Origin of the sequence: Venatorbacter sp. C2-1 (assembly GCF_022832715.1) — a bacterium.
In the GTDB taxonomy this organism is placed as follows: Bacteria; Pseudomonadota; Gammaproteobacteria; order Pseudomonadales; family Oceanobacteraceae; genus Venatoribacter; species Venatoribacter alkanivorans.
Map to the genome: position 1 here is coordinate 57,672 of NZ_CP094879.1, position 57,671 is coordinate 115,342.

Genomic DNA, 57,671 nt, shown 5'->3' on the forward strand with positions numbered 1-57,671 from the left:
GAGCCAGTACAGTACCGAAATGGGGCAGAACAAAGCGCTGTGCGACGCCTATAAAAAGCTGCGCGCCTCGGCGCAGTTCGACAGCCTGAGCACCGCACAGAAAACAGCGGTGGAACATGCACTGCGCGATTTCCATCTGGCCGGTGTCGATCTGCCGGACGATAAGAAAGCCCGCTATGGCGAAATCCGTCAGCGTTTATCTGAGCTGACCTCTAAATTCGGCGAGAACGTGCTGGATGCCACCAATCACTGGAGCAAACTGATCAGCGATAAGTCCGAGCTGGCTGGTCTGCCCGACAGCGCTCTCGACCTGCTGGCGCAACAGGCTAAAGCGCATGAGCAGGAAGGTTATCGTTTAACGCTGGATTTCCCGTCCTATATGCCGGTGCTGACCTACGGTGAAAACCGCAGCCTGCGCGAAGAAATGTACACCGCCTATGTTACCCGCGCCTCCGATCAGGGCCCGGATGCCGGCAAGTTTGATAACAGCCAGCTGATGAATGAAATTCTGACCCTGCGTTATGAGCTGGCCAAACTGCTGGGTTTTGAGTCGTACGCCCATTATTCGGTCGAAACCAAAATGGCCGGCTCACCGGATGAAGTGCTGGAGTTTTTAAGCGATCTGGCGGCCAAAGCCAAACCCCAGGCGGAGCGCGAATTTGCCGAGCTGAAAGCCTTTGCCGCCGAACAGGGCTGCGCTGATTTACAGCCGTGGGATGTGAGCTTTTACAGCGAAAAATTACGTCAGGCACGTTACGCCATTTCGCAGGAAGATATCCGCCCGTACCTGCCGGTCGACACCGTGATTAACGGCATGTTCGAAGTAGTTTCGCGTCTGTATGGCCTGAGCTTTGAAGAGCAGAAAACCTTCGACAGCTATCATCCGGATGCACGCTTTTTCCACGTATTAAAAGACGGCGAACAGATTGCGGCCTTCTATCTGGATTTATACGCACGGGCGAAAAAACGCGGCGGCGCGTGGATGGACGATTGCCGTATCCGTCGCCGTAACGCCGATGGCAGCATCCAGCTGCCGGTGGCTTATCTGGTGTGTAACTTTACTCCACCGGTGGGTGATAAACCGGCACTGCTGACCCACGACGAGCTGACCACGCTGTTCCATGAATTTGGTCACGGTCTGCACCATATGCTGACGCAGATTGATGTGGCGGCGGTGAGTGGCATTAATGGCGTGGCCTGGGATGCCGTCGAACTGCCGAGTCAGTTCCTGGAAAACTGGTGTTACGAGCCGGAGGCGCTGGCTTTTATTTCTGGTCACTACCAAACGGGCGAGCCGCTGCCACAGGAACTGCTGGATAAACTGCTCGCCGCCAAACATTTCCAGAGCGCGATGATGACCATGCGTCAGCAGGAATTTGCCCTGTTCGATTTCCGCCTGCACCACGAATTCCGTGAGCAGCCGGTGGATGTGCAGCAGCTGCTGAACGAAGTACGTGCTCAGGTAGCGGTGGTGCCGATTGCCGGCTTTAACCGTTTCCAGCACAGCTTCAGCCATATTTTTGCCGGTGGTTATGCGGCCGGTTATTACTCCTACAAATGGGCCGAAGTACTGAGTGCCGATGCTTATTCGCGCTTTGAAGAAGAAGGCATTTTCAACCGTGCAACCGGCGAAAGTTTCCTGCAGGAAATTCTCAGTCAGGGCGGCTCGCGTGAAGCAGCGGTTCTGTTTGAAAACTTCCGTGGCCGTAAGCCGTCGGTTGAGCCTTTGCTGCGCCACAGCGGCATTGTGGTGGAGGAAGTTGCCTGATGTCTGAGTACAAGCCCAAACGTCCGCGCCGCTTTATCGCCGGCGCTGTTTGCCCCAAGTGCAGCGAAATGGACAAGACCGTTATGTACAGCAACGATGACGGCGAAGAAGTGCGCGAGTGCATCAGCTGCGGTTTCAGCCAGACCACCACCGAGCAGGCGCAGGAAGATCAGCAGGCGCAGGAACTGGTGACACGGGTAACGCCCGATGGCAAACCGATTCTGGACGACGGTGAGCAACCGCTGAAAATTCTCGGCCTCTCGCCCTCCGCTGTTAACACAAAGGCTGATCCTGACGCTGACAAAAAGTGACCTTTTTATTGGTTGAGTCATCAGTAAAGAGCCAGTAGACTGACATTATTAACAGCACCCGCTGCCGGCTGTCTGACGCAAGGATGTGTCAGACGGCCGGATTCGTTTTATCTTCCCGCTTTTCTTATTATTCTCTGGTTTTCATCATTCGTTCAGATTCACGCTTTATGCTTGCCGGCCCTGCTTTTATGGCGGCAATGTTTCCGCACCGTCCGGATGCCGGGGCTGTTTTTGAGCATGGTGTCGTTTTCGGGCTTGGGCTTTCAGGACAGGCGTTTTAGACTGTCGCTCCTCAAGCTAATTAACGAGCAACTTATTAAGCAAGGAGCTGCTGTGAAACCGGGTAAAACCCTTCGTTCAATTTCTGCGTTGCTGCCAGTGATTTTGCTGGCTGGTTGTGCAACCTATGGTGCCGGAGTGACCGGTGCTATTCAGGATGTACAAAAAGGCGATTACGCCTCCTCCGAAGCCAAATTTCAGAAAGCCCTGAACCCAAGCGGTAATGACCGCCTGCTTTATCATATGGAGCTGGCGGTGGTTAAACATCTGGAAGGCGATTTTACTGCCAGTAATGTGCTGCTCGATAAAGCGGAGCGCATCGCCGAAGACCTGGAAACAACCAGCATTACCGGTTCCGTGGTGACGCTGATGTCAAACCCGCGTCAGGGCCCTTACGGTGGTGCCGATTTCGAGAAAGTCTTTATTAACTATTACAAGGCACTGAACTATTTTGGTCTGGCGCAGCTGGCGACCGACCGCAATGGTTATTACGACGCACTGGAAGGTGCGCGTATTGAGTCCCGCCGCCTGATTATCCGCCTTAACGATCTGAACTCGCGTAAAGGCACCTACGCCGAGCAGAACGATAAAGATCAGCAAACCTTCACCAAACTGCTGAAAATTTTTGAGAAGCTGCAGGGCAATCTGGTGGATATGGATAAACTGCAATACCGCGATGACGCCATGGCGCATTACCTCACCGGTATCAGTTTTGAAATGAACGGCGAGTACGATGACGCCCGCATCAGTTACCAGAAAGCCGCGAAAAGCTATGAAGATGGCTTCAGCAAGCAGTTCCGTCTGGACTCAGAAATGACTGCGCAGGCCTGGTTCGACACCATCCGCATGATGCAGAAGGCCGGAGGTTACAACACTGAATGGCGCGCACTGGCAAAGAAAAAACTGAGCAAAGCGCGTCAGGCCGAGCTGAAAAACTGGAGTGCCGACAAGGCCCAGATCATCGTGCTGGAGCACAAAGGTCTGGCGCCACAGCGTAAAGAAATGAGTCTGGAGCTGTCGGTGAATCCGGCCCTGCAGGCGCTGGAAATCCGTCCGTATTTCTTTGGTAACGACAAAGCCCAGCTGGCCTGGTTCTATGTGCTGTACGCCGATAAAGATATTTTCGATGCCGTGGCGAACTACCTCGATGCCGCCGAAGTCGGATACTGGTTTAACAGCTTTACCAAGACCGTGCCTATTGGTCCGCTGTGGAATACCGCGCAGGATATGGGTCTGCTGAGTGCCATCGGCGATTCTATGCGCATTACCGTGCCCTACTATTCACCGGTTAAAGCGCTGGGTGAGAGTACCCTGAGCGTTGATGGCGAGCGCAGCCTGATGCTGAAATCCTCCAACCCGGCATTGATGGCGGTGCAGGAACAGATGGTTAACTCATCTACCGATATTCAGCTGGCGCTGGCGCGTTCATCATTGAAAGCCTTAACCGCACAATCGGTTGCTTCAGCTGGTGGCAGTGGCTCGCTGGGCAGTATTCTGTCGATGGCCGGTAAACTGACGGCACAACTGACCGATGCCGCAGAAACCCGTAACTGGCTTTTGTTGCCAAGCGATATCCGCATTCGCCGGGTTGTTGTTGAGCCGGGTGAACATACACTGGCGCTGGACTCCACGCTGAACGCGGGCCAGCGTCAGAGCGCACAGGAACAGGTGAATCTGAAAGCCGGAGACATCCATCTGTGGCGCGTACGTACATTGCCTCCTCTGGCCGGTGCGGCCAAAGAAAGCGAAGTAAAACAACTGATTAAAGTATCTGAATAACTCATATTCATTGTCTGATAAGGAAGGACACCATGCTGACAAATATCACCAAACTGACTGCCTGCACTCTGCTGGGTGCCTCTGTGCTGCTGTCTGCCGGTTGCTCAACCAAAGTAACCCGTCTGGCGGCTAACGAAGAAGTGGCGCTGTCTGATCGCTGGAATGCCAAAGACTCCGAACTGGTGGCCAACGAAATGATCACCGACATGCTGTCTTTCCCATGGGCGCGTGACTTCGAGATGGACAATAACCGTCGTCCGACCGTGATCATCTCGCGCATCAGCAACAAGTCGCACGAGCACATTGCCGTCGATACCTTCATCAACGACATCAAGCGCTCCATCATCCGTTCCGGCCGTGCCGGTTTCGTTGCCGGTGGCGATGAGCGTGATGCGGTACGTGATGAGCGTCGCGATCAGGAACTGAATGCCAAGAACGCCAAGGCTCAGGGCCAGGAAAAAGCCGCTGATTTCGCCCTGTCCGGCACCATCAACTCGCTGGTGGACCAGGTTGGCAAAGAACGTGTGACCTTCTATCAGGTAGACCTGAAACTAATCGACATGGAATCCAATATGGAAGTGTGGAACGGTCAGAAGAAGATCCAGAAACTGCAGCAGAAATCCTCTTTCGGATTCTAAGGACAGCCCGTGGCTAAGCGCTTACTGGTTGCGGCACTGGCACTGGGCACAGGCATCAGCCTGCTGTCCGGTTGTGTCGGCAACAGCACCAAACCGGCCAAAGACGCAGCCCGCAGCAGCAAAGCTCCGGCCTGGGTAACGCAGCCGCCGCAGATGCGCGGCATGGCCTACGGCATCGGTTCGATGGAAATCTACGGCAGTGCCACCGATGCGGTAAAACGCGCGGCGGAACTGGCGCGGATTGATCTGGTATCGCAGCTTAAAGTCACCGTCAGCGGTGACTTCAGCAGCGAAACCGTCGAGCTGAGCGGCAGCAACCGCGACAGCGAAGTGCTGCGTACCGTGCGTAACTATGTGCGCAGTCAGGTGCCACCGGCCGAGCTGGACGAAGTTCAGATCAGCGAAACCCATACCGACGCCAAATATGCCTACGCCCTGGCCGAGCTGGATCGTAATGCCGCGGCCGCACGTCTGCGCCGCGATATGAACGATATCGAACAGGAACTGAGCGCCATCGGCGAACTGCAGCCAGGCGGTAACCGCCTGCAACAGCTGCAGCCGTTATTACCGGCACTGACCCTGTTCGCTAAGCGTGAGCGTTTGGGTGAGCGCCTGACGCTGATCAGCATGGAACGTAAGGCCCCGGCCTTAAGTCCTGAACTGAAAGCACTGCAGGACCGCATCTACGCCCAGATCGACCAGCTGCAGGTCAGCCTCGAACTGCTCGATGACGGCGCCCAGACCATTGGCGGCGGCGTGCTCGAAGCGCTGACCTCACAAGGGCTGCGCATTCAGGACGGCAGCGACGCCGACCTGCGCTTCGATATCAGCGCCCAGCTGAGCGGCAAAGCCAAAGATGGCAGCCACTACGTGTTTGCCGACAGCCGCGTTACCATCCGCGATGGCGCCGGTCGTGTGCTGAGCTCGTTCAGCAAACAGGCAAAAGGCGTGTCCGGGCTGGAAGACGTGGCCCGGCAGAAAGCCGCCCGTGAAGTTGCCAAGCTGATTGGTGATGAGCTGGCGGTAGCGCTGGTGGATAAAATCCGCTGATGGATACGATTTGCTGATGGCTACAATCTGCTGATAGTGGCGATTGTTGCGCAATAAAAAAGAGCCTCATTTGAGGCTCTTTTTTTGTCTGGCGTTTGTTACCGCTTTGCGGCTTCGGCTCAGTTAAGCCAGCGGGTCAGCTGATAATCCTTGGAGAATTCCAGCATAAATTCCAGCTTTGGAATCAGCCCCAGCTGACGGACTTTTTCCAGAGCAATTTTATGATTGCTGGTCGCAGTTTTTGGAATCAGCTGCTCCAATTCATCAAAAATCTGAGCAAAGCGTTTCATATTGTCGGCGCTGGCAATAAACCAGAAATCCGAAAGTCCTTCGTTGGTTGTCGGAAAACCACGTTCATAGCGGAAAAATTTATCCGGATGGCTGAACGTTTTTTCTTCGGGAATCACCTTGCCTGAGGTATCGCGGAAACCAACCCAGCGGCCTGCGTAGAACTTCTCCGGGTCCAGCCGGGAAAAATCGATATCGGCAAACAGTGACATATCAAAGCGACTGACCATGATAAAGTCGTAGCTGACACCGTTTTCTTCTTCGTACTGGCCAACCAGATCGACAGCCCTTTTAAAGGTTGCCCAGCGGCTGTAGATATTATTTACGCGGTAGAGCTCGCGGGTCTTTCCGCGTAACTTCTTCTTAAAGTCTTTAAAGCGCTCGCCAAGCGTTGGCGTAAAAAAGACTTCACTGTTCTGGAAGAGCGCTTTGCGCGGCTGATAGATTTCTTTCAGCTGATCGGCAACATCCACACTCCAGCTATGCATAAAGACGTCACAATTATTGATGCCGAGTATGTGTTGCTTGTACAGATCACTCTCGGCTTCAAAGGTGACTTCCAGTCCACCGTGTTTAAAGTTCTTACCTGCGGCCAGTCCATGCAGGCAGAAAGCAACTTTAGGTTTATCAGACATTCTTGTCTTCCTGTTGATATAAGTAAGCACGCAGAGCGCTTATTTTACCTGATTGCCATTGAATAACATCGGTGCCGATATAGCGCTGATCGTCGATCTGCAGTTCAAACTCAATCACGGATTTTTCGCCATCGACCAGAATGTTTTTCTCAATGAAATTGATCTTCTTCACTGAAGCAAAAAGCCCGGTCAGAAAATCGCGGATGGCCGCTTTTCCACTGAGATTGACGCCTGGGTCAATGAGAGTGGCATCGTCATCGAAGAAGTTCATAACGGAGTCAAGATCCATCGCATGGAATGCATGGACATAAGCGCGGGATTTCTCTTCGACAACATGACGCGACAATGTGATGTCGTGTTCGAATACTTTAATCGAATGGGAATCGTAAAAATTATAGTAAACGCCGCCTGCCAGGGGTTTTGCCAGAACAGTCTGGCCAGCCAGAATCATTTCGTTGATGGTCGAGGATACAAAATACTGACCATTAATCTGATTCTGTTTGCGGATAACGCTTTTGGCCGCTTCGATAAAATCCCGCGCATGGCGGAAGTAGAAAAAGCCGGCCATGGCATGGCGGCTGATCGGCAATTTCTCTGAGGTCTGCCGTACTTCCGCGCGTTCGTTGAGAAGCGCGTAAGACCATTTAGGGTGAACGGATTCAAAAGTCAGCACGCCAGCGTCAGCTTTGCTTTCGCGGTAGAAAGCCAGAGCGGCACTGATATCTTCGCTCAGGTGATGGTCGGCCGAGGAAATGATCAGCTCGTCATCGGCATTCATCGTATCCAGAGCAAGCAGGCAGGTACAGAGTGCACCACCGGTATCGCCGTTGATGTCGATGATGTCGTATTCGCCGGGTACAACAATTTTGATGATGGCATCAAGCGACAGTGCTTTCCGTTCGATTTTCGGCACCATAAAAATAAAACGGGCATCACTGCCAAGGCCGGCAAAAGGAGTCAGAGCATGTTCGAGCAGCGTCTTGCCTGCCACTTCGGTCAGAATTTTCGGGTAAATCCCGCCGGCAGAGGCTTCGTAAAGACCTGCGCCGCTCATTGGAATAATAATATTCATGCTGCGCCCTCGATTTCAGAGATCCGGTTTCTGATGTTGTCGTAGGTGACATCAAAAACAGAATCCACCTTCATTACGTGAGCCTGGCTTGCATAGGCGGCTTTCAGACCGTTTTCGTTATCTTCCACAATCAGACACTGCTGCGGATTTAATCCCAGCCGGGAGATAGCCAGGTTGTACATTTCCGGGTCCGGCTTGCCTTTGGAGACGTCTTCGTTGGAAATGAAAAACTCAAGGTAAGGTTTCAGATGCGCCTGATCCATCATAACGGCAACGGAGTTGCGGATGGAGTTAGAGGCAACGGCTAACTTGTAACCTTGTTTGCTCAGGGATGACAGCGCATATTCATGGTGAAACATCGGCCGGCACAGGTTGTTGACCATTTCCATGGTGTACTGCTGTTTCAGCTCATTAATAAAATCATGTAATGACCGTGGCAGACCTTTCTCCCGGGACAAAATATTCAGCTTGTCGCGCGTGGGTAGGCCATCGTAGGTGATCTCATGTTCGGGACGGGTAATTTCATAACCGAACAGACGCAGTGCTTTATTCAGTGCTTCGTAATGCCAGTCTTTGGCATCAATCAGTACGCCGTCCATATCGAAGATGACGGCCTTAATAACCTTAGTCAAAACGGAAGTACCTCTCTGCCTGTTCCGGAATATCCGTACACAGAATTAAATGATCGCTCTCCAGCAGCTCGCCGGGGAGGTTGCGCAGTTCTGACCATTCGTCGTTAACATCGCGGCGGTGTAATTCCGGAGAAACGATGCAGACCTTTTTACCGGCAGACAGCCACTGCTGTAACTGACCGGCATCAATGTTCAGTCGCTGAAAACCATCGAGCCATACTCCCTGGGCCTGATCCAGCAGAACTCCCGGGGTTTCGTATTCACTGGCACGCAGAAATGTGGTCAGGCCGTTGCGCAGATATCCCAGCGTGTCAGGTAATGACATGTCGAACATAAAATAGTTTTCGATACCATGCTGCTGCAGACTCTGGGCCACGGCAGTCTGCAGACCATCGGCCTTAACGTTTAAGGCCAGGCACGGGCGCTGATCGTAACGCAGATATATTTCCAGCATCTCGTCGAACGTCAGTTCTGTACCGTTCGGCATATCGTGGCTGATCATCAGTTTCCCGGCGCAGTCACGGATATCTGTTTCTGTACCGTATCCCATGGAAAAAGAACGGTGGAACGCTGCGACGGTATTTTTTTCTGTGGCGTCGAGCCAGTAGCCCCGGTGAGAAATAATCTGCATGCGATTCTCTTATGATCAGAAGTTAATTGCCTGCTGGTAGACCGGCAGTGATTTGAACAGATCCAGATCACTCGGAATACCTAAGCCGTACATGCCATCAGCTTCGCGGCCAATGTTGTACACACCAATATTGGCGTTTTCTTCGCGGTACATATAGGTGTAAACCGGAGCGACATAAAACTCGCCATTAGAGCGCTCATTATTGGCAATCATTTTGTCGGCCTTGGCGACGAAGTCTTTGCCATGGCGGTAGTTATAAATGCCAACGGTTGCTTCATCGGAGACGACAATTTTTTCGACCACTTCAGAAACCCGGCCGTTGTCTTCTACGCGGGCGTAAGACCATTTCGGGTCGTCGGCTTTCATCGTCATTATCAGGCCATCAAGCGCCTGATCATCCATGTAATTCAGATAATCGTTAATATCCACATCAACCCACTGGTCAGAATTGGCAATCATCAGCGGGTCGTCGTTGTTGATGTAATCCCGTGCTTCAAGAACCGTACAGGCGGCACCTTCGGTGATGCCATCAATACCAATAACAACAGCCCCCGGAGCCCAGCTGCACAGTTTGTTCTGCAGATCGTAGTCGGCCAGATGCTGGTTCTGACAGATAAAAATAAAACGGTGGTCGCAGGAGGGTTTGAGGTTGTTGATCACAACTTCAATCATGCGTTTACCCGACAGCGGAATCAGGGGTTTAGGATCGGTATAACCTTCTTTGGCGAAACGACTGCCACGCCCTGCCATTGGGATAACAATATTCAGCATCAGGCATTCTCTTCCAGATATTTATCGTTCAGTGCCCCCGGCAGTTTGACTACCGTGGTGATGGTGTCTTCCAGAGCTTCAAAGTCGGTGTACTCACCGGGCGCAATACGGATGATTGAGCCCGCTCCGTATTCCTGACCTTTCATCCGTGCCCGTCCGGAGACGATAACCGTGATTTCGGTGGCGATTTTGTGGCAATGGCTGGCTTCTTTATCTCCAGCCTTAAAATGCTGTACGGCGACTTCAACATCCGTGGTTTTGTAGAGTGTTGGTTCGAAGCCGCCGACAAACCAGCCGCGTACCATATCTTCCAGTTTAAAGCTGTCCATAAAACTCCCCGTTGTTGCGGATTAGCGCTGCGCCAGCGCTGTTTTCGCCCGTGCCGCGGCGGCACGTACCTGATCCGGTGCGGTGCCACCAATATGGTTACGCGCCGCGACCGAGCCTTCCAGTGTCAGTACATCAAAGACGTCAGCGGTGATTTCAGTGGAAAACTGCTGCAGTTCTTCCAGTGTCATTTCGCTCAGGTCTTTGCCGGTTTTCACGCCGTAGCCAACCGCTTTACCGACGATTTCGTGGGCGTCACGGAACGGGATACCTTTGCGCACAACATAATCGGCGAGGTCGGTGGCGGTGGAGAAACCACGCATTGCGGCTTCGCGCATATCGTCTTTGCGGGCAATCAGGTTGGGCGCCATATCGGCGAAGGCACGCAGGCTGTCGCGCAGGGTGTCGACGGTGTCGAACAGCGGCTCTTTGTCTTCCTGATTGTCTTTGTTGTAGGCCAGCGGCTGCGATTTCATCAGCGTCAGCAGGCCAACCAGATGGCCGTATACGCGACCGGTTTTACCGCGTACCAGTTCCGGCACGTCGGGGTTTTTCTTCTGAGGCATGATGCTGGAGCCGGTGCAGAAACGGTCCGGCAGGTCGATAAAGCGGAACTGGGCAGAGGCCCACAGCACCAGCTCTTCGGAGAAGCGCGACATGTGCATCATGATCAGCGACGCGGCTGAGCAGAATTCGATAGCGAAGTCGCGGTCGGATACGGAATCCAGGCTGTTTTCGGTCGGCGCGTCAAAGCCCAGCAGTTCAGCGGTGTAATGGCGGTCGATCGGGTAGGTGGTGCCGGCCAGTGCTGCAGCACCCAGCGGCAGCTGGTTCATACGCGCACGGCAGTCCTGCAGACGGGCGTAATCGCGCTCGAGCATGGCGTTCCAGGCCAGCAGGTGATGACCAAAAGTCACCGGCTGCGCAGTCTGCAGATGGGTGAAGCCCGGCATAATGGTGTCGGCTTCTTTTTCTGCCAGCTCCACCAGACCCTGCTGCAGGCGGGTCAGCTCGGCGCTGATGACGTCGATTTCGTCACGCAGGTAAAGGCGGATATCGGTGGCTACCTGATCGTTACGGGAACGGCCGGTGTGCAGCTTCTTACCGGTGATGCCGATCTTTTTGGTCAGCGCCGCTTCGATGTTCATGTGCACATCTTCCAGTGCCACCGACCATTCGAAGTCACCGCGCTCGATTTCGATACGCACTTCTTCCAGACCGCGGATGATGTCATCGCGTTCCTGTGCGGTCAGTACGCCGACTTTGCACAGCATTTTGGCGTGGGCGACGGAGCCCTGAATGTCCTGACGGTACATGCGGCGGTCAAAGTCCACCGATGCGGTGTAGCGCGCAACAAAAGCGTCGGTCGGTTCGGAGAAGCGTCCGCCCCAGGAAGCATTGGTGGATGATTGATCAGACATGAGTACCTCAAACTGGTGCATGAATCGGAAATGGCGCGGATTATAACCATTGCGGCAGCGCTCTGTCCCTGTTTTGCCGCCATTCAGCGTTTGCAGGCTTGCCCTGTTGCAGTACTGGCGACAGACTTAGGCTCCGCGCCAGTTCAGGAATCATCACTTTGTCAGCCAGCCATTCAACATCCTCTTCTGCCCGTGGACAGCAGGCGCTGCTGGAAGCCTTTTTCCTGCCTGACCTGTGCAACACCCGTGCGGTGATTATTCTGCTGGCGCTGAGCGAAGCGCTGGTGCTGGCGCTGACGCTGGTCGAGAGCGGTTTGCCGCAATTTTCCTGGCAGCGTTTTACCGTGGTGTCGTTCTTTGTGCAGTGGGTTTGTCTGCTGTCGGTGGCGATACTGTGTCAGCTGCGGGTGCTGCTGGCGCGGTTAACGGCGATGTCGGCCTCGCTGGTGGCACTGCTGGTGATCGAGCTGGTAACGCTGGGGGTTAGTCTGATCGGCGAGTGGTTATGGCCCCTCGACCGTACTTACACCGACTGGCCCTGGGTACTGCGTAACCTGCTGATTGCCGGCGTCTTCGGCGCCATGGCGATGCGTTATTTCTATGTGCAGAGCCAATGGCGGCTGAAAACCCAGGCCGAGCTGAAATCGCGGCTGGCGGCACTGCAGGCCAATATCCGCCCGCACTTCTTTTTTAACACCCTGAATACCGTGACTTCACTGATCAGCGTTGATCCGGATAAGGCCGAACACCTGTTGCTCGATCTGGCGCAGCTGTTCCGCGCAGTGCTGAATAACGATGACGCACAGATTCCGCTGGCACAGGAAATCGAACTGGGTCGCCGTTATCTGGGTATTGAGCAGGTGCGGCTGGGCAATGAGCGTCTGCAGGTGAACTGGAAATTACCACAGCCGTTACCGGCGGCGCTGAAAGTACCGCAGTTACTGCTGCAGCCATTGCTGGAAAACGCGGTTTACCATGGCATTCAGCCGAGTATCAGCGGCGGCTGGATTGAGGTTGAGCTGGCACAGGAAGGCCAGGCGGAAGATAACGGCGCCTGGTGGCTGACCATCCGCAACAGCAAACCTGAGGGCAGTGGTGAAGCGGGTAACCGTCTGGCGCATAATAATATCCGCGCGCGGCTGGCCGCACTGGATGAACAGGCGCGGCTGGAAGTTGACGATCTGGGCGGGGAATATATTGCCCGTCTGCGTTTGCCGCAGGCTGCGGCGGATGGTGTAACAACCGTTAAGGGAAGTGTATGACCTATCGTGTTCTGCTGGTGGATGATGAGCCTCTGGCGCGGGAGCGCATGAAGCGCTTGTTGCTGGAACACCACGATTTTGTCTGTGCCGGAGAAGCCGGGAACGGCGATGAAACGCTGGCATGGCTGCGTATGCATCGGGCCGATCTGGTGCTGCTCGATATTCAGATGCCCGGCCGCAACGGCCTGGATACCGCCGCCGCGATACAGGAATTGCCGCAACCACCGCTGGTGGTGTTCTGCACCGCTTATGACGAACACGCGCTGCAGGCCTTCGCCGTGAAAGCCATCGACTATCTGCTGAAGCCGGTGCGCAAAGAAGACTTATGCCGCGCGCTGCAGCGCGCCAGTGAATGGCTGGCGCAGAGTGGCGCGCAGGCGGATAACGAAGCCACCGCGACCGCCGCCCGTCCCGCCGGCAGCCGCACCCATCTGAGCGCGCGTACGCACAATGGCCTGCAGCTGATTCCGCTGGAAGAGGTGTTTTATTTCTACGCCGATCAGAAATATGTCAACGTCCATCACGAAGGCGGCGAAACCCTGATCGACGATTCCCTGCGTCAGCTCGAAGACGAATTCCCCGGCCTGTTTGTGCGCGTACACCGCAGCGCACTGGTTGCGCTTAACCGCATCGAACGCCTTGAAGCTCTGAACAGTGGTGGTCACAAGGTGTATTTACGCGGCCTGGCTGACGGCGTTCCGGTCAGTCGCCGGCATCTGCCGGATGTGCGGCGGGTGATGAAGGAGCTGTAACCAAGGCTCTGGTGTCGCTCCCGACCCAGATCATTACCCCCATTCATTCCCCGCTGGTATGATGCGGCATTACTTTCTGAATTCATTGTCAGGCCCGGCCTGACCCGCGTTAAGGAATGTCATGTCTGCCGTAACCACGCTCCGCATTGCTACCCGTAAAAGCCCGCTTGCCATGTGGCAGGCCGAACATATCAAGGCCCGTCTGGAAGCGCTGCATCCGGGGCTGGTGGTCGAGCTGGTGACCTTTACCACTCAGGGCGACAAAATCCTCGATGTGCCGCTGGCCAAAATCGGCGGCAAGGGCCTGTTCGTGAAAGAACTCGAAGTTGCGATGCTCGACGGCCGTGCCGATATCGCCGTGCACTCAATGAAAGACGTACCGATGGAATTTCCCGAAGGTCTGGAACTGGGCATTATCTGCGAGCGCGAAAACCCGCACGATGCCTTTGTCTCCAATACCTATAAAAGCATTGATGAGCTGCCGCAGGGCGCGGTGGTCGGTACGTCCAGCCTGCGCCGTCAGTGTCAGATTCAGCAGCAGCGTCCGGACCTTATTATCAAAAGCCTGCGCGGTAACGTGCAGACCCGTCTGAGCAAGCTTGATGCCGGTGAGTTCGATGCCATCATCCTCGCCGCCGCTGGTCTGCTGCGTATGGAAATGCACGACCGCATTGCCTCCTTTATTCCTGCCGAACAATCGCTGCCAGCCGGTGGCCAGGGTGCCCTGGGCATCGAATGGCGGGCCAATGACAGCGCCATCCATGAGCTGTTAAAACCTCTGCACGATGATAAAACCGCCGCCTGTGTGCTGGCCGAGCGTGCCCTTAACCGTCGCCTGCAGGGGGGCTGTCAGGTGCCGATTGCCGCTTACGCCGAGCTGGATGGAAATGCGCTCAGCCTGCGCGGTCTGGTCGGTAGTGTGGATGGCAAAACCATGCTGCGTACGGCGCAGAGCGGACTGGCCGCAGACGCCGAAGCCATGGGTATTGCGGCGGCTGAAGACCTGTTAGCACAGGGTGCAGGTGCTATCCTGTCCGCTGTTTACGGCCATGACGTGAAGTAATGACCGTGGCTGTCGCTGTCCCCATCCCCATCGTTGTTACCCGCCCGGACGGCCAGGCGGGTGGGCTGATCGCTGAGCTGAGTGCCCGTGGTTTTCCGGTACGCCATCATCCGCTGATTGAAATTGTGCCGCTGGCCGACGATGAACAGGCGGTGGCCAGTGGTTTGCGCCAGCGTATTCTGGATATTGACCACTACACCGCGGTGATCGCCATCAGTATGAATGCCGCCGCTATTGGTCTGGATTGGCTCGACCGTTATTGGCCGCAGCCGCCACTGGGTATACATTGGTGTGCGGTTGGGCCAAGTACCGCCGAAGTACTGCAGCGGGAAGGTTTCAGTGTGCATTCACCCGTGACAACCTACGACAGCGAAGGTCTGCTGGAGCTGCCGGTGATGCAGAGCGATGTGATCGGTGGCCGTAAAGTGCTGCTCTGGCGTGGTGTCGGCGGGCGCGAAAAACTGGCGTCAGAGCTGGCTGCCCGTGGTGCCGAAGTCGATTACGCCGAACTGTACGAGCGCCGTGAAATTGCCTGGAGCGCACAGCAATGGGCCGGCACGCTGGCCGGTGAGCCGGTGCTGCTGCTGAGCAGCAATCAGGCGCTGGATATTGTTGAGCAACAGGTGCCCGACTTGGCTCAGCGCGTCAGTGCCATTATGTTGCCCGGTGAACGCGTTGCAGCAGCAGCCCGCAGCCGCGGTTACCGCGAAGTGCTGGTGGCTGCCAGTGCCCGTGATGAAGATATGCTGGCTTGCCTGCAAGCCTGGCGGGCAGCGCAGTAACAAATCAGCGCAGTAACAAATAACAGTGTCAGGGCCACGCCAAGGCCCGGCGCAGAATAAAAGAATATCAATTCAGCGATACAGCAAAGGATTCCGACAGTGACCACAGAACAAAAGGGAACGGATAATCAGTCTGCCGCAGACGCCCCGGTTGCCAAGCCAGTAAAGGCCAAAGCCGCTAAGGAAAAGGCTCCTGCCAGCAGCGCGCAGCGCAGCAGTCCGCACCCTCTGTCATGGATCAATCTGGTTCTGATGCTGGGTCTGTTTGCCCTTGCGGCCTATGCCGGCTGGCTGAGCTGGGCGCAGCAGCAGAATACCGCCGCAGAGCTGGCGGTACTGCGTGACCGGGTGGATCAGGCGCAGAACAATGCAGCCGCACTGAGCGCCAAAGAAGCCGAATTGCTGGCGCAGGCCAAAGCGCTGAATGAACAGTCGGCACAGCTGCAGGAACAGGTCGCACACAATACCGACCGTCTGGGCAAGCTGCCGGGCGCTGAGCGCCAGGACTGGCTGCTGGCGGAAGCCGAATATCTGCTGCGTATGGCCAATCAGCGCTTACAGCTGGAGCGCGACTGGGATGGTGCGCTGAGCATGTTGCAGGCGGCCGATAATGTCCTGACCGAAACCCGTAATCCACGTCTTAACCCGGTGCGCGCCACCCTGGCAAAAGAAATGCTGGCGCTGCGTACTGCACCGGCCATCGACCTGACCGGCGCCGTACTGCGTGTACAGGCACTGCAGGAACAGATTACCCAGCTGCCGTGGATTCCTGATCGTCTGATTGCCGAACAGCCAGCCACCGAGGCCGAAGTGCCGGCGGCTGACGGCGACGAAACCTGGTACTGGCAGCTGTGGAACAGCGTCAGTACATCGCTGCAGGGCATGATCCGTATCCGTGAACGCAGCGCGCCGGTAGCCGCGCCGCTGACGCCGGATCAGCAGTATTATCTGCAGCAGAATATGCACCTGATGCTGGAACAGGCACAGGTAGCGCTGCTGCGTCAGCAGGCTGATCTTTATCAGCACAGCCTTAAGCGTGTTGGCGGCTGGCTGCAGGACTACCTGATTGTCGATGATGAGCGTACCCGCGCGGCCCGCAATGCCCTGCAGGAGTTACAGCAGTGGAACGTTGCCCCGGCACTGCCGGACATCAGCCGCTCGCTGCAGCAACTGCAGACTCTGGTTGAACAACAGCGCCGTGGCACAGTAGCGCCTAAGGCCGTGGGCGCGGAGGATGCGGCATGAGGGTATTGCTGCTGTTTCTGGTTCTTACAGTGGGGCTGGGGCTGATTACCGGAACACTGGTCAGACTGGATGCCGGCTACGTACTGCTGAGCTGGAATAACTACACGCTGGAAACCAGTCTGTGGGTCTTTATCGGTCTGGTGATGATCGCCATGCTGCTGATGTACATGCTGCTGCGTTTCAGTCTGTTGCTGCTGGGCAGCGACTGGCGTTTTAACGAATGGCGCCGTCAGCGCCGTAACCAGCGTGCCCGCCGTCAGACCACACGCGGCCTGCTGAGTCTGGCACAGGGCCAGTGGCGCCGTGCCGAGCGTCTGCTGACCCTGACCGCCGACGACTCCGATACACCGTTAATCAATTACCTGGCAGCGGCCCGCGCGGCTTACGAGCAGGGCAAAATGGAAGCCGCCGATGAATGGCTGAAAGCCGCCAGTCAGAGCACCAAAGGCGCCGAGCTGGCCGTCGGCCTGACCCAGGCCGAGTTGCTGAATTCGCGCGGCCAGAAAGAACAGGCGCTGGCGGTATTGCTGCGTTTGCGTCAGAAACACCCTAAACATGCCTACCTGCTGAAGCTGCTGGTAAAAACCTACCTCGACCTGCAGGACTGGGTGGCATTACACGAGCTGCTGCCGCTGTTGCGCAAGGCCACCAAAATTCCGGCCGATAAGATCAAAGAGCTGGAAGAGAACGTTCACCTGCAATTGCTGGAACGGGCGGTGCGTGGCCATGGCCAGCGCCCGGGTCAGGGAGTGGCGGAGCTGAAGCGCCTGTTTCACGATATTCCCCGTCAGCTGCGTTATTCACTGCCGATCACCCGTCGCTATATTGAACTGCTGATCGAGCAGAACGAAGAAGCGCTGGCCGAGCATGAACTGCGCAATGCACTGAAATACGTCTGGCACGATGAACTGATCAGCCTGTACGGCACACTGAAAGGCGAAGACGCCAGCCGCCAGCTGTTGTTTGCTGAGCAGCAGTTACAGGAGCGGCCGAACGATCCACAACTGCTGCTGATTCTGGGGCGTCTGGCGCTGCGTCTCAACGATCTCGACAAGGCGCAGGAATACCTGCAAACCGGCTTGCGTATCAAAGGCCTGCCGGAGCTGCATGCGGAAATGGGTAAGGTGTTGCTGGCCGAAGGGAATGAATCCCGTGCCTGTGAGCACTTCCAGCTGGCGCTGCGTTAACTGAGGACGATGCGGCCGGTCACTGACCGGCCGTTATTGTTCTGGCGTTATTCCAGCGCCAGTTGTTTACCCGCGGCGCGGCGTTCGGCCTGCCATTCACTCAGGCTTTGCGCGGCCTCGTTGCCCGGCAGGCGGGCCAGAATCTCAAAGAAATCCTCGTGCAGATTGCTCTGCAGAATCTCGTTACGCGGACGGCTGCGTACCACATACACGCTTTGTACGTTCTGATGGTCAAAGGCGCGCCATTCCTGTTCATCCTTGAGGCTGCTGTAGCGGTGGCCTTCCAGCGCTTTGATCAGCTTGCCGGTGTTCAGTGAACCGGCACGTTCCGCGGCAGCCTTAAACTGATAGACGATGTTGTATGCGGATGCCGCAGAGCTTGACGGATAGGCGCCGTATTTAGTCACGAAGGCTTCAACAAAGGCTTTGCCTTGCGGATAGTCGTAGCGGTAAGGCACCTGCCAGCACCAGGGCACAGCCCCGATAACGCCTTCCATAATGCCGGAACCGGCCGACTTGGCCATGCCCAGGGTCAGATTGGGCACGATAATGGTCATCTTGTCTTTCAGGCCCATCTGCTGAGCGGCATGCAGTGCCAGCGCCATATCATCACCAAACTGTACCAGCATCAGTACATCGGCACCGGAGTCGCGCGCGGCTTCCAGTGCGGTGCGCATATCACCATCACGCGGACGCGGATAAGTTACACGCACGCCGGGGTGAGCACTGGTATCGGTGGTTTTGGTGAAGGTGCGCAGTGACTCTTCGGTCGACCAGCCCCAGCTGTAATCGGCGGTCAGATAAAACAGCTTTTTGCCCTGCAAGCTGTCATTCAGATAAGACGCCAGTGCCTTGGCCGCCATGTGCGCATTATAGGTTTCGCGGAACATGTGTTTATGCCCTTCGGCACCGGTGGTTTCGTTGGCGTAGGTCAGGGTGCCGAAATAGAGCAGATCGTGTTTGGCAGCCTGTTTACCGGCAGCAATGGCCACCGCACTGGATGAACCGCCAAACAGCATGGATACATTCTGCGCGGCGAGGGCATCGACGTTTTCGACGGCTTTATCGGGTTTAGAGGCGGAGTTGGCGGTCAGCAGTTCAACCGGGCGGCCAAGGATACCGCTGCCGGCATTGAGTTCTTCGATGGCCAGTAAAGCGCCGCGCGCCTGAGCCAGGCCCTGTTCTTTATAGCGCCCGCTGGAGGGATAGTTGAGACCGAGTTTTACGCTGTCACCGGCGGGTGCGGCCTGAATGGCCTGTGGCATGGCAAATGGCAGTGCCAGCAGCAGGCAGATGGTGGTGCGGAAGAATGCAGCGGGCATAGGGCTCTCTCCTGAAAGTCAGCCCGCTATCATCCTCCCGCATGGCATAAATGACTTTTAACCATTGGTCGGATAGACGAACGTCTGCGACATGAACGGCCGCAATCTGTGCCTGCGGCCGTTCATGTATCAGGCTACCAGCTCATTTCGCCGGTCGCGACTTTAGCGCTGATCGTCAGGCCGTCATCAGCCGGAAGCTGAGCGTAGGCTTGCGTCATTGTTTTGATCAGGTCTGCCGAGGTGTGTGCTGTGGCCAGCTCTGCCTCAAAGCGCAGGATATAGTCACGGGTAAACTGAACGGCGGAGGCTCCCTCTGGTTCCTCGCCGTGAAAATGTCCGGGTACCACCCGTTCAGGCTGCAGGGCAAGCAATCCGTTCAGGGTTGAAAGCCACTGCGCACGGGCAGCCGGGGTCTGGCTGTCGGCCATCCATACGTGCAGACCACTGTGAATAGCCACGCCGCCCAGTGCGGTTTTCAACGATGGAATCCAGATAAAAGCGCTGGGGGTGTTCATTGCTTTTATCTCAATATTTTCGCCCTCCAGTGTCAGCTGGTTACTGGTCATTACCTTTGGCACCGTCAGCGTTTGCGGTGCCGCATCGGCGAGTATCGGGCCCCAGTAGGCGAGCTTGGCATCTTTGGTTTTAACAATATGATCCACCACGTGCTGGCTGGCCACCACTCTGGCCTGGGGGTAAGCCGCCAGAACAGGCTCAAGACCAAAATAGAAATCAGGATCACCGCCGCTGATAAAAATGGTCGTCAGAACTTTGCCACTGGCTTTGATCAGTCCGGCCAGTTTCTGGCCATTGTGCACATCAAACTGAGCATCGATCAGGATGGCTTCTTTTTCACCGCTTATCAGGGTCGAGGTGACCGGGAATACGGCCTGCTCGCCGGGATTGTAAACCTGAACGCTGAGTGCCCCCGCGTTTGTTATGTTGCTCAGCACGGCGGTTGCCAGTGTCATAAAAGCTAAGAGTTTGTTCATGGTTGTTTCTCTGACTGGAAAGAGTGAATGGAGCCAGTCTATTGAATCAAATCAGTATCAAATACAGCATAATGGTGACTTCACTATTGCATAATCCGGACATATCTATGGATCGACTGACAGCGTTGCAGGTCTTTGTTGCGGTGGTTGAGCGGGGCAGCCTGAGTGCGGCTGCTGAACGGCTGGATATGTCCCGGGCCATGGTGTCGCGCTATCTGGCCGAGCTGGAAGAATGGATGGGAGCGCGGCTGCTGCACCGCACAACCCGACGCCAGAGCCTGACGGCAACGGGGGAAGAAGCCCTGCAGCGTGCGCGTGGCATGCTGGCTTTGGGTGAAGAGATGGCGCAGCTCGCTAACCATGAGGGCGAGGCGCCACGCGGACAATTGCGGATCACCTGCAGCTATTCACTGGCGCATGCGGTGTTGATGGATGCCGTGCATGAGTATCTGGCTCGCTGGCCGGGAACCGCGATAGAGATTCTGCAGCTGGACCGCACCGTGAATCTGGTGGAAGAAGGGATTGATCTGGCGTTACGCATTACCAATGATCTGGACCCGAATCTGGTGGCGCGCAGGCTGGGTGTCTGCCGTTCTGTGGTGTGCGCCAGTCCGGCTTACCTGCAACAACAGGGGACTCCGCAACAGGTCGCGGATCTGTCCCGCCATAACTGTCTGACCTATACCTATTTTGGCAAAAGCCTGTGGCAGTTCCGGGGAGCGGAGGGGCCAGAGTCAGTGGCGGTGAGTGGTAATCTGAGTGCCAACCAGTCGAATCTTCTGCTGCACAACACCCTGCTTGGCGGTGGTATCAGCCTGCAGCCAGTGTGGTCTGTGGCTGATTATCTTGAACGTGGTGAGCTGGTGGCATTGCTCAGCGATTACGAGCCGGTACAGCTCGGCATTTACGCTGTGTATGCCACCCGTAAGCAGATGTCGCCGCTGCTGCGCAGTTTTCTCGATTTTCTGGTGACCAGGCTGAATGATGAGCGCTGGTCTGACCAGAAAGCCGGTTAACTGCGCCTGACGGGGCAGGAATCAGGCGACGTCTTTATGCCAGTGTACATCCATCTGCGGGAACGGAATCTCAATGCCTTCGGCATCAAAGCGCAGCTTGATGCTTTCGGTCAGCTGGAAGCGTACATCCCAGTAATCTTCGGCTTTTACCCAGGGGCGCACGATAAAGTTCACTGAGGAATCGGCCAGCTCGGACACGGCAATTTTATAGGCCGGATCTTTCAGCACTTTGTCATGGTCTTTGACCAGTTCTTCCAGAATGCTCTTCGCTTTTAACAGATCGGAGCCATAGCTGATGCCGATCACCATATCGATACGGCGCGTCGCTTCTTCGGAGTAGTTGATCATGGTGTTGCCGAACACATTGCCGTTTGGCACGGTGACGACTTTGTTGTCCGGGGTTTTCAGACGGGTGCTGAAAATGGTGATTTTATCCACCGAACCGGCCACGCCACCCACTTCAACATAATCACCCAGCTTGAACGGCCGGAACACAATCAGCATTACGCCGGCAGCAAAGTGTGACAAAGAATCCTTCAGCGCCAGGCCAACGGCCAGACCGGCGGCACCGAGCAGGGCAACCAGCGAGGTGGTGTCGAGCCCGAGTTGTGACAGGGCAAAAACAATAACCAGCAGCACCAGCGTGCTGTTCATCACCGTGGCCAGAAAGCTGATCAGAATCGGATCGAGGCGGGCGCGCTCAAGCGCTTTGGTGGTGGTACGGGTAACAAAGCCCGCCAGCATGCGGCCGATAATAAAAATCAGCAGCGCCAGTACTATCTGTGTACCCCAGGGCAGAATATAGGTTTCCCATAACTGCTGCGGATTAATGGTGAAGGTCCAGTTCATATAAGCTCCTGATTGGCAGGTAAGGGGATAGTTGATCGTTAGTCGCGTGGTGCATAGGCAAAGACATCGGAGTGCATATTGGCAAGGGTCAGGCCCAGCGGTGCCAGCTGATCGAGGGTGCCGTACACCATATTAGGTGAGCCGCAGGCGAACATCTGTACCTGGCTCAGATCGGCAAAGTCTTCGTGAATCACCTGATAAATCCAGCCGGCGCGGCCATGCCAGCCTTCACTCTGCTGTTCGATAATCGGGTGGTAATGAAAGTTCGCATACTGTTGTGCCCACTGCAGGGGCAGGTTGGCCAGATAGAAGCCTTCGGCTCCACGATTGGACCAATACAGGTGAATTTCCTGCTGTGGATTCAGCGCCAGCGCGCCTTCGATCAGGGCTTTAATCTGTGAGAAACCACTGCCGGCTGCCACCATGACCAGTGGCTGATCTTTGTGCTGCTGAATAAAGAGTTTGCTGATAAAGCAATCGCCCGCCGGCAGAGTGACGCGCGCTACGACGGCGTCGCGCAGGAAGTTAATAATGCGCAGGGCGTTGTCGCTGCTGTTGGCGATGTGCAGTTCTATCTTACGCGGATCGGTGTTGTTCATGCTGCCCGGTGCACAGGCGATGGAGAACGGCACCTGCTCTTCGTTACCCTGTTCATCACGCACGTGCAGCAGCAGGTACTGGCCGGGCCAGAAATCGGCGCTCTTGCCGGCCGGGGTAAGTAATTCTATGCGCCAGATATCATCGCCCAGCAGTTCCACGGCAGGAATCTGACAGGCCAGGCTGACCTGTGGCTTGTGGTTGGGGGCGTAAACATCGGCCATATATATCTCAACATCGGTCTGGGGTTGGGCGACGCAGCATAATACCTGATTGTCTTGCTCAAGTATGGTCTGACCCAGAGAGTTGCGAAAGCTGAACGCTCCGGCAAGCCTTTCCCCCTGACAGATCTGGCAGATCGCGTTTTCGCAGCTGACCGGCACGATCACGCCCTGCTGCAGCGCGGCCTCGGCGATGGTCTGATCCGGGGCACAGCGGATGCGCGCCCCGGATGGCCGGAAGGTGACGGTATGGAGCGTCATAACCCCAGCTGATCCCAGATTTCGTCGACCTTATTTTTCACGTCCTGATCCATCACGATTGGCGTGCCCCATTCACGGCTGGTTTCACCCGGCCATTTGTTGGTGGCATCCAGACCCATCTTCGAGCCCAGGCCCGATACCGGCGAGGCAAAGTCGAGGTAATCAATCGGCGTGTTTTCGATCAGCGTGGTGTCACGTGCCGGGTCCATACGGGTGGTGATGGCCCAGATCACGTCTTCCCAGTTGCGGGTGTTTACGTCGTCGTCGACCACAATCACAAACTTGGTGTACATAAACTGGCGCAGGAACGACCACACGCCCATCATCACGCGCTTGGCATGACCCGGGTATTGTTTCTTCATGCTCACCACCGCCATGCGGTAGGAACAGCCTTCCGGCGGCAGGTAGAAATCGACGATTTCCGGAAACTGCTTCTGCAGAATCGGCACAAAGACTTCGTTCAGCGCCACGCCGAGAATGGCCGGCTCATCCGGCGGCCGGCCGGTGTAGGTGCTGTGGTAAATAGGGTCTTTGCGGTGGGTTATGCGCTCGACGGTAAATACCGGGAACTCATCGACCTCGTTGTAATAGCCGGTGTGGTCACCGAATGGCCCCTCTGGTGCCATCTCGCCCGGATGAATTACCCCTTCGAGTACGATTTCGGCCGAGGCCGGCACCAGCAGATCGTTGCCGATACTTTTTACCAGCTCGGTTTTGCTGTCGCGCAGCAGGCCGGCAAAAGCGTATTCGCTCAGGGTATCCGGCACCGGCGTGACGGCACCGAGAATGGTGGCCGGGTCGGCGCCCAGCGCGACAGTCACCGGGAAGGGTTCGCCCGGGTGTGCCTTCTGCCACTCAAGAAAATCCAGCGCGCCGCCGCGATGGCTGAGCCAGCGCATAATCACCTTGTTTTTAGCGATCACCTGCTGACGATAAATACCTAAATTGTGGCGCTCTTTATGCGGCCCTTTGGTAATCACCAGCGGCCAGGTAATTAACGGACCGGCATCGCCGGGCCAGCAGTGCTGTACCGGAATTTTGCTCAGGTCGACGTCGTCGCCTTCGAGCACCACATCCTGACAGGGCGCCTTGCGTACTTCTTTCGGCCCCATCGACAGCACTTTTTTGAAGATCGGCAGCTTTTCCCAGGCGTCTTTCATGCCCTTGGGTGGCTCCGGCTCTTTTAAGAACGCGAGCAGCTGACCGATATCGCGCAGCGCTTCCACCGACTCTTCACCCATGCCCAGCGCCACCCGTTTCGGCGTGCCGAACAGGTTGGCCAGAACCGGCATGTCATAACCTTTGGGATTTTCAAACAGCAGCGCCGGACCGCCGGCACGCAGCACACGGTCGGCGATTTCGGTCATTTCCAGATGCGGATCAACCGGATAACGGATGCGTTTCAGTTCGCCACGTTTTTCCAGCGATTTAATAAAGTCGCGCAGGTCGGTGTATTTCACAGCCAATACCAGTTAAAAAATTTGTCCGACATATTAACTCAGAGCTGAAGGGACTGCATGGCGCATACTGTTTGCGTACAGTCACAGTACTTTACTCTGCCAGTCTGCGTCTGGCTTTGCGGTCTGCGCTAGCAGCTCGTAGTCAAGCGCTACTGCATTCAGCAGGTTGTCTGGAACATCGGACAGATTCAGCTTCCGGCCCGGTGCAGGCAATGGTCCCTCGCTCTCACGGTGGATAAACGTAATCGAAAATATCGCGACAATTTCTTCGATCAGGGGTGAGTAGCTGCCACTGAACTCAAGTACCGCGGTAATGCCCGATGGGTGGAAGCGTTTGTAGTACTCATAGAACCGGGACTTATCATGGTCAAAGTGACTTACTTTATATCCACAAGCTTCCATGACTCTGCTCAGGGTCAAGCTGTCCGTCAGGTAGCCGTACGCATGATTCAGTTCTGTCTGTGTCGTAGTTGTACTTATGTTTGCTCGGTGCAGCTGTTCGAAAAGAGGTTTGACTTTGTTTTTCCTGAAGAAGGCTTTCCATAACGAACATTCTTCCTCTGATATTTGATTAGCACTTAATACTCGCAGCTGTGAGGCGTTCGTCAGGAGCAGTTCCTCATCAGAAACAGATATAAACCTGCCATCGCTGTTGATATAAAAAGTCGTCCAATGGCTTCCGGTCTTCGCCTGCCATAGCACCCTACGGAGTAGCTGATTCATCACCGGGTGGTTGAAAAGCCGCTCTTGCCAGTCGCTGAGGGGCCAGCGCTGGTCGGAAATCATACATTCCATAAGCCTGTTGCTCTGGAATTCGATGATTTGCTTCAGTTCTTTTTTACAGTTGCTGAGCCACTTCTTGGTTTCAGTCAGATCTTCAGCGTCGTCATTTGGCTTTGCTTCAGGCAGAGCCTTGATAGGATTGCCGAGTTCATTGAGCAGCAGTAACTTTAAATCCCCCGACAAAATGACGGCCAGCTCACGAGCGCCATAGTTGAATCTTGTTGGAGCATCTTTTCTTTCCAATCCAGCGCAAGGTATGGTCAGGTCGGCGAGGTCGAGTGGACTCCAGTTCCTCCTTTTTGCTAACGCATTGACGAGGGATATAGCGAGCTTTTGAATCGACTCCGTTCGGTAACGTTGTGCGGTTGCCAGTAGTAACTGAATTAGAGAGTCGTCATCGAACCGACTGATAACCAGTAGAATGGTTTCTATTTGTGCCCTGCGGCGGTAATGCTTACTCATATAAGGCACTATTTTCTGCAATGCAGACTGACCATTAAGTCGGGGTATTAAACCAAGCATGCCCTTGTTTTTGATCGAAGAGCCGACGAGTTCAGATTTCTTCTTTTTGTACAGTTCGGCGTAAACCGTATCCAGTGTAATATTTTTGTATTCATCGATATTGTTTTTGCTGCCATAGTCCCTGTACTTGTCTAAACGCTGCTGTTGATTGTCGAGCGCGTATTGGGCGCACTCCTCATCACTGGCTGTTAATGTGTCTGTTGATATAAAGGCAGAAATCAGGAACAGACCGAGGCTTTCCTGACTGTTGACGTCAAGCAATCCTGTGTATCGGTTGAAAAGACTGTTACCTTCAGGCTCGTTCAGCTTTACGGCTAAAACAATCCACCACCAGACCAAATCCGGCGATGCCTGTGATCCGTCGATAAAGTACATGGCTGGCAGTTCCTCTATTGGGAATGACTTCAGCGACGACGGCAGCCTTTGTGCTAATCCCCGTTCTGCATCAGCGAGTAGTTCGGCTCTGTCCAGGAGCTGAGTGACATCTTCGCCACAGTTTTCCAGAGCATCGAGAATGGCTGCTTTAACGGTAAGGTCCTTTTCCTGCTTAAGGGCAGAGTAGAGTTCAGGAACTGCGGACTTGTCTTTCAGATTTGTTAGCCATCTGGCGGCTACAATTCTGACATTTTTAGCGCCCGATCTCAGCGGCAGGGTAAGGTAGGATAGTTTTATTCCCAGCTGCAGGGCTGTGTTCTGTGCTGTTGTCCTGATATCTGCGGATGATTCCAGTGCATGCTTATAAAGGCCTATTTCCCATTCTTCCGGTATTTCAGGGAATAAACTCAGGAGGAATAACGTCCTTTTTATAACCGCAGCTTCTTCAACGTATCCGTCGGTATTAAGTTTGCCATTTAACCCCTGTGTAATGTATTCCGGGTTATCGGTAAAAAACTGCCAAACGGATACCGCTTGATGGTCAAATGGCAGCTTATCGGGAGCCCCATGAGCATTCATGATCCTGGCAATAAATAACGAGATATCCTGATTGTGTTGCCTGAATATCAGTGCAAGCTGCCGGAGGTCGGTGAGTTCAGTTGTAATTAATGATAATAGCTGCTTGTCGCTATTTACCCGGTCGAGACCTGTTAAACACCATAACTGTCTTAAATACACTAAGAGGTTAATTTCGCCATTTTTAAATAATCCGGATTTATGAGCAACGTTGGCAACGTTTGAATGGTCGAACACCACTGCTCCTCGCTGAAGGAAGTTTAAGTATTCATCAATATCCTTTTCCCCAATACTTTGATAATTACTCAGTCGCTTTAAGCACCATGAGTAGTCATTTTCCAATAATGGTTTAAACCTCGCCTCGGGTGTGTTACGTAGCTGACTTTCAAGCACAGCCTTCTTCTCTGACTCATCCTGTATCAGGGCATCTGCTGTTACGCGTATTTTGGTGTGCCAGTCACTGGGTATATGCACTTCAGGCTGATAGGGTGGAATCGGCCCTGTGTGCAGTGAGAACGCGTTCGTCTTCACTGTTGATAGATTCATCGCCTTTTCAATATGGGTCTGGACAGACGTTACATTCTCAACGGTCTTCCACTGTTCCAGTAGCTTTCGGCCGCTGGGTAACTCTGCGGTCAGATCAATCCAGCGCTTTCGTGCATCAGCTTTTCCTGAGGCATAGCATTCTTTCAGATAGATGAAAAGATCGTCAGAGGGAAGCAAGGCGGCAAGAGGGGCAGAGGCTTTACGAACAACCACTGAGCGGTCAGTCAGCAGCTGAACTACGATGGGTACAAGCTGAGGTGAAAGCGCGCTTTTAATATTTTTCAACTGATAGCAAATTGCTTCTCTCGCTGACGCCTCCATGGCCTGTACTTTGTTCTGGTAGTCCGGGGTCGCAAGAAGTTTTGGCCAGTCAGTTGTTCTTCTCAGGTAGGATATGAAGGTACTGCCGTTGCGGTAGCAACCGGGTTGGCCTTCGAGGATATAGGCGTCTACAAAATCCGGGGAAACACCGAATAAATTTGCTACATCCATTAGGGTTGTGCGATCCGGGCATGGAATATTGTATAGATTATTGTCAACGTCAAACCAGTTTGTACACGTATCAAACAGGTGGAGCATATTGCCAAACCAGCCTTTCATTTCGGTCTGCATGTTGTGGAATTTATGATCACCCGTGCATAAGTGAATCACTTCTGCTAACCGTTTCAGAACATAAGGATCCCGGACCACGGGCGACATCAGGAAGTTGGGCAGGCTGTGGAATATTTTTTTGTTCATATCTGCATATTTCTGATCAGTCTTGTGCAGTATGAGCTGTCCTGGTGGGTAGTGTCCGGAGGATTCTGTCAAATGATTAACTTTACCCAAACAGCTTTCTGGTTGCCCGGTTAGGATATAATCCGCAACCTCAGCAGCTAAACCCGGTGCTGCCAGATCCATAGCCAGACAAGCTGTTCTCAAGTGCATTATCTCCCCTGACATGGCAGATCTCTTGAGTTTATTTATGAAGGCTTCAAACATGGTTCTTCATCCCTATTCTGATGAACCCGATTGTATCAGCTACCGCCTGATACTCTGCTATGACGACCTATCCGCGTCCTCTATAATATTTGCTTTTAGCTTTAGGCTTGCTGATATGAATTCCCGAACAACGCTAATTATTAGCTCCGTCGCAGGCTTCAGCGGCGTCGCACTGGGCGCGTTCGGAGCGCATGGTCTGAAGGGCGTACTGAGCGCTGATATGCTGACGGTGTACCAGACCGCGGTGCAGTATCACCTGATTCATGCTGTGGTTCTGCTGGCCTTATCGCTGTGGCTGCAGGTGCAGCCATCGCGCTGGCTGAGCTGGTCGGCGCGGCTGATGTTGCTGGGGCTGATTCTGTTCAGTGGCAGCCTGTATCTGCTGGCGCTGAGCGGTGTGCGGCCGCTGGGTATGATCACGCCGCTGGGCGGTGTCAGCTGGCTGCTGGGCTGGTCGGCGCTGCTGGTGGCGGCCGTTAAGCTGAAAACCCCTTAGGGTCTGTTTCGTCAGTGCAAGCAGACCTCAACACTCTTTGTAATTATTCAGGCAGGTTAGCGTGAGCGAACATGATGAAAATCCGGCAGCAGCGGCTGCGGAAGGCGACAAACCGGTTTACCGCCGCGGTATCAAAAGCTTTGTTATCCGTGCCGGGCGCTTAACCAAAGGCCAGGAAGGCGCTCTCGAACGGCAGTGGCCGGTGATGGGTCTGGAGCTGGCGCAGGGTGCGATTAATCCGGTTGAGGTATTTGGCCGTGATGGCCACGTTGTGCTGGAAATCGGCTATGGCATGGGCCAGTCGCTGGTGCAGATGGCGGCGGCCGCGCCGGAAAAAGATTTTATCGGTGTGGAAGTGCATCTGCCGGGTGTTGGTTCGCTGCTGTATCTGGCGGAAGAAGCCGGTATCAGCAACCTGCGCAGTTATAAAGAAGATGCGATCGAAGTGCTGAAACTGCTGCCGGATAACAGCATCGATACCGTGCAGCTGTTTTTCCCCGATCCGTGGCACAAGAAAAAGCACCATAAGCGCCGCATTGTGCAGGCCGAATTTGCCCAGACCATCCGCCGTATTTTAAAGCCGGGTGGCGTATTCCATATGGCGACCGACTGGGAACCCTATATGGAGCATATGCTGGAAGTGATGGATGTGGCCGAAGGTTATGAAAACGTTGCCGGTAAGGGCAATTGCGTACCGCGTCCGGAGCACCGCCCGCTGACCAAGTTTGAAAACCGCGGTGAGAAGCTGGGGCATGGGGTGTGGGATTTAATGTTCCGCAAAGTTTGATCGCTAGCTGCGTTGTCATTGCTTTGTTAAAGCTCCGCTCGAAATGCTCATGTATGGCTGTATACACTGCGCTTTCTCGCGGACCTTTGCCGCGCACTGACTGCCTCGCTGACGCGATCAACATTAATCGGATAGCAGAATACTCAGGAGAAAATCATGCAGAAGAAAGATAAAGAAAAAGTATTTGGTGGTGAGTGGTCAGAAGCGCAGCTGCGTGAATTTCTGAGCGCCAACAGCTATGACGGCAGCGATGCTGATTACGTCGCTGCCATCCGCGCTTACCGTCATATGGTGCCGGAAGTGTTTGCCGAATACGTGGAACTGTTTAAAGCCGAAGGCCATAACCTGAATGCAAAAAATGCAGAAGGTGTGAGCATTCTGCAAACCATCGCGAGCCACAGCAAAGGCGAAGAATATGCTGCGGCACTGCGTGCGGCGGGTGCTGAATAAGTAATATAAGCTCAGCCTGGCTGCGGCACTTCCTGCAGTAACAGGCTGATGGCTTCGGTATTAAAACCGGTATCGCTGACGCCGGTTTCCTGCTTCAGCCGCTCGACAATTTTCTGTTCGATGGCCAGCTGTTCTTCCGGTGGCAGCTGTTCAAACTCTTCTTCGGTCAGCCCCATTTCTTTCAGCACCGCCGCGCGCATTTTTTCGGCATCGCTCATTGCCATATAGTCGCGGAATTCCTGTACGGCGCTGCTCTTGGTACCGGTTTCTGCTTCTGTCGCGGGTGACGCCTGGACGTTGGTAGCCTCTGGAACAGAAGAGGTTACGGCCGGTGGTGTTGAAGCCGACGATGCTGAAGATGATGGTGCTGAGACTGCAGCTGTGGCAGAAGACTGCGCCTGCTGTTGTACGCGCAACAGATCGGCAAATACGGTATTGGCCGGTTTCTCCTGCTTCGGATTCAGGCTGTTATTAATAGCGGCGAGTGCCTCCGTGCGGTTAATGTTCATACCCTGCCTCCTTTTCTGATGGTTCTGTCAGAAAGCAGTATGTATGCCATGGCGCTGCAGGCCGTTGTTTGGCTCTGTACAGAGTGGTTAAGGATGATCCGAGCGGCAGTGGCTGTCCGCGCAGCGGCGACGGTCAGCCGGTTTTATCTGCCTGTCGTCTCCGAACTAGCCTCTCTGAATTACCCCTGCAAATGACCGATCGCCTGATACAGCGCCAGCGGTTTTTCGCTGTTTAGTTGTTGCTCGCGCATCTGTTTTAATTCCTCAATGGTGGCGCGCAGGGCCTTCAGTTTGTTGTCCATATCTTTGCTGCCGGCTTCGATTTCGTTGCGCAGGTTAAGCGGGGTGGCCCGAACCGGGTCGGGAATATCGACATAGACATGGGCGTCTTTACCACTGGGCTTATTCTGCTCTTCGCTGTGGTAGCGGTTAATGGCATCGGCGGCCCACTGGCGCATATTCATGCGGCGGGGCTGCCTGTCACTATAAACGGGCTCGGAATGGTCAGCGGCATTGCCAGGGGAGTGGTTGACCGGAGGTGTAGTTCCAGCGCTTCCGGGCAGAGGGCCGCCGGCCGCCAGTCTGACGCCCTGTTCCGGTTCAAAGCGCAGCTGCACCCGGGTTTGTTCATCGCGGCGGTTCAGCAGTTCGTTATCGAACTGAAAAAAACTCAGCGGCGACTGCAGATTAACCGTGCCCTGTTCGCTGCTCAGGGCGAGGTTGCCGCCGCTAATGGCGTATTGCGGCAGCTCAGGCGGAGTATTCAGATGCACCTCCTGCAATAACAGCGCTTCGCCATTTTCATTCAGCGCAACACCGGAGCGGGCAATCACTCCGCGCACCTGGCCGGCGTCGTTTTTCAGCTCGTAATCAGACGCTGCAGAACCAAGAAAAAATGCGCCTAAACCGGCTTCAGCAGCGGAGCGCAGGGTTGGTCCTTCGTCATCGAATTCCATCAGGCTGAGCTGGCTGAAGATGGCATCGTTTTCATCAATCCAGCCGTTACCGTCGTCATCGTACTGCGCCAGATCGGCAAAGCCATTGCCACTCCGCGGGCCGAACATTTCGCTGCCGTCATCAATGATGCCGTTGTTGTTTTTATCGAATACCAGATAGCCGCTGCCGGCGGCGGTACGGGCAATGCTCTCGTTCTGGCCGTCGGCGTTGAGGTCGAAGCTGAAACTCTGGTCACTCAGTTCAACCGCACCGCCGTTCAGATTAATCATTAACGGGTCGATCAGGTTGAGCTGGCCCTGAAACAGGTTGGTCTGCTCGGCGCGGGTATAGCGGCTGAAATCCAGCGCCAGCATAAAATCAATCTGACGGCCATCTTCGGTCTGTACCTGACCCAGTGCTTCAAAGACCAGCGACTCTTCGCGTTCAACCTGCAATACGCTCTGTACCTCAACCTGTACGCCAAGGCCTGCGCTGCCCGGCCGGGCATTCACGGCACTGACGATCACATTCAGCTGAGTGGTCTGCTCGGTCAGCTGTTGTGCCAGATAGGCTGAGGACGATTGCTGCTGACTGCCATCGGCATGGGTCACACTGCTGCTGCGACTCACTGCCTGGCTGCTTTCGGTGCGTGTACTCAGCGACAACTGAATGCCGGCGCTGGCACTGCTGCCGCCGGCGGGATTGCTGCCGTTATTCTCGCCATCACCTGCCGTAACACTCACCGACATGCCCGTAAGGCGGGCGCTTAATAACAGATCCTTTTGCTGAGCACTGAGTTGTATCTGCGACTGAACAATCTTCATGGCCGTTTCCTTCTGGCTGGTTATGCACAGAGTGTCGGCCGGGCTGTTGATAACATTAAGATGATTAATGTATTGATGAATGTCTGTTCATAATTAACAGCGCTATCAATCAGGAAAAGGTGTGAGCTTCGCAGGCTTGACCTCTGTGCTGCTGCGCGGGATGGTAAGCGCGAAGACGATAGGAGATATCAGAGTGAACATTGGTGAAGCGGCCGCTCAGGCCGGTGTATCGGCAAAGATGATCCGCCATTATGAAAGCAGTGGGCTACTGCCTGAGGTAGCGCGTACCGCTGCGGGTTATCGTCAGTATTCGGCACAGGATGTGGAAATGCTGAGGTTTATCCGCCGTTCACGGCTGTTGGGTTTTTCGCTGCCGCAAATCGGTGAGCTGCTGGCGCTATGGGCCGATCCGCGGCGTTCCGCGCGTGAGGTTAAGGCACTGGCCGGGCAGCACCTGCAGGAAGTGGAACATAAAATTCAGGAGCTGCATGCCATGCGCAGCACCTTGCAGGAGATGGTGGCCGCCTGCTCTGGCGATGACCAGTCGCACTGCGCGATTCTTGCTCAGCTGGCGGCAGACGACGGCGTTCATTCAGACGCTTGACCTTACCACCATGGTAAGGTTCACACTGCAGTCATTGCTTTCCTGACAGGACAGAACGATGACTCAATCTACTGCTATTCCCATCTCTGATGATTCTGCTGCCGTGCTGCAATTGCCGGTGATCGGCATGAGCTGTGCCTCTTGTGTGCGCCGTGTCGAACAGGCCTTACTGGCGACGCCGGGTGTCAGCGCCGCCAGCGTCAATCTGGCCAGTGAAAAAGCCGAGGTGACTCTGGCGGCCGATGAGCAAACACAGGCGCTGCTGCAAACGGTCAAAGACTGTGGTTATGAAACCCGCACTGAGCAGTATCAGCTGTCGGTGATCGGTATGAGCTGTGCATCCTGTGTCGGCAAGGTCGAAAAAGCCCTGCTCAGTCTGCCCGGCGTGCTCAGTGCGCAGGTCAATCTGGCTGCAGAAACCGCCACGGTGGAAGTACTGGCCGGTAATCTGGATGCGGCAGCGTTAATCAAAGCGGTCCGCAGCACAGGTTACGATGCCACACCTCTGGCCGCTGAGCGTGATGACGACAACGCCCGGCGCGAACAGGAACAGCAGCAGTTACAGCGTGATTTCTGGTTGGCCGCCGGGCTGACATTGCCGGTGTTTGTGCTGGAAATGGGCGCGCACATTATTCCGGGCATGCAGCAGTGGCTGGCAGAGACTCTGGGCCAGCCAATGAACTGGGGTATCCAGTTAGTGCTGACCACGCTGGTGCTGTTTGGCCCCGGCCGGCGTTTTCTCAGTAAAGGTCTGCCGGCGTTATGGCGTCGCGCACCGGATATGAACTCGCTGGTGGCGCTGGGCAGTTTATCGGCCTGGGGCTTTTCGCTGGTGGTGACCTTTGCCGGGCAATGGCTGCCGGAAGGTACGCGCCATGTGTATTTTGAGGCGGCGGCGGTGATCGTCACCCTGATTTTGCTGGGGCGCTTACTCGAAGCGCGCGCCAAAGGCCGTACCGGCGAAGCCATTCAGCACCTGCTGGGTCTGCAGGTAAAAACTGCACGGGTCAAACGCGGAACAGAGCTGGTGGATGTTGAACTGGCGGATATTCAGGTGGGTGATGTGCTGGTGGTGCGCCCTGGGGAACGCATTGCCACCGATGGCGAGGTACTGGAAGGCGAATCCTATGTCGATGAATCCATGCTCACCGGAGAGCCGTTACCGGTGGCGAAAGCCCCCAGAGATGAAGTTGTGGGTGGCACGGTGAATAAAAACGGCGCGCTGACGTTCCGCGCGGCAAAAGTGGGTGGCGATACATTGTTGTCACAGATTATCCGCATGGTCGAACAGGCGCAGGGCGCAAAGCTGCCGATTCAGGCGCTGGTCGATAAAGTCACGGCCATCTTTGTACCGCTGGTGATGGCCATTGCCGCACTGACCTTTGTGGTATGGCTGTTGTTCGGCCCGCAACCGGCGCTGAGTTTTGCCCTGATTAATGCCGTTGCCGTGCTGATTATTGCCTGCCCCTGCGCCATGGGGCTGGCGACGCCAACCTCCATTATGGTGGGCACCGGGCGGGCTGCGGCACTGGGTATTCTGTTCCGCCGTGGCGATGCGCTGCAGAGCCTGCGTGACAGTAAAATCGTCGCGCTGGATAAAACCGGTACGTTAACCAAAGGCCAGCCGGAGCTGACCAATCTGATCTGTCAGCCGGGGTTTGAAGAAGACAGTCTGCTGGCATTAGTCGCCGCCGCCGAACAGCATTCTGAACATCCGCTGGCTGAGGCTATTGTACGCGCCGCCAGAGAGCGTTCGCTGACACTGAGTGAGCCGCAGGAATTTACTGCGCTTCCCGGTCTGGGTATCCGTGCACTGGTCGATGGCAAGCGTGTTGAAATAGGCGCCGACCGGTTTATGCAGCAGCTCGGGCTGGATTTAATGAGCGCGGAATTACGGCCTTTAGCCGCGCAGAGTGCGGCGCTGGCGGCGGCGGGTAAGAGCCCGCTGTACGCCGCCATCGACGGGCAATTAGCGGCAGTCATTGCGGTGGCTGATCCTATTAAAGACACCACTCCTGCAGCCATTAATGCGCTGCATGCGCTGGGCTTAAAAGTCGCGATGATAACCGGCGATAACGAACGCACCGCGCAGGCGATTGCTGCGCAGCTCGGTATCGACGAGGTGGTTGCCGGAGTGATGCCGGAAGGCAAAGTAGAAGCGCTGAAAACTCTGCGCGCCCGTTACGGTGCACTGGCTTTTGTTGGTGATGGTATTAACGATGCGCCGGCACTGGCCGAAGCGGATGTTGGCTTAGCCATTGGCACGGGTACCGATATCGCCATTGAAGCGGCCGATGTGGTGCTGATGAATGGCGACCTGCGGGCGGTGCCGAATGCGCTGGCCATCAGTCAGGCGACACTGCGTAATATCCGCCAGAATCTGTTCTGGGCATTTGCCTATAACGCCCTGCTGATTCCACTGGCAGCCGGTGCGTTGTATCCGGCTTATGGTGTGTTGCTGTCGCCGATGCTGGCGGCGGGCGCAATGGCAATGTCGAGTGTGTTTGTGCTGAGTAATGCGCTGCGGCTGAAGCGTTTTAAAGCGGTGCTTGGCTGATACCTGCTGTTGTTAAAAGCATGTTGTTAAAAAACAGGTAAAGCAGGCGGATATTATTCCGCCTGCTCCAGCTGTTCGGTCAGCTCCATCCATTCCATCTCAGCTTCTTCCAGAGCACTTTTCAGTTTGCCCTGTTCCTGCAGCAACTGATTAAGCTCTGCTTTGCGTTCGGCATCGTACAGACCTGTGTCGGATAATTTTTCTTCGACCGCGCTGAGCTGGGTCTGGAATTTCTCCATCTGCTTTTCCGCTGCCTGCTGTTGCTTACGCAGGGGAGCCAGACGCTGGCGTTTTTCAGCATCCAGACGTTTCTGTTCTTTGCGATCTGCCTGTGGCACGTTGGCCGCAGCGCTGGTTGCAGGTGTTACTGTGCTGTCGCTGCTATCGGCAGGCATCTCTTCCCGCTGTTGCAGATAGTGATGGTAATCGTCGAGGTCGCCATCAAACTCCTGGACCTTGCCGTTATCGACCAGCCAGTATTCATCGACGGTTGCTTTTAATAAGTGACGGTCGTGGCTGACGATTAAAATCGCACCGGGGAAATTCTGCAGCGCCAGCGTTAAGGCTTCGCGCATTTCGATATCCAGATGGTTGGTCGGCTCATCCAGAATCAGCAGGTTGGGCTTCATCCAGGCGACACAGGCCAGCGCCATGCGGGCTTTTTCGCCACCGGAAAAGGGCTCGATAATTTCCAGCGCTTTATCACCATGAAAACCAAAACCGCCGAGGAAATTACGGATTTCCTGGTCGGATGCTTTCGGTTTTAAACGCTGCAATATCAGTGCGCCGGAGGCTTTTACATCCAGCGATTCCAATTGGTGCTGAGCGTAGTAACCAATGCGCAGATGTTCGCCTTCGGAGCGTTCACCGCTGAGCATGGCAATTTCGTTGCACAGGGTTTTCAGCAGCGTTGATTTACCCGCGCCGTTAGGGCCGAGCAGACCAACGCGATGGCCCGGTACAATCGACAGGCGCACATCGGGCAGAATGGTTTTGCCGGCATAACCCAGCGCGGCATGATCAATGGCCAGCAGTGGCGCTGACATTTTTTCGTAGCACGGAAATTCAAAGCGGAAAGGTGAATCCACATGCGCCGGCGCGATCAGCTCCATGCGTTGCAATTCTTTTAAGCGGCTCTGTGCCTGTTTGGCTTTACTGGCCTTGGCGCGGAAGCGGGCAACGAACTGTTCGATCTCGGCCACACGCACCTGTTGTTTTTCAAACAGTGTTTGCTGCTGTGCGAGTTTTTCCGCACGGATACGCTCGTAAGCGCTGTAATTGCCTGGATAGAGCGTCAGCGCCTGCTGATGCAGGTGAACAATATTGTTGGCAACACCGTCGATAAAATCGCGGTCGTGGGAAATAAACAGCAGAGTGCCAGGATAATTTTTCAGCCATTGCTCAAGCCACAGGGTTGCTTCGAGATCCAGGTGGTTGGTTGGTTCGTCGAGCAGCAGTAAATCGGACGGCATCATCAGCGCCTGCGCCAGATTCAGGCGGATACGCCAGCCACCGGAAAAGCTTTTAACCGGACGCTGCAATTCTTCTTTGCTGAAGCCAAGACCGTGCAGCAGTTGCTCGGCTTTTACCGGCACGCTGTAGCCCTGATGCTGATCCATCTGATCCAGCCAGTGGGTCAGATCGTTATCATTCTGGGCGTTGGCAATGCCGTGCTCGATGCGGCGGTAAATGGCATCGCCATCCATCGCGTAATCCAGCGCACTGCGCTCGCTGGCTTCCACTTCCTGCCTCATATGGGCAATGCGCCACTTTGGCGGAATGTACAGATCGCCACCGTCCACCTGCAGTTCACCGTTCAGCAGCGCAAATAAACTCGACTTACCGGCCCCGTTCGGACCGATCAACGCCATTTTCTGCCCATCGTGAATACGCAGCTGACAGTCTTTGAGCAGAGTTTGCGTTCCGCGCTGCAGGGAAACCTGATTAAATTCGATCATAACTTGGCTAATTAAAGGTGACGGCAATGGCGGCGCAGTTTGCCACAGAAAGCGGTGATAACCCACTGTGGGAGTTCGCCCTGACATTTTATGCACGCCCCGGAGTACAGCAGACGTTGCTGAGCCTGCAGAACGATGCCGGTATGGATGTATTGTTGCTGCTGACGGCGTTGTGGCTGGGTAAGCAGCAATGTTTGTTACCAGACAGTTTGGCGGAAGCCGGTGACTACTTTCGTTGGCGTGAGCAGGTGATTCTGCCAATACGGCAGGCACGTTCACACTTAAATGCCGAACCGCTGCGTTCGCAGCAGGCTGTATTACGTAAGCAATTACTGCAAAGTGAATTACAGGCAGAGCAGGAAGGTATACGGCTGATATTCACCTGGCTGCAACAGCAGGCACTGACAGAGCAGGCAGATTGCAGTGCAGTTAACCTGACGTTACTGCAGAACATCACGATGGCCGATAACGGTTCAGTGACGGCACAAAAAAAAGAGGCCCGTGGGCCTCTTTTACAACAGCTGTTATTACTGGCGAAGTAACTTCGCCAGGTAATGACAATGCAGCAGCTTAGTTATTACCAAACAGGCTGGACTTGTCGCTGTCTTCAGCCGGAGTTTCAGTAGCAGGAGTTTCGGCTACTGGTGCTGCCGGCGCTTCTGTTACAGGAGCTTCAACTTTTGCGTTTTCAACGACTGGTGTTTCAGCTGTCTGTTTCTCAACAACGGGAGCTGCAACAGCCGGTGCTTCAACCTTTGCAGCTTCAACGGCAACGTCTTTCACTTCTGCTTCAGCAGCGGCGACAGGAGCTGCTGGTTTAGCGGCTGGCTTTTTCGCAGCTGGTTTTTTAGCTGCAGGCTTGGCGGCCGCTTTCTTAACCGCTGGTTTGGCTGCTGCAGGTTTAGCAGCGGCTTTGGTTGCAGGTTTTGCAGCAGTTGCTTTCTTGGCGGCAGGTTTGGTAGCGGCTTTCTTAGCCGGAGCTTTTTTGGCCGCCACTGGTTTTTCGGCAGCAGCAGGAGCAGCTGGCTGAGCAGCAACGGCTTTTTTCACGGCAGGCTTACGGGCAACGGCTTTCTTTTTGGCCGGTGCTTTGGTTGCCAGTTTAGCCTGAGCTTTTTCAAAATCAGCGATGACTTTGTCCAGTGCCGCGCGAGATTTTGCTTCCAGAGTCAGAGCTGCCATTGCAGCTTTGGCAGCAACTGCAGCTTCTTTTGCTGCAGCCGCTTCGGTTTTAGCTGCTTCAACACGGCTACGGGCGGTTTCCAGCTGGCGAACACCGGCAGGGGTTTTCTTGGCTTTTACTTTGTCGGCAACGGTTTTGCGTGCGGCATTGGCTTTGGCCAGTTTTTCATTGGCTTTGGCCTGAGTGGCCGTTGCTTTGGCAACGGCTTTCTCTGCATCGCTCAGCTCTTTGGCACGGGCAGTAGCCAGTTTGGCCTGCAGTGCTGCGATATCTTTTTCCAGTTGCTGTACTGCACTCAGAGCAGTTGCTTTAGCAACGACTTTTTTAACCGCCGCTTTTTTCGCTACCGGCTTCTTCGCTACAACTTTTTTGGCAACAGGTTTTTTTGCTACTGCTTTCTTAACAACAGCTTTAGCAACTGTTTTTACAGCGGCTTTTGCTTTGGGTTGAGCGGTTTTTTTTGCAGGTGCTTTTTTGCGGGCGGCCATGTGCAATTCCTCATTCGGGTTTGATCGTCGGGGCATTATACGAAATGAATTAAAATCATCTATTTATTTTAGGTGAATTTATTTGTCTTTTTCGCTCTGGAGACGAATATTTTCAATGGTATTAGTCAACCATTGCAGCAAAGGCTGCCATTCTTTTTCGTCTTTTGAATCCTGCTGATCGAAATCGATCAGACCTAATCCATGCTCACTGGCACGGACATAGAACTGAGTATCGCGCAGTGCGGCGATAAAAGGAATTTGCAGGCTGTTAAGGAAGCGTTCGAGCTTGGCATAAATCAGCGTGTTTTTACGCACCCGGTTAGCGACCACAGCGATGGGCTTCGGATTAATCCGATAAGCCCGGGAAAGGAGTACGTCACGGATAAAACCGGTGGCGGCACGGATGTCGATGGCGGAAGGAATCACCGGAATAACAATCAGGTCAGCCTGCTGAATAAGGTCGGATAATTCGTTACCGGCAAGGCCAGCAGGAGTATCGAGAATCACACGGCTGGTGTTGGCAGGAACACGCAGGCTCCAGACCCTGGTCGATGCACTGGGCACGTGGCGCTGAAAAGCCGGCACTCCACTGATTTTTGGCAGATGCTGGTCACGTGCCTGTAACCAGTCCATGGATGATCCCTGCGGGTCATAGTCAATCAGCGCCGTGACTTCACCCTGCCGGGAAAAGTAACTGGCCAGATTGGTTGCCATGGTGGTTTTGCCACAGCCGCCTTTGGCGTTCGCAATCATTATGCGAACAGGAGCCGCGCGACTGATAACCCGGACCGTTGCCGGAGCATCTTGTGGCGTTAGCGTTTCTGTCACTTAAATATCCCTGTTTCCCCTGGGTCTGATGTACTGAACTGAGTGTCAACAGACTCCGGGTATACCTATAATTATTACGGGCGCTTTTTGCCCAGCGCATTTGTAGCATAGGTTATAATCTCTGGCCGTGGAATGAATCACAAGGATGATCAAATGAAAAGTAAAATAGCTTTTATGCTGTTTATTCTGGGGCTGGCAGTTGCGGCGCCTTACTTTATTAAAGGCCCGGATGGCAAACCACTGATGTCGTTCGATGATAAGCAAGAGCTGCTGTCGACCGAAGATACACGCCAAACTTACTATAAGTGGCAGGATGAGAACGGTGTCTGGCACTTTGGTGATGAGGTTCCTGAAGGGGTTACTGCGCAGGCGGTTGATATCGATACCGCTGCCAATGTGATTCAGAGCGTGAAACTGCCGGACAAAGACGGCGAAGCCGACAGCGGGAAAAAACCACAGCAGGAACCGGCAGCGCCACAGCCCGGGCTACCGATGACGGTAAATCCGGCGGATATTCCCAAACTGCTGGACGATGCCAAGGGCGTGCAGGCATTGGTGGATCAGCATAAAAAAGAGATTGATCAGGCGCGCTGAACGCCTGCTTCTGACGGGTACTGAACGACTCTAGCGCAGAAAATACAGCAGTCCGTTCGAGCCTGCGGCCAGCCATTCGTCGTTGTGAAAGGCAACGTCTTCGACCAGAACATTATTGCTTACCCAGGTATCACGCGGGCTCGCCCGCCAGATCTGGCTGCGTATGCCATCAGCGGTGTTCCACAATTCGATCTGGCCGGAACTGTTACCGGTTAACAGTTGGCTGTTATTGGCGGAAAATCGAGCGGCACTGTAATGACCACGGGTGCGGTCAATCTGTTGTAATAAACGCCCGGAAGCAACATCCCAGATTTTGCCGCTTTCATTTAATGCCGAAGTAAACAGCAGGCGTCCGTCGGCAGAAAGCTGAGCGGTTTTTACCTGATTATTGTGTTTGAGCTGATGCAGTAATTTACCGTTTTCCAGATTCCAGATACGGGCGTTCAGGTCGTCGCTGGCGCTGGCGGCGAGCAGGCTGTTATCGCTGACGCTGACATCGTAAACGGTACCATCATGCGCGAGACGCAAACGAATACCACCATTCTTAATATCAAACAGCGTGGCGGTGTAATCGGCCATCGCCAGCAGTGCGTAGCTGCCGTTACTGGTCAGGGCGATGTCCTGAATATCGCCGGGTGAATTCCAGAACCACACAGCCTCACCACTGTCGCGTGCCCAGAGAACGATGGTGCGGTTGTCGGTGGTGGCAACAAAGTTCCCTTCCGGAGAAAACGCACTGCTGGTGATGCTGCTGTAGTCATCGGCTTTGTGATTCCAGTCAATCAGGCGCTCTGGCGGGCTGATACTCCACAGACTGCCACCATGATGCAGGCTGCCCACCATCAGTTCATTACCGTTGGCTGAAAAACGCATGGAATAGGCACCCTGACGCGCAACTTCACGGATATCGGCGGGCGCTTTACCACCGTCGCAGGCGCTCAGGAGCAGGGTCAGAGAAAGAAGTAAGGCAGAAGATAAATGCCGCACACGCAGAATCATGGCAAACCCGTTGCAGATAAATTCTGTATCAGTGTAGTTCGTCTGGTGGGATATTGTGCGGCTCCCGCCGTGCGCGGGAACCAGAGAGCAAAAGCAGGAAGCGTTATTCGGTCACGAGTTCGCGGTGAATGGTGTGCAGGCGTTCGATTAACTGGTCTTCCAGTTCAAAACGCTCTTCCAGAATTTCACCGATTGCTGATAAATCTTTTGGCAGCTGCGCCAGTTCTTCAAAGGTGCAGTGCTGGTCGTAGGTGTCATTAAAATCGACACAGCGTCCGGTCAGTTCGTCGAGTTTGGGAACCAGTGTGGAAGCCAGTTCCAGGCCGCCATCGTCATATTCTTTGGCTTCGTTGATCAGTTGCTCGTAAATTTCAAAATGACCGGCGGAGCAGTAATCCATCATGCTCTGGCAGAAGCGCTGAATGCCCGGCCCCAGCGGTTGTTCTGCTGACAGCGGTTTGCTGGCAGACAGATTGCAGAATAAAACGATCAGTTCCTGACGACCGCTGAGCCAGCCATCAATCAGTTTATGAACGCCGCCCCAGCGTTCCTGTGCAGTTTTGCAACCTTCCAGCATGTTCTTCTCCTTGGCGACCCTGCTTTGGTGTTCCGGGTCGCAGCATTATTGTTCTGAGGGTATGCAGACACTATAGGCCGGTCAAAAAGGGCGAAGCAAGCAGCTTTTTTCTGTTTTCCGCCTTGTGAAATCAAGGTTTTCTGCTTGCTCTTCAGGGTTCCGCTCAGCGCTGACGTGGCCAGACGCGGAACAGGGCAAAAGCAGCGGCAAGGGCATAACCCAGGAACCAGAGACGCGTCCATTCCGGCATGCTCAGACCAACAAAGCTCCAAGATACATCGGCGCAGTTACCGTTACCGCGCAGCATGACACCGATAAGCTCGCTCAGCGGCAGTGTTTCGATCAGGTAATCGAATCCCGGACCACAGGCCGGAACATCTTCCGGTGGCAGATTCTGCAGCCAGACATGGTGATCGGCGACCCAGACACCACCGATGGCTGACAACAACGTGAATATTAATGCGATACGCAACGCCCAGCTGGCCGGTTTATCGCCCCGCTGGCGCGCGATAAATGCGGCCAGAAAACCCAGCCCGATGGCGAGTGTTGCCAGACGCTGTACCATGCACAGCGGGCAGGGCTCAAGATAGAGTGCGTATTCAAAGTAGTAAGCGGCTGCGAGCAGGGCAGCGCAGGACAGAAAGCCGGCAAGATAGCCGTGATGTAATGACAGTGATTTCAGAAATGTTTTCATAAAAATTCCACGATCCGGCGCTTCTCGCCTAGTTTGGTTGAAGTCTAACACAGCCACAATCCGGAGGATCTGGTCTAAGATCAATAGGGCGGCAGCCGAGGCGGCCGGGTCAGGTGCTGTTAAATCCGTATTAACGGGCTCAAATTAGTCAGGAGGAGTGGCGGTATGTTCCGCAGGTTTTGGAAGTTAATGTCAGCAACGGGACTGATGCTGGGGCTGCTGATGACAACGGCAGGTATAAGCCGGGTTGTTCAGGCAGAGGAGGAAACGGCGGTAGCAAATCAGACCAAGTATATTCATCTGGAACCGGCGTTTGTGGTGAATTATGGCAGCACCGGGCGGATGAAATATCTGCGTACCGAAATCGCGCTGAAGGTCTCCGGTAATGAAGCGGCAGCGGCTGTTAGCCAACATAAACCATATATCCGCAATAACCTGGTGATGCTGCTGAGTGCGCAGGAATCAGAAACCATGAACAGCTCGCAGGGGCGAGAGTCATTGCGTAAAGTTGCACTGGATGAAGTGCGGGCGCTGATGGTGCAGCTGGAAGGCTCGCCACTGATCGACGATTTATATTTCAGTAATTTCGTTGTTCAGAATTGAGGGTACAGAATTAAGAGCACAGAATTAACGGTAGGGAATTCACCGTGAAAATTAAAAAGGGAGGCAATGCCTCCCTTTTTATTGCCTGCCGCTCCGCTCAGCGCTGCAAATAATGCGCTAAATATTCGGCAAATGGCATATTGTCTGACTGCTCCAGTTCTTCCTGTGCCGCCAGCGAATCGCGCGCCATTTGCTGCCATTGCTGGTAGACCTGCGGTCCAAGGTTTTCGCTCAGGGTTTTGCGGTGACGTTCAGCCTGCTGCAGGGTCAGCTCGGCAAACTCCAGACTGCTTTCCTGTAATTGCAGCAATACCTGCGCAGACGGCGTCAGGCGGCTGTCGGCCAGCTTAAGGCGCTGTTGTCCGAGAGTGTCGATATGGAAAGTTTCACCGCTGGCGCGGTCCATCATGATGGCCAGCTCTTTCATCTCGTCGAGTATGGTCATACCCCATTGCTGCAGGCTGATATCGTTGCCACCCTGTTCCAGCATCAGGCCCGGACGACGGCCTTCCATCACGGTTTTTTGCTGGTTGCGTTTGATGCGCCAGTATTCGTCTTCGTCGATATCCGGGCTTGGCTGCAGCAGACACCAGGTCAGGAACAGATCCATAAACTGCATCTGCGGCACGTCGATACCCAGCGGCATAAATGGGTTCACATCGGTGCAGCGCACTTCAATATATTCGACGCCGTATTTATCCAGCGCCTGCAGCGGTTTTTCACCATTGCTGGCAACGCGCTTGGGACGGATATCGCTGTAGTATTCATTTTCGATCTGCAGCAGATTGGTGTTCAGCTGCTTGTAGTGGCCGTGCTCGTCCTGCAGACCAATCTCTTCGTAGGCCTGAACCGGCGCGCTGATCGCTTTGCCAAGGGTTTTGATATAGCTGTCGACGGTGTTGTGGCACACCATCAGATCAGACTGGGCATTGTTCTGATAACCCAGATCGCTCATGCGCAACGATGTTGCATAAGGCGCATACAGGCTGTGCTCATTGAGGCGGTCGAGCTTGTGATCACGGCCGGCGAGGAAGCTGGCGCACACTGCTGGCGAGGCGCCGAACAGGTACATCAGCAGCCACGAATAGCGGCGGAAATTACGGATCAGCCCAAAATAACGCGCCGAGATATAACTCTGCGGGCTGTATTGATCGCCGCGTTCATCGTTGGCCTGCAGCAGCGGCCAGATTTCCGCCGGCAGCGAGAAATTGTAGTGAATACCGGAAATGGTCTGCATGGTACGGCCATAACGGTGCCACAAACCATGACGGTAAACATGCTTGAGCTGGCCGAGGTTAGAACTGCCGTAATGGGCAATCGGAATGCTCATCTCACCCTGCAGAATACAGGGCATGGAGCTTGGCCAGATCAGCTCACCATCCAGCTGTTTGTACGCGTAGCGGTGAGCAATACTCAGATAGGCATGGGCCTCGTGAGCGCTTTCGAAAACCGGCGTAATAAATTCCAGCAGGGCTTCGGAGTAGTCGGTGGTGATACTTGGGTGGGTCAGTGCCGAGCCCAGCCCTTTCGGATGCGGTTTCTGGCTGATGATGCCCTGAGGTGAGCAGCGTAAGCCTTCTTTTTCGATACCACGCTGTAAACGTGCCAGCAGTGCCAGATGTTGCGGTTCGCTGAACAGATTCAGGGCTTGTTGATAATTAGCCAAAGTCGCCTCGGGGCAGAAACACAGATCGCCGGATTATAGGGGGAAATTGCCGGCGGACGATACCTCCCAACGGTAAGGCTGGTGGTATTCATTGTTGCCTGCAAGAGAATGCCTGGCTCCCGCAGCATCTCTGTGGGGAGCCTGTGTCATGCTGGTGAAGGTTATTTCTTTGCTTTGGCAAACGCGGCAGCCAGCGCACCGGCCATCGCGCCCTGAGCCTGGGCTTTATCACCAAAGCTGTTGCGGTTTGGCGCACCGTTTGCCCGCTGGCCGTTACGCTGCGGCTTTTCGCCGGGTGTGCGTTCGTTGGCGCGGTCATTGGCATCGTCGCTCATACGCATCGACAGGCCGATACGCTTACGCGCGACATCCACTTCCATCACTTTAACTTTGACGATATCGCCGGCTTTCACCACATCACGCGGGTCTTTGACGAAGGTGTCAGACAGTGCGGAAATGTGTACCAGACCATCCTGATGCACGCCGATATCGACGAAAGCACCGAAGGCGGCGACGTTGGTGATTACCCCTTCGAGTACCATGTTTGGCTTCAGATCTCTGATCTCTTCCACGCCTTCCTGATACTGGGCGAATTTGAATTCCGGACGCGGATCGCGGCCCGGTTTCTGCAGCTCATTGAGAATATCTTTAACGGTAATTTCACCGACTTTGTCGTCGGTAAACTGCGCGGCATTAACCGACTTCAGCAGCGCGCCATCGCCGACCAGGCTGGCAACATCACGCGAGAACTGGTGCGCGATCTTCTCCACCACCGGGTAAGATTCCGGGTGCACGGCCGAGGCATCCAGCGGATTGCTGCCGTTCATAATGCGCAGGAAACCGGCTGCCAGTTCGAAGGTTTTACCGCCCAGACGTGGCACGTTGAGCAGATCGGCGCGGCTGTTAAAGGCACCGTTGGCATCGCGGAAGGCAACAATATTGTTCGCCAGCGTACTGTTCAGGCCGGAGACACGGGTCAGCAGCGGCGCTGAGGCGGTGTTCAGATCAACACCGACCGAGTTCACACAGTCTTCGATCACTGCATCCAGCGTGCGTGCCAGCTGGCTCTGATTTACATCGTGCTGATACTGGCCGACACCGATGGACTTTGGCTCGATCTTTACCAGCTCGGCCAGCGGGTCCTGCAGACGGCGGGCAATGGACACCGCACCGCGGATGGTTACGTCGAGATCCGGAAATTCTTTCGCCGCCAGCTCAGACGCGGAGTAAACGGAAGCGCCGGCCTCGTTCACCATCACTTTCTGTACCTGAGTGGCTTTGAATTTCTTCAGCATATCGCCGACGAATTTATCGGTCTCGCGGCTGGCGGTACCGTTACCGATGGCGATCAGTTCAACATTGTGTTTGCTGATTAAGGCCATCAGCACGGCTTCGGACTCAGCGATACGGTTTTGTGGTGGTGTCGGGAAGATCGCACAGTGATCGACCACTTTACCGGTGGCATCGACCACCGCGACTTTCACCCCGGTACGCAAACCCGGATCGAGGCCGATGGTGGCTTTCGGGCCAGCCGGAGCGGCCAGCAGCAGGTCTTTCAGGTTATCGGCAAACACTTTAATCGCCGCTTCTTCGGCGCTTTCGCGCAGGTTGCCCATCAGCTCGGTTTCGAGGTGAGTGAGCAGTTTGATGCGCCAGGTCCATTTCACCACTTCGGCCAGCCAGCGGTCGGCGGCACGGCCCTGTTGTTCGATATTAAAATGTGAGGCGATCATGCCTTCGCACGGGCTTGGCGTCAGTTTGTCGGAGGGGTCACCGGTTACCAGCGAGAAACTCAATATGCCTTCGTTACGGCCACGCAGAATGGCGAGTGCACGGTGGCTGGGCACGCCTTTCAGCGCTTCATCATGTTCGAAATAATCAGCAAATTTGGCACCCGCACCTTCCTGACCAGGCACAACACGCACCGACAGGGTGGCTTCCTGCTGCATAAAGGTACGCAGCTTGGCCAGCAGGTTGGCGTCTTCGGCGAAGCGCTCCATCAGAATGTACTTGGCACCGTCGAGGGCCGCTTTGGTATCGGCCACGCCCTGTTCAGCGTTGAGGAATCCGGCTGCTTCGGCTTCCGGGTCCAGCGCCGGGTTATCCAGCAGCGCTTCAGCCAGCGGCTGCAGACCGGCCTCAATGGCGATCTGGCCTTTGGTGCGGCGTTTGGTTTTGTAGGGCAGGTACAGGTCTTCGAGGCGGGTTTTGGTGTCGGCGCTTAAAATATCTCGCTTCAGCTCGTCGCTCAGTTTGCCCTGTTCTTCGATGCTTTTCAGGATTGAGGCGCGGCGGTCTTCCATCTCGCGCAGATAACGCAGACGCTCTTCCAGCGTACGCAGCTGAGTGTCATCCAGCGAGCCGGTAACTTCTTTACGGTATCGGGAAATAAAGGGCACCGTTGCACCTTCATCCAGCAGCGCGACAGCGGCTGCAACCTGTTGTGGGCGGATGCCCAGTTCTTCAGCAATACGGGAACCGATGGATTCGTGACTCATAACACTCTCAGGGGAAACGATAAAACCGGGGGGAGTATAACGGACTTGTGGGCCGGGCTCATGTGCTGAGCCCGGCAAAAAGTATGACTTACTTCTTGGCTTTGGTGATGTCGCGGTCGTAATTCAGACGTTTGGCGGCATCGAGGGTCAGCATCTGCATAAAAGCTTTGGTTTCGGCATCGGAGCCAACCGGTGCACCGCCGCTGCCATTGCCACCAAAGACGTTGGTTGGCACCTGACGTTTGGCAAAGGCTTCGGCCCAGAGTTTCTGGATTTCAACTTCGGCCTGCAGTTTCTGCGCGAGGGCGTTATCGGCCTGCAGAATCACTTTCTTCTGATAGGCTTCAGCGTCCGCCAGAGTGCGCTGGGTTTCGGCTTCGATGCGCGCTTTCTCCAGTTCGATCTGGGCGGTTTCTTTGGCAATTTCAGCCTGTTCTTTCAGTTTTTCGGCACCGGTAATGGCCAGCTGCTTTTCGGTTTCCGCTTCGGTGGTGTGCTGAATCTGCTCTACCTTGGCTTTGGCCTGACGCTCTGCTACTTCACGCTCACCTTTGGCGATGGCCAGCAGGCGCTGTTCTTCTTCCTGAATCCGCTGTTCGCGGGCAATCGCACGGTCGGCGGATGCTTTCTGCTTCAGCTGCATACGTTCAACGAATTTTTTGTTAGGGCGCATATCGGTGACGCGGGCATCCAGTACGGTAATGCCGAAGTTGGTGAACTTCTGCACCTTGCGCTTTGGAATGCCGTTGTCGTCGACTTGTTTCATAACCACAAATTCGATTTTGGTTTCGTCACCATAATCCTGTTGCTCTTCGCCCAGAGCGGCATTGGCAGAGGATTTTTGTTTACGGTTGCTGCGGCTGAGCTGCTCTTCCCGTTTGACGATGTAAATCCCGTTAGCCATCTGATTTTCAAATTCAGAGTTAAACCCTGAGCGGCCGCCGGAATAATATTCTTCGGCACCCATAAGCGATGCGGTGGACTGCAGCGTTTCTTTAAAGGCCGGAATCAGTGCGGTGCGCAGCAGATTTTCCGGAGAACGGTATTCGTGGGCGAGTTTCAGGAAATGCTCCTGATCCTGCGGGATGGAAAAACGCACGGTGGCTTCGGCATCAGCATCCACCTGATCAAGGAACATAATGTTCAGTGGTGGCAGCAGTGCGCTGGCGAAGGCATCGTCACGCTCGGCTGTCAGTTCTTCACGTTTACCGACAACAGCCTGTACCGTCATCGATCGTTTCCAGGCGTTATAGCGGCCGAACAGGTAGGTGTTGTAGCCGACGTCTGAGACTACTTTTTCTTCACCGGTGATGGTGCGTACGTGGTACACAAAACCCGGCTCTGCGTAGAAAAACACCTGATTGAACATGCCAAACGCAAAAGAAATAACCGCAGCAATTACCAGCGACGGCGCAACCTGCTGGGGAATATCGTAAGTGATGGAATCAAGACGGCTGCTGATATCTTCAGCAGCCACGCCCTGAGATTCCAGCTCACTGCGCATACGCTCAACTTTCATGTGCTGGGCAGCACGGAAAAAACCCAATGCAATAATGGCGGCAATACAGAGTACGCCGGTAAGAATTCCCCAGAAGGCCATAACAGTTCCTTGTTGTCAGAGAGTTATCAGAAATTTTGGAAGACGGAGTCTAACGACGGATTCGTGCCGGCTCAATGTACAGACTGTGCAGTTGTGACGCCGGTCAAAGGCATAAAAAAAACGGGAGCCGAAGCTCCCGTTTTTTCAGTTATCTGGCAATCACAGTGTGTACCAGAGCTGGTAGTTAAAGCTGTCCGGGCCGCCATTATCCGGTGAGCAGGCCATCAGGGTGTAGCTGCCGTTTTCGGAGGTGATAATGCGCGATACCGGCCAGCAAATATCATCTTCACCACCTTCGCTCAGTACCAGTGAACCATGACGCTCGGTGAAGTTAATGGAGGCTGTGGTGTTGCCGAAGTCGGCCGGATCGTATTTGCAGATATCGTTGTTGCCAGCGTTGTCCAGTTTTGTACCACCGTCGTAAACCGCCAGACAGACGCCACTGACAGCATCGTAAATCCCATATAACGATTGACTAAAAAAGTTAGCGGCGAGACTGCTGTCAAAGTAAGGAATCAACAGCTGGGTTGTACCTTCCTCTGCGGCAGAGGTGGTTACCAGTGCACCACGGATGCCGGCGTTATTATTTTTCAGGGTCAGGGTATCGGTGAAAGTGGCGATGCCGTCTTCGTGAGTGCCGGAGTACGTCAGCGTATTGCCGGAGGCGGACCAGGTAAAGGTTCCGGAGTCGGTGTTGCCACTGCCGGCGATGCCATCGGTATAGCTCTGGTAGGAGCCGGTACCGCTCTCTTTGTCGAATGTAAGTTCACTGAAACTGCTGCTGCCAACCGTGACCAGCCGGTAGCTGTCGGCAATCAGGTTGTTGCTTAGTTCAGTAATGACGCGCTCCAGGTGAATAAATTCATCGGTGGTGCAGGTGGCATCGTAGGCGTACTCACTTGAGCGCAGCACGGTACAGCGATCGGCGAATTCACCATTACTGTAGATGGTCAGTACCCGCTCAGAAAACTCATAGGTGTAGGAGGCGCTGGAAACACGACAATTACGATTCACCGACGCTTCGGTTGGTGCACGGTAAAAGTCGTCGTCAGTGCAGTTTGAATAACTGACCGCAGTCATATTGCCATTACTTTCGTAGGTATATTTGTAGCGGATTTCACCGTTGTCATTACGCTCCAGCCAGGTGCCGGTCAGTTGCAGTCCGGCATTAATAGCGCTGAGGCTTTGTTCGAAGTGAGCCAGGGCATCTTCTTCGGAGATCAGCTCACGTTCGGATTCATAAGGAAAGGCGGCACTGAGTAACGCGCTGCTGAAATCGGCCGAGTCGGCGGCTAAATCCAGCGCGGAAATATCAGCTCCGCTGCCTTCCGGAAATGGCTGCAATGTAATGCCGTTTTGGGCATTACCGTCACTATCAAGGTTTTGCAGCAGCACCAGCGTATTTTTCACCCGCTGATCATTTACATCACTGGTATTAAATAAATCCAGTGGCGTCAGCGTGCCTGTACCTTCAGCAATGGTAATGCTGCCCAGTGTCAGCCCGGCAAAACTGAAGGTGGTGGTTTCACCCGGTTCATAGGAGAAAGCGCCCAGCGTATTGGTGATGCCCTGATGGCTGGGCGAACTGTAATTGAGCCCGGCTACGCCTGAATCAACGAACAGGGCGGTATTCACCGGTGTGCTGTTGTCGTCATCGTTGTCGCTGTCAGAGCCTCCACTGCTACCACCACAGGCAGTAAGCAGGCTACAGCTGGAGATAAAAACCAGTGGCAGTAATTTCATGGCTGAAGTCCTTATTTATTTGTAATCAATCTGAGCGGAAATCCGCATGCAGGCGTATGTCGATATCATTACCTGCACAGCCTGAGAGGGCATCCCCCATATGGGTTATGTGGGTGGACAGGAGGATGTGAGCAGGTATTCTGCTATTACTTATATGTATGAAATCTGTTGCTGATAGTTGGATGAATATATTCCGCTGCAGCAATGTCAGAAAAATTACCAGGGTTTAACCGGAATACGTTTGTTATCCGGTTAAACCCTGTTATCCGGAGTTGTTATGCAGGATGATTTGCTGGATTTTGTCGGGGATATTTATGAAGCCTCGTACAAACCCAGGCACTGGGAGGTGGTGATGGAAAAACTCTGCCTTTTGACACAGTCAAGATCCAGTGTGCTGATCATCGAGAATCAGAACTCCGGCAGCCGGAAGATCATCAGCATACATGGTATCAGCCGCATTCTTGCGCTTGCTTATAATGCCGGACTTGGGCGTTACGATAATACGTTTTCTCTTATCAAAACTCCGGTAAATGATGTCACAATATTGCCGGCAGAAGAGTTAAAAAATAATAGCCCTTCATATTATCAGTTTATTCTGAAGCCTGCGGATATCGGCCATATCTCCGCTGTCAATCTGCATAAAGACAATGAAATCCGTGTTGGACTGGCGGTACACCGTTCATTTAATGCGCCCGCATATACAGACAAAGAAATCAGGATCATGCGGCTTATTTCTCCGCATATCTGTCGCTCCGTTTTAATTCAGCGGGAATTAGGCAATGCCCGTAGCGAAGCTCACAGTCTGATGTCGCTGGTATCCAAAATGCCTATGGGCATGTTGCTGATCGATAAATACGGAGAGGTAAAATTCTGCAACTCGGTTGCCGAATTTGTTATCAGTAAGCACAAAGGACTGTCGCTGGTCGACAATAAACTGCAGGCTCATAACCGCGAGAATCAGAAGCAACTGGAGTTTGCTCTGCAGAATGTACTGGATGTTCTGCACAGCGAAACCGAGCAGGATAAACCAACCGTTACCACCGTTTCTTTTTCCCACCCGCAATTTTCGTTTCCACTGGTTCTGTTTATTTCTGCTGCGGAAGAATCTGGCAGACACCCGATGCATAGCGGAGAAGAGCGCTATGCGACGGTATATATCAGCGACCCCGGAGGGAAAATGAACATCTCCGCCGGACAGCTGGCAGAAATATTTGCTCTGACCAATGCTGAAGCTCAGGTGGCGTTATGTCTGGTGAACGGACTTAAGCTGGCAGATATTGCAGAACATAATGGTACTGCGCTGGAAACCGTACGCAGCCAGATGAAAGCGGTTTTTAACAAGCTTGGCGTCAACACGCAGCAGGATGTTATCCGGATTATTATTCAGACCATGATTCCGCTGAGTGGCAATCCGGAATAAGAAATGACAGCCATAAAAAACGGGAGCCGAAGCTCCCGTTTTTTATGGCCGCAAGGCAGGAATTAATCCAGCTGCGGGCCAGCAGCAACGATGGCGTCAGAGACATCGTACTTTTTGAAGTTTTCTACAAACTGGGCAGCCAGGTTGCGGGCAGCTTCATCGTACTTGTCGGCATCGGCCCAGGTGTTGCGTGGGTTCAGCAGTTTGCTGTCAACGCCTTCCAGAGTCTTAGGTACCAGCAGGTTGAACACAGGCACAGTCTCGGTTTCAACGCCGCGCAGTTTGCCGTTCTGGATCGCAGAGATCACAGCACGGGTAGTCGGGATGCTGAAACGCTCACCGCCGGCACCGTTAGCGCCGCCAGTCCAGCCGGTGTTAACCAGATAAACCTGAGAGTCGAATTCGGTAACGCGCTTGATCAGCAGTTCCGCGTATTCGCCAGCAGGACGCGGGAAGAATGGCGCGCCGAAGCAGGTAGAGAAAGTAGACTTCAGACCTTTGCTGCCGCCCATTTCGGTAGAACCAACCAGTGCGGTGTAACCGGACAGGAAGTGGTAAGCCGCCTGTTCTTTGGTCAGGATAGAAACAGGTGGCAGTACACCGGTCATATCACAGGTCAGGAAGATAACCGCTTTAGGTTCGCCGGCCATGTTTTCCAGAACGCGTTTTTCAACGTGCTCCAGTGGGTAGGCGCAACGGGTGTTTTCGGTTTTGGAAACGTCGGTGTAATCGGCAACACGGGTAACCGGGTCGATCACAACGTTTTCAACGATGGCGCCGAATTTGATGGCGTTCCAGATGATTGGCTCATTCTTCTGAGACAGATCGATGGTTTTCGCGTAGCAGCCGCCTTCGATGTTGAATACGGTGCCTTTGCCCCAGCCGTGTTCGTCGTCACCAATCAGGAAACGCTCAGGGTCAGCAGACAGGGTGGTCTTACCGGTACCGGACAGACCGAAGAACAGACAGGTGTCACCGTCATCGCCAACGTTGGCGGAGCAGTGCATTGGCAGCACGTCTTTTTCCGGCAGCAGGAAGTTCTGCACGCCGAACATGGCTTTCTTCATTTCACCGGCGTAACGCATACCCGCCAGCAGTACTTTGCGCTGGGCGAAGTTCAGGATAACCGCGCCGTCAGAGTTGGTGCCGTCACGCTCAGGAACACATTCGAAACCCGGTACGTTCAGGATCTGCCACTCTTCTTTGTCAGAAGGGTTGTAGGTTTCCGGACGGATAAACAGGTTACGGCCAAACAGGTTCTGCCAGGCAGTCTGGGTGGTCATTTTAACCGGCAGGTAATGCTGCGGATCAGAACCCACGTGTACGTGTGACACGAAGCTGTCGTGCTGGGCCAGATACTCTTCCACGCGTTCCCACAGAGCATCGAACTTGTCGGCGTCGAATGGGCGGTTGATGTTGCCCCAGTCGATGGCGTCTTTGCTGCTTGGCTCTTCGACGATGAAGCGGTCCATCGGAGAACGGCCGGTACGGATACCGGTTTCAACAACCAGTGCGCCGTTGTCCTGCAGCAGGCCTTCGCCACGCAGGATTGCTTGTTCTACCAGTAACGGTGTCGATAAATCGGTGTAAACAGTGGTCATATATCGGTGCCCAAACGGGTCCTCATAATTAGCGCACGGCTTGTGGCCATACTCTGATGTTCTCTATACCGCCCTGAGGGTACACGGGCGAACCCAAAGTTGAAGGCGCGTGATTATGCCAGAAAATTGGTTAAACGCTAAGCCCTGTCTTTTGAGGTGAAATGGCTGTCCCGAAAAGTCCCCTTATGAGGACTCGGGTTATCGCCACTTTTAATGTGGATTCCGTTCCGGAAACAGCTCTTCTACTTGTGGCCGGTCGAAGACGTAGCTCTGCTGGCAGAATTCGCAGGTGATATCGATCTTGCCGTTTTCTTCAATCATGCTGTTCAGCTCGTCGTACCCCATCTGGTGCAGGGCGTTGGCGATGCGCGGCTTGGAGCAGGTACAGAAGAAGCTCAGCTCAGACGCCGGGTAAATACGGGTCTGCTCTTCGTGGAACAGGCGGTGCAGTACGGTGGCGGCATCCAGTCCCAGCAGTTCGTCGTTACGGATGGTGGAAGCCAGGTGGCTGACTCTGTCCCAGGCATCGGTATCGGTGACCTGACCGGCGGGCGTCGGCATTTTCTGCAGCATCAGCGCGGCGGCGGTCTGACCGTCACAGGCCAGCCAGAAGTGGCTGCCCAGCTGTTCGGACTGGGTGAAGTACTCTTCCAGCGCCTGGGCGATATTGCCGCCATTTATGCTGACAATGCCCTGATAACGCTGGCCCTGTTCCGGCTCGATGGTGATCACCAGCTGACCATCGTCAAAGCGCAGTTCGCTGTCGCCGGCGCTCTCATCGTAACGGGCGATGGCGCGCAGCTGGCCTTTTTCGTTGGTTTCGGCCTGCAGTAAAGTGACGTTGCCCGGCAGGCGCATCTGCAGGGTCAGGCGTCCGGCAAATTTCAGGCTGGCGCTGAGCAGGGCAGTAGCGGCCATCAGCTCACCGACGGCAACGGCGATGCGCGGCGGATACTGATGACGGCGCAGCACTTCGCGGTAGCTGTCCTGCAGGTGGGTAATCTCACCGCGGATGTCGGTGTTGTCGAAGCTGAAACGCTGCAGCGTGTCGCGGCTGGTATTGCTCATGTCAGTAATCCTGATTGTGCTCAAAGCGGCGCATATCGCGGCGCTCTTTCTTGTTGGGTTTGTGGTCGGGCACCTGCATGGAGGCTTTCATAATGCGCCGCCGTTCGGCTTCATCCATGCGCTGTTTAATACTTTCCGGGGTTTCTTCGTATAACGACCGGGCTTCCGGTGCGCCGCGGCGCTGATCGGACAGCGCGGTGATCAGCACTTCTTTCTGGTCGAAGCCCTGACGGATGCTGAGGCGGGCGCCCAGCTCGGCGGTTTTGCTGACCTTGCAGCGCTGGCCGTCGACATGCACCTTGCCGCCTTCAATGGCGGCCTTGGCCAGTGCGCGGGTTTTAAAAAAACGCGCGGCCCAGAGCCATTTGTCGAGACGGATCTTTTCTTTGTTGTCAGTCATATCTTAAAAATCCAGCTCATCAAAATGATGAATGCCGGGGAAGCGGCTGTCGGTATTGGGTTCTTTCTGGCTGTCGGGATGGAAAATCGCCAGCAGGAAAGCGATGCCCCAGCGGGCGGCGGATTCTAGCACAGGCTGGCTGTCGTCGATCAGCAGGGTGCGGGCCGGATCGAAGCCTTCATCCCGGTGCAGGTGATCCCAAAATGCCTGACTTTCTTTCGGCTCGCGGTAATCGTGGGAGCTGATGACGCGGTCGACCAGCTGATCAAGGCCGGTACGCTCCATTTTCAGGTTTACGCTGTCACGGTGGGCGTTGGTGACTATCACGGTGCGTTTGCCCAATTGCTTAAGGCGGGCGAGGAAATCCTGTACGTGCGGGCGGAAACCGATCTTATGCTGCACATCGCGCTTCAGTTCGGCGATGGGCAGGCCAGTGAGTTCGGTCCAGTAATCAAGGCAATACCAGTCGAGGGTGCCGCGCAGGCCGACAAAACTTTTGTTCAGCTCGGCCAGGGCCTCTTCCTCGCTCAGGCCGTGCTGTTGGGCGTAGACCGCCGGCAGGTGGTCGAGCCAGAAATAATTGTCGAAATGCAGATCCAGCAGAGTGCCATCCATGTCCAGCAGCACGGTATCAATTTGTTGCCAGTTGGTCAGGCTCATAGGGTTATACTCGCAATCGGAATGTCTATTAAAACAGGGCTGTTATGCATAAAAAACCACAGATTTTGCAGCGTCATCTGGTGGCGCAGAGCCGTTTGTTCCGGGTGGAATCCTTCGATCTGCGCTTCAGTAACGGAGTTGAGCGGACCTATGAGCGTCTGATGCCCGGTGGAAGCGGCGCAGTGATGCTGGTCGCGCTGCTGGATAACGATACCATTGCCCTGATCCGGGAATATGGGGGCGGAATTGAAGATTACACCCTCACGTTGCCAAAAGGTGCGATTGATCTGGGCGAGAGTCTGCGCGAAGCCTGTAACCGCGAGCTGCAGGAAGAGATCGGTTATGGCGCGCGGGAGTTTATTCATCTGAAAAAACTCAGCCTGTCACCCAGCTATATGAGCGGCGGTATCGATGTGGTGGTGGCCCGCGATCTGTACGAATCGAAGCTCGAAGGCGACGAGCCGGAACCGCTGGAAATGGTGCCCTGGAAGCTGAACAATCTGCACGAACTGTACAGTCGCGAAGACTGCACCGAAGGCCGGGCGATCGCTGCGCTGGCGCTGGCGCAGGAATTTCTGGCCGGGCGTTTTGACGGTGAAGTGCTGACCTGAGCCTGCTTCAGGCCTGGGTTCTGGCGGGCAGGAAGTCGGCGATTACCTTGCCCAGGGTATCCAGCCTGATGGGCTTGCTGATAAAGCCGTTCATGCCGGCCGCCAGGCAACGCTCTTTATCTTCCAGCATGGCATTGGCGGTCAGGGCGATGATCGGGATATGGTTTTTATGGCTGCTGAGATCGCGGATGCGTTCGGTGGCGGTAATACCATCCATCACCGGCATGTTCACATCCATTAAAATCAGGTCGTAATCGTTGCTCAGTACTTCGGTAATGGCCTGCTCGCCATTGGATACCGTGGTATACATCAGGCCCAGCCGGCTCAGCATGCGTTCGGCAATTCTCTGGTTCACGCTGTTGTCTTCGGCCAGCAGCACACGGCCATGCAGGGTACGGTTCTGTTTTTCGGCCGGTTGTTTTTCTTTTTCCGGTGCGTGCCCTTCGTGCAACGGTAACTGCAGCACAAAGGTGCTGCCATGACCGATTTCTGAACTGAGTCCTATATCGCCATTCATCGCTTTCGCCAGGTGACGGCTGATGGTCAGTCCTAATCCGGTACCGCCATATTGACGGCTGGTGCTGGTATCAGCCTGTTTGAACGCGGAAAAAATCTGTTCGGTTTTGTCCTGTGCAATACCGATCCCGCTGTCGCGTACTTCGATATTCAGCAGATAGCGGAAGTCTTCCTGCTGTTGGCCGCTGACGCGGATTTCAATACGGCCTTTCTCGGTGAATTTCAGTGCATTGCTGAGCAGGTTGGTGATGATCTGGCGCACCCGTTTCGGGTCACCACGCCAGTTGGCGGGCAGACCTGAGTCATAGTAATACACCAGCGATAATCCCTTGCGCCGTACCGGTTCGTTAAACAGCTGATAGATGTCGGTGATCAGACGGTTCAGGTCAAAATCAATCTGTTCAATC

52 protein-coding genes (2 of these 52 cut by a window edge) are annotated in these 57,671 nt (G+C 54.6%); 22 read left to right on the forward strand and 30 right to left on the reverse strand.

The features are described 5' to 3' along the window. The 5 genes from prlC to MT343_RS00235 form a co-directional block, all read left to right on the forward strand. On the forward strand, window positions 1–1,768 hold the 3' portion of the coding sequence (gene prlC, locus MT343_RS00215; RefSeq protein ID WP_145467251.1) for an oligopeptidase A. Its footprint begins 320 nt before the window's first position; 1,768 of the gene's 2,088 nt are visible here — the last part of the coding sequence; its start codon lies off the left edge, out of view; the stop codon is at window positions 1,766–1,768. After that, window positions 1,768–2,079, forward strand: a complete 312-nt coding sequence (locus MT343_RS00220; protein ID WP_145467249.1) for a YheV family putative zinc ribbon protein — start codon at window positions 1,768–1,770, stop codon at window positions 2,077–2,079. Before prlC ends, MT343_RS00220 begins: the two co-directional genes overlap by 1 nt. A gap of 333 nt (window positions 2,080–2,412) precedes the next feature. Next, on the forward strand, window positions 2,413–4,137 hold the full coding sequence (locus tag MT343_RS00225; RefSeq protein ID WP_145467247.1) for a hypothetical protein: 1,725 nt from the start codon (window positions 2,413–2,415) through the stop codon (window positions 4,135–4,137). Between the two features lie 32 nt (window positions 4,138–4,169). Further along, the gene (locus MT343_RS00230; RefSeq protein WP_145467245.1) at window positions 4,170–4,775 is read left to right on the forward strand and encodes a penicillin-binding protein activator LpoB; all 606 of its coding nucleotides are present in this window, start codon (window positions 4,170–4,172) and stop codon (window positions 4,773–4,775) included. Between the two features lie 9 nt (window positions 4,776–4,784). Next, the gene (locus MT343_RS00235) at window positions 4,785–5,825 is read left to right on the forward strand and encodes an LPP20 family lipoprotein (RefSeq protein ID WP_145467243.1); all 1,041 of its coding nucleotides are present in this window, start codon (window positions 4,785–4,787) and stop codon (window positions 5,823–5,825) included. 119 nt (window positions 5,826–5,944) lie between these two features. Here the strand turns inward: MT343_RS00235 and MT343_RS00240 are convergent, their stop codons facing one another. From MT343_RS00240 to argH, 7 genes are read right to left on the reverse strand one after another with little or no spacing between them, the layout of a single operon-like run. After that, the gene (locus tag MT343_RS00240) at window positions 5,945–6,748 is read right to left on the reverse strand and encodes a hypothetical protein (RefSeq protein ID WP_145467241.1); all 804 of its coding nucleotides are present in this window, start codon (window positions 6,746–6,748) and stop codon (window positions 5,945–5,947) included. Next, window positions 6,741–7,820, reverse strand: a complete 1,080-nt coding sequence (locus MT343_RS00245) for a nuclear transport factor 2 family protein (protein WP_145467239.1) — start codon at window positions 7,818–7,820, stop codon at window positions 6,741–6,743. Before MT343_RS00245 ends, MT343_RS00240 begins: the two co-directional genes overlap by 8 nt. After that, entirely contained in the window at window positions 7,817–8,452 is a 636-nt protein-coding gene (locus MT343_RS00250; protein ID WP_145467237.1) for an HAD family hydrolase, read from the reverse strand. Before MT343_RS00250 ends, MT343_RS00245 begins: the two co-directional genes overlap by 4 nt. Continuing rightward, the gene (locus MT343_RS00255) at window positions 8,445–9,083 is read right to left on the reverse strand and encodes a hypothetical protein (RefSeq protein WP_145467235.1); all 639 of its coding nucleotides are present in this window, start codon (window positions 9,081–9,083) and stop codon (window positions 8,445–8,447) included. The genes MT343_RS00250 and MT343_RS00255 overlap by 8 nt, the downstream gene beginning before the upstream one ends. Window positions 9,084–9,098: 15 nt before the next feature. Continuing rightward, complete coding sequence (locus tag MT343_RS00260) at window positions 9,099–9,854, reverse strand: glycosyltransferase family 2 protein (RefSeq protein WP_145467233.1); 756 nt, start codon at window positions 9,852–9,854, stop codon at window positions 9,099–9,101. Then, window positions 9,854–10,183: a cupin domain-containing protein gene (locus tag MT343_RS00265; RefSeq protein ID WP_145467231.1), complete on the reverse strand. Its 330-nt coding sequence runs from the start codon at window positions 10,181–10,183 to the stop codon at window positions 9,854–9,856. Before MT343_RS00265 ends, MT343_RS00260 begins: the two co-directional genes overlap by 1 nt. A 21-nt stretch (window positions 10,184–10,204) precedes the next feature. Continuing rightward, on the reverse strand, window positions 10,205–11,602 hold the full coding sequence (argH, locus tag MT343_RS00270) for an argininosuccinate lyase (RefSeq protein ID WP_145467229.1): 1,398 nt from the start codon (window positions 11,600–11,602) through the stop codon (window positions 10,205–10,207). A gap of 158 nt (window positions 11,603–11,760) precedes the next feature. Here argH and MT343_RS00275 point away from each other — a divergent pair, with 158 nt between their 5' ends. From MT343_RS00275 to MT343_RS00300, 6 genes are all read left to right on the forward strand, one after another. Further along, window positions 11,761–12,864, forward strand: coding sequence for a sensor histidine kinase (locus MT343_RS00275; RefSeq protein WP_145467227.1), 1,104 nt, complete (start codon window positions 11,761–11,763; stop codon window positions 12,862–12,864). Continuing rightward, on the forward strand, window positions 12,861–13,616 hold the full coding sequence (locus tag MT343_RS00280) for a LytR/AlgR family response regulator transcription factor (protein ID WP_145467225.1): 756 nt from the start codon (window positions 12,861–12,863) through the stop codon (window positions 13,614–13,616). Before MT343_RS00275 ends, MT343_RS00280 begins: the two co-directional genes overlap by 4 nt. A gap of 121 nt (window positions 13,617–13,737) precedes the next feature. Beyond that, window positions 13,738–14,679, forward strand: coding sequence for a hydroxymethylbilane synthase (hemC, locus tag MT343_RS00285; protein WP_145467223.1), 942 nt, complete (start codon window positions 13,738–13,740; stop codon window positions 14,677–14,679). A gap of 5 nt (window positions 14,680–14,684) precedes the next feature. After that, window positions 14,685–15,461 carry a uroporphyrinogen-III synthase gene (locus MT343_RS00290; protein ID WP_186435810.1) on the forward strand — a complete coding sequence of 259 codons (777 nt, stop codon included), beginning with the start codon at window positions 14,685–14,687 and terminating at the stop codon, window positions 15,459–15,461. A gap of 99 nt (window positions 15,462–15,560) precedes the next feature. Continuing rightward, complete coding sequence (locus MT343_RS00295) at window positions 15,561–16,706, forward strand: uroporphyrinogen-III C-methyltransferase (protein WP_145467219.1); 1,146 nt, start codon at window positions 15,561–15,563, stop codon at window positions 16,704–16,706. After that, on the forward strand, window positions 16,703–17,893 hold the full coding sequence (locus tag MT343_RS00300) for a heme biosynthesis HemY N-terminal domain-containing protein (protein WP_145467217.1): 1,191 nt from the start codon (window positions 16,703–16,705) through the stop codon (window positions 17,891–17,893). The genes MT343_RS00295 and MT343_RS00300 overlap by 4 nt, the downstream gene beginning before the upstream one ends. Window positions 17,894–17,940: 47 nt before the next feature. On the opposite strand, the gene MT343_RS00305 is transcribed toward MT343_RS00300, so the two are convergent. Together MT343_RS00305 and MT343_RS00310 are read right to left on the reverse strand one after the other, a co-directional pair. Beyond that, window positions 17,941–19,215, reverse strand: a complete 1,275-nt coding sequence (locus tag MT343_RS00305; protein WP_243989442.1) for a substrate-binding protein — start codon at window positions 19,213–19,215, stop codon at window positions 17,941–17,943. Between the two features lie 134 nt (window positions 19,216–19,349). Beyond that, entirely contained in the window at window positions 19,350–20,207 is an 858-nt protein-coding gene (locus tag MT343_RS00310; protein WP_145467215.1) for an MBL fold metallo-hydrolase, read from the reverse strand. A 107-nt stretch (window positions 20,208–20,314) separates the two neighbouring features. Here MT343_RS00310 and MT343_RS00315 point away from each other — a divergent pair, with 107 nt between their 5' ends. After that, window positions 20,315–21,223: a LysR family transcriptional regulator gene (locus MT343_RS00315; RefSeq protein ID WP_145467213.1), complete on the forward strand. Its 909-nt coding sequence runs from the start codon at window positions 20,315–20,317 to the stop codon at window positions 21,221–21,223. 21 nt (window positions 21,224–21,244) lie between these two features. Here the strand turns inward: MT343_RS00315 and MT343_RS00320 are convergent, their stop codons facing one another. From MT343_RS00320 to MT343_RS00335, 4 genes are all read right to left on the reverse strand, one after another. After that, window positions 21,245–22,072 (reverse strand): mechanosensitive ion channel family protein, encoded by an 828-nt coding sequence (locus MT343_RS00320; RefSeq protein ID WP_145467211.1) that lies wholly within the window; start codon window positions 22,070–22,072, stop codon window positions 21,245–21,247. Between the two features lie 38 nt (window positions 22,073–22,110). Further along, complete coding sequence (locus MT343_RS00325) at window positions 22,111–23,151, reverse strand: 2Fe-2S iron-sulfur cluster-binding protein (RefSeq protein ID WP_145467209.1); 1,041 nt, start codon at window positions 23,149–23,151, stop codon at window positions 22,111–22,113. Beyond that, window positions 23,148–24,611: a 4-hydroxy-3-polyprenylbenzoate decarboxylase gene (ubiD, locus tag MT343_RS00330; protein WP_145467207.1), complete on the reverse strand. Its 1,464-nt coding sequence runs from the start codon at window positions 24,609–24,611 to the stop codon at window positions 23,148–23,150. The genes MT343_RS00325 and ubiD overlap by 4 nt, the downstream gene beginning before the upstream one ends. A gap of 81 nt (window positions 24,612–24,692) precedes the next feature. Then, window positions 24,693–28,394 carry a DUF4132 domain-containing protein gene (locus MT343_RS00335; protein WP_145467204.1) on the reverse strand — a complete coding sequence of 1,234 codons (3,702 nt, stop codon included), beginning with the start codon at window positions 28,392–28,394 and terminating at the stop codon, window positions 24,693–24,695. 115 nt (window positions 28,395–28,509) lie between these two features. Between MT343_RS00335 and MT343_RS00340 the strand changes: the two genes are divergently transcribed. The 3 genes from MT343_RS00340 (at window position 28,510) to MT343_RS00350 (ending at window position 30,127) form a co-directional block, all read left to right on the forward strand. After that, entirely contained in the window at window positions 28,510–28,890 is a 381-nt protein-coding gene (locus tag MT343_RS00340) for a DUF423 domain-containing protein (protein WP_145467202.1), read from the forward strand. A 61-nt stretch (window positions 28,891–28,951) separates the two neighbouring features. Further along, window positions 28,952–29,677, forward strand: coding sequence for a tRNA (guanosine(46)-N7)-methyltransferase TrmB (trmB, locus tag MT343_RS00345; protein WP_145467200.1), 726 nt, complete (start codon window positions 28,952–28,954; stop codon window positions 29,675–29,677). 156 nt (window positions 29,678–29,833) lie between these two features. Beyond that, window positions 29,834–30,127 (forward strand): PA4642 family protein, encoded by a 294-nt coding sequence (locus MT343_RS00350; RefSeq protein WP_145467198.1) that lies wholly within the window; start codon window positions 29,834–29,836, stop codon window positions 30,125–30,127. A gap of 11 nt (window positions 30,128–30,138) precedes the next feature. Here MT343_RS00350 and MT343_RS00355 read toward each other — a convergent pair whose 3' ends face one another. Both MT343_RS00355 and MT343_RS00360 read right to left on the reverse strand, forming a co-directional pair. Further along, window positions 30,139–30,636, reverse strand: a complete 498-nt coding sequence (locus MT343_RS00355) for a hypothetical protein (protein WP_145467196.1) — start codon at window positions 30,634–30,636, stop codon at window positions 30,139–30,141. Window positions 30,637–30,815: 179 nt separating this feature from the next. Then, window positions 30,816–32,396, reverse strand: coding sequence for a hypothetical protein (locus MT343_RS00360; protein WP_145467194.1), 1,581 nt, complete (start codon window positions 32,394–32,396; stop codon window positions 30,816–30,818). Window positions 32,397–32,589: 193 nt separating this feature from the next. Between MT343_RS00360 and cueR the strand changes: the two genes are divergently transcribed. Both cueR and MT343_RS00370 read left to right on the forward strand, forming a co-directional pair. Then, window positions 32,590–33,000: a Cu(I)-responsive transcriptional regulator gene (gene cueR / locus MT343_RS00365; protein WP_145467192.1), complete on the forward strand. Its 411-nt coding sequence runs from the start codon at window positions 32,590–32,592 to the stop codon at window positions 32,998–33,000. Window positions 33,001–33,058: 58 nt separating this feature from the next. Next, window positions 33,059–35,557, forward strand: coding sequence for a heavy metal translocating P-type ATPase (locus tag MT343_RS00370; RefSeq protein ID WP_145467190.1), 2,499 nt, complete (start codon window positions 33,059–33,061; stop codon window positions 35,555–35,557). Between the two features lie 53 nt (window positions 35,558–35,610). Here the strand turns inward: MT343_RS00370 and MT343_RS00375 are convergent, their stop codons facing one another. Continuing rightward, window positions 35,611–37,515 (reverse strand): ATP-binding cassette domain-containing protein, encoded by a 1,905-nt coding sequence (locus MT343_RS00375; RefSeq protein ID WP_145467188.1) that lies wholly within the window; start codon window positions 37,513–37,515, stop codon window positions 35,611–35,613. A gap of 26 nt (window positions 37,516–37,541) precedes the next feature. Here MT343_RS00375 and MT343_RS00380 point away from each other — a divergent pair, with 26 nt between their 5' ends. After that, window positions 37,542–38,057 (forward strand): TIGR02444 family protein, encoded by a 516-nt coding sequence (locus MT343_RS00380; protein WP_145467186.1) that lies wholly within the window; start codon window positions 37,542–37,544, stop codon window positions 38,055–38,057. Between the two features lie 28 nt (window positions 38,058–38,085). Here the strand turns inward: MT343_RS00380 and MT343_RS00385 are convergent, their stop codons facing one another. Next, a complete protein-coding gene (locus MT343_RS00385; RefSeq protein ID WP_186435809.1) occupies window positions 38,086–39,186 on the reverse strand; it encodes a hypothetical protein in 1,101 nt (366 codons plus the stop codon). A 78-nt stretch (window positions 39,187–39,264) separates the two neighbouring features. Beyond that, window positions 39,265–40,014, reverse strand: a complete 750-nt coding sequence (locus MT343_RS00390) for a ParA family protein (RefSeq protein WP_225691349.1) — start codon at window positions 40,012–40,014, stop codon at window positions 39,265–39,267. A 153-nt stretch (window positions 40,015–40,167) separates the two neighbouring features. Between MT343_RS00390 and MT343_RS00395 the strand changes: the two genes are divergently transcribed. Beyond that, a complete protein-coding gene (locus MT343_RS00395) occupies window positions 40,168–40,608 on the forward strand; it encodes a DUF4124 domain-containing protein (RefSeq protein ID WP_186435808.1) in 441 nt (146 codons plus the stop codon). 30 nt (window positions 40,609–40,638) lie between these two features. Here MT343_RS00395 and MT343_RS00400 read toward each other — a convergent pair whose 3' ends face one another. From MT343_RS00400 to MT343_RS00410, 3 genes are all read right to left on the reverse strand, one after another. Next, the gene (locus MT343_RS00400) at window positions 40,639–41,607 is read right to left on the reverse strand and encodes a WD40 repeat domain-containing protein (protein ID WP_145467181.1); all 969 of its coding nucleotides are present in this window, start codon (window positions 41,605–41,607) and stop codon (window positions 40,639–40,641) included. Between the two features lie 103 nt (window positions 41,608–41,710). After that, on the reverse strand, window positions 41,711–42,184 hold the full coding sequence (gene rsd / locus MT343_RS00405) for a sigma D regulator (RefSeq protein WP_145467179.1): 474 nt from the start codon (window positions 42,182–42,184) through the stop codon (window positions 41,711–41,713). A gap of 163 nt (window positions 42,185–42,347) precedes the next feature. Beyond that, entirely contained in the window at window positions 42,348–42,878 is a 531-nt protein-coding gene (locus MT343_RS00410) for a disulfide bond formation protein B (RefSeq protein WP_145467177.1), read from the reverse strand. Between the two features lie 165 nt (window positions 42,879–43,043). Between MT343_RS00410 and MT343_RS00415 the strand changes: the two genes are divergently transcribed. Continuing rightward, window positions 43,044–43,481, forward strand: a complete 438-nt coding sequence (locus MT343_RS00415; protein WP_145467175.1) for a flagellar basal body-associated FliL family protein — start codon at window positions 43,044–43,046, stop codon at window positions 43,479–43,481. Window positions 43,482–43,578: 97 nt separating this feature from the next. Here MT343_RS00415 and gshA read toward each other — a convergent pair whose 3' ends face one another. The 4 genes from gshA to MT343_RS00435 all read right to left on the reverse strand — a co-directional run bounded on the left by gshA (window position 43,579) and on the right by MT343_RS00435 (window position 50,988). Next, on the reverse strand, window positions 43,579–45,147 hold the full coding sequence (gene gshA / locus MT343_RS00420) for a glutamate--cysteine ligase (protein WP_186435807.1): 1,569 nt from the start codon (window positions 45,145–45,147) through the stop codon (window positions 43,579–43,581). Between the two features lie 161 nt (window positions 45,148–45,308). Further along, the gene (locus tag MT343_RS00425) at window positions 45,309–47,645 is read right to left on the reverse strand and encodes a Tex family protein (protein ID WP_145467171.1); all 2,337 of its coding nucleotides are present in this window, start codon (window positions 47,643–47,645) and stop codon (window positions 45,309–45,311) included. An 88-nt stretch (window positions 47,646–47,733) separates the two neighbouring features. Then, complete coding sequence (locus tag MT343_RS00430; protein WP_230332145.1) at window positions 47,734–49,245, reverse strand: SPFH domain-containing protein; 1,512 nt, start codon at window positions 49,243–49,245, stop codon at window positions 47,734–47,736. A 159-nt stretch (window positions 49,246–49,404) separates the two neighbouring features. Beyond that, the gene (locus MT343_RS00435; protein ID WP_145467169.1) at window positions 49,405–50,988 is read right to left on the reverse strand and encodes a hypothetical protein; all 1,584 of its coding nucleotides are present in this window, start codon (window positions 50,986–50,988) and stop codon (window positions 49,405–49,407) included. 277 nt (window positions 50,989–51,265) lie between these two features. On the opposite strand from MT343_RS00435, the gene MT343_RS00440 reads away from it, so the two are divergent. Beyond that, entirely contained in the window at window positions 51,266–52,408 is a 1,143-nt protein-coding gene (locus MT343_RS00440; protein ID WP_145467167.1) for a helix-turn-helix transcriptional regulator, read from the forward strand. A 62-nt stretch (window positions 52,409–52,470) separates the two neighbouring features. Here the strand turns inward: MT343_RS00440 and MT343_RS00445 are convergent, their stop codons facing one another. The 4 genes from MT343_RS00445 to yrfG all read right to left on the reverse strand — a co-directional run bounded on the left by MT343_RS00445 (window position 52,471) and on the right by yrfG (window position 56,137). Next, on the reverse strand, window positions 52,471–54,009 hold the full coding sequence (locus MT343_RS00445) for a phosphoenolpyruvate carboxykinase (RefSeq protein WP_145467165.1): 1,539 nt from the start codon (window positions 54,007–54,009) through the stop codon (window positions 52,471–52,473). 210 nt (window positions 54,010–54,219) lie between these two features. Further along, window positions 54,220–55,077 (reverse strand): Hsp33 family molecular chaperone HslO, encoded by an 858-nt coding sequence (gene hslO, locus MT343_RS00450; RefSeq protein ID WP_145467163.1) that lies wholly within the window; start codon window positions 55,075–55,077, stop codon window positions 54,220–54,222. 1 nt (window position 55,078) lies between these two features. Then, window positions 55,079–55,477 carry a ribosome-associated heat shock protein Hsp15 gene (hslR, locus tag MT343_RS00455; RefSeq protein ID WP_145467161.1) on the reverse strand — a complete coding sequence of 133 codons (399 nt, stop codon included), beginning with the start codon at window positions 55,475–55,477 and terminating at the stop codon, window positions 55,079–55,081. A gap of 3 nt (window positions 55,478–55,480) precedes the next feature. Further along, entirely contained in the window at window positions 55,481–56,137 is a 657-nt protein-coding gene (gene yrfG, locus MT343_RS00460) for a GMP/IMP nucleotidase (RefSeq protein ID WP_145467159.1), read from the reverse strand. A gap of 44 nt (window positions 56,138–56,181) precedes the next feature. Between yrfG and nudE the strand changes: the two genes are divergently transcribed. Next, entirely contained in the window at window positions 56,182–56,748 is a 567-nt protein-coding gene (nudE, locus tag MT343_RS00465; RefSeq protein WP_145467157.1) for an ADP compounds hydrolase NudE, read from the forward strand. Between the two features lie 7 nt (window positions 56,749–56,755). On the opposite strand, the gene MT343_RS00470 is transcribed toward nudE, so the two are convergent. After that, window positions 56,756–57,671, reverse strand: the end of a protein-coding gene (locus tag MT343_RS00470) for a PAS domain-containing hybrid sensor histidine kinase/response regulator (RefSeq protein WP_186435806.1). It continues 1,529 nt past the right edge of the window; the window shows 916 of its 2,445 coding nt (coding positions 1,530–2,445); its start codon lies beyond the right edge, outside the window — the gene reads right to left on this strand; its stop codon occupies window positions 56,756–56,758.

Bases quoted from the DNA above. Each gene is read 5' to 3' on its own strand.
- MT343_RS00220 (WP_145467249.1), top strand. From the start codon at position 1,768: ATGTCTGAGTACAAGCCCAAACGTCCGCGCCGCTTTATCGCCGGCGCT.
- MT343_RS00230 (WP_145467245.1), top strand. From the start codon at position 4,170: ATGCTGACAAATATCACCAAACTGACTGCCTGCACTCTGCTGGGTGCC.
- MT343_RS00240 (WP_145467241.1), bottom strand. From the start codon at position 6,748: ATGTCTGATAAACCTAAAGTTGCTTTCTGCCTGCATGGACTGGCCGCA.
- MT343_RS00245 (WP_145467239.1), bottom strand. From the start codon at position 7,820: ATGAATATTATTATTCCAATGAGCGGCGCAGGTCTTTACGAAGCCTCT.
- MT343_RS00255 (WP_145467235.1), bottom strand. From the start codon at position 9,083: ATGCAGATTATTTCTCACCGGGGCTACTGGCTCGACGCCACAGAAAAA.
- MT343_RS00260 (WP_145467233.1), bottom strand. From the start codon at position 9,854: ATGCTGAATATTGTTATCCCAATGGCAGGGCGTGGCAGTCGTTTCGCC.
- MT343_RS00265 (WP_145467231.1), bottom strand. From the start codon at position 10,183: ATGGACAGCTTTAAACTGGAAGATATGGTACGCGGCTGGTTTGTCGGC.
- argH (WP_145467229.1), bottom strand. From the start codon at position 11,602: ATGTCTGATCAATCATCCACCAATGCTTCCTGGGGCGGACGCTTCTCC.
- MT343_RS00280 (WP_145467225.1), top strand. From the start codon at position 12,861: ATGACCTATCGTGTTCTGCTGGTGGATGATGAGCCTCTGGCGCGGGAG.
- hemC (WP_145467223.1), top strand. From the start codon at position 13,738: ATGTCTGCCGTAACCACGCTCCGCATTGCTACCCGTAAAAGCCCGCTT.
- MT343_RS00300 (WP_145467217.1), top strand. From the start codon at position 16,703: ATGAGGGTATTGCTGCTGTTTCTGGTTCTTACAGTGGGGCTGGGGCTG.
- MT343_RS00305 (WP_243989442.1), bottom strand. From the start codon at position 19,215: ATGCCCGCTGCATTCTTCCGCACCACCATCTGCCTGCTGCTGGCACTG.
- MT343_RS00310 (WP_145467215.1), bottom strand. From the start codon at position 20,207: ATGAACAAACTCTTAGCTTTTATGACACTGGCAACCGCCGTGCTGAGC.
- MT343_RS00315 (WP_145467213.1), top strand. From the start codon at position 20,315: ATGGATCGACTGACAGCGTTGCAGGTCTTTGTTGCGGTGGTTGAGCGG.
- MT343_RS00320 (WP_145467211.1), bottom strand. From the start codon at position 22,072: ATGAACTGGACCTTCACCATTAATCCGCAGCAGTTATGGGAAACCTAT.
- MT343_RS00325 (WP_145467209.1), bottom strand. From the start codon at position 23,151: ATGACGCTCCATACCGTCACCTTCCGGCCATCCGGGGCGCGCATCCGC.
- MT343_RS00335 (WP_145467204.1), bottom strand. From the start codon at position 28,394: ATGTTTGAAGCCTTCATAAATAAACTCAAGAGATCTGCCATGTCAGGG.
- MT343_RS00340 (WP_145467202.1), top strand. From the start codon at position 28,510: ATGAATTCCCGAACAACGCTAATTATTAGCTCCGTCGCAGGCTTCAGC.
- MT343_RS00350 (WP_145467198.1), top strand. From the start codon at position 29,834: ATGCAGAAGAAAGATAAAGAAAAAGTATTTGGTGGTGAGTGGTCAGAA.
- MT343_RS00355 (WP_145467196.1), bottom strand. From the start codon at position 30,636: ATGAACATTAACCGCACGGAGGCACTCGCCGCTATTAATAACAGCCTG.
- MT343_RS00360 (WP_145467194.1), bottom strand. From the start codon at position 32,396: ATGAAGATTGTTCAGTCGCAGATACAACTCAGTGCTCAGCAAAAGGAT.
- MT343_RS00370 (WP_145467190.1), top strand. From the start codon at position 33,059: ATGACTCAATCTACTGCTATTCCCATCTCTGATGATTCTGCTGCCGTG.
- MT343_RS00375 (WP_145467188.1), bottom strand. From the start codon at position 37,515: ATGATCGAATTTAATCAGGTTTCCCTGCAGCGCGGAACGCAAACTCTG.
- MT343_RS00380 (WP_145467186.1), top strand. From the start codon at position 37,542: ATGGCGGCGCAGTTTGCCACAGAAAGCGGTGATAACCCACTGTGGGAG.
- MT343_RS00385 (WP_186435809.1), bottom strand. From the start codon at position 39,186: ATGGCCGCCCGCAAAAAAGCACCTGCAAAAAAAACCGCTCAACCCAAA.
- MT343_RS00395 (WP_186435808.1), top strand. From the start codon at position 40,168: ATGAAAAGTAAAATAGCTTTTATGCTGTTTATTCTGGGGCTGGCAGTT.
- MT343_RS00400 (WP_145467181.1), bottom strand. From the start codon at position 41,607: ATGATTCTGCGTGTGCGGCATTTATCTTCTGCCTTACTTCTTTCTCTG.
- rsd (WP_145467179.1), bottom strand. From the start codon at position 42,184: ATGCTGGAAGGTTGCAAAACTGCACAGGAACGCTGGGGCGGCGTTCAT.
- MT343_RS00410 (WP_145467177.1), bottom strand. From the start codon at position 42,878: ATGAAAACATTTCTGAAATCACTGTCATTACATCACGGCTATCTTGCC.
- MT343_RS00415 (WP_145467175.1), top strand. From the start codon at position 43,044: ATGTTCCGCAGGTTTTGGAAGTTAATGTCAGCAACGGGACTGATGCTG.
- MT343_RS00425 (WP_145467171.1), bottom strand. From the start codon at position 47,645: ATGAGTCACGAATCCATCGGTTCCCGTATTGCTGAAGAACTGGGCATC.
- MT343_RS00430 (WP_230332145.1), bottom strand. From the start codon at position 49,245: ATGGCCTTCTGGGGAATTCTTACCGGCGTACTCTGTATTGCCGCCATT.
- MT343_RS00435 (WP_145467169.1), bottom strand. From the start codon at position 50,988: ATGAAATTACTGCCACTGGTTTTTATCTCCAGCTGTAGCCTGCTTACT.
- MT343_RS00440 (WP_145467167.1), top strand. From the start codon at position 51,266: ATGCAGGATGATTTGCTGGATTTTGTCGGGGATATTTATGAAGCCTCG.
- MT343_RS00445 (WP_145467165.1), bottom strand. From the start codon at position 54,009: ATGACCACTGTTTACACCGATTTATCGACACCGTTACTGGTAGAACAA.
- hslO (WP_145467163.1), bottom strand. From the start codon at position 55,077: ATGAGCAATACCAGCCGCGACACGCTGCAGCGTTTCAGCTTCGACAAC.
- hslR (WP_145467161.1), bottom strand. From the start codon at position 55,477: ATGACTGACAACAAAGAAAAGATCCGTCTCGACAAATGGCTCTGGGCC.
- yrfG (WP_145467159.1), bottom strand. From the start codon at position 56,137: ATGAGCCTGACCAACTGGCAACAAATTGATACCGTGCTGCTGGACATG.
- nudE (WP_145467157.1), top strand. From the start codon at position 56,182: ATGCATAAAAAACCACAGATTTTGCAGCGTCATCTGGTGGCGCAGAGC.